The organism is Epibacterium sp. MM17-32 (assembly GCF_022348205.1).
GTDB lineage: Bacteria > Pseudomonadota > Alphaproteobacteria > Rhodobacterales > Rhodobacteraceae > Epibacterium.
The window spans coordinates 1-57,671 of the sequence record NZ_JAKRFC010000001.1 but is presented as its reverse complement, the minus strand read 5'-3'; the positions used below and the strand labels follow the sequence as shown (position 1 = coordinate 57,671).

Sequence of the window (57,671 nt, the reverse complement as noted above, 5' to 3'; positions counted from 1 at the left end):
CGATGTCTCCTTATGAGATCGCCTATCCCGGCGGGGCGAATGAGCACTGGAACAAGGAGGCCGGTCAGGTCTGGCTGGAGCGCGCCCGTGCGCAATGGAACTCGCATCTGTGGATCAACCCGGTGCCGGAGAAATACTGGGAATACACCCATTCCATCCAGATGATCCGCGAGATCTTTGAGGATCGCATGGTGCCGATGACGCTCGACGGGCTGGAGCGCGGCATGCGGGAACTGACACGTTGAATGACGTGCGAAATATGCCTTAACGCATTGTAAAGGCTACGCTCTCTCAAATTGCAACCCGCATTTGGGGGAGCGCGAAGCCTGCTGGCCCACAAAAAGTATCAGCCCTATTGCCCCACTGTTTCGCGCACGAAACAAAAGGTCAGCTTTGCTGCCACATACTCAAGGGACACAGGGCCCATGCTATCCCCAGAGCCCCCACGCCGCCAACAGGACCACCGGCACAAAAAGCCACCCCTGCGGCAACACCCCATAGGACACCCCGCGCAAGGGCGGCCATGCGATGCCAATGCCTGCGGTCACGGCTGCCAGCAGTATCCCCGCCAGCGCCATGTCAGTGCGCCCAAACGCAGCGAGACATAAAAACAGCGCCATCAGCGCCAATGCTCCGGTCACCAGATGCCAGCACAGAAGAACTGTTTCACGCACGACCGGGATGAGCTGCTGATCCGCAGCAAGGGGCCGCGCACATTGCCGTCCCCCGACGATCCCATGCACCAAGGTCCAGACTGCAGCCAACGCCGCCGCACTCAGTAAGAAGACATTCATCGGATCAACTCCTGCTCAGTCAATAGGAGTGAACACCGGCCCCGGCCAGGGCGCTATAGGAACAAATGTCGCGATGCATCTAGCAAACTGGGAGGCTCCCGCCCCTTTCAACACAGGCAAAGCCTGCATCAAAAGCGTTGGGCCGGGCGGCGGCCGCGCCGAAGGCGCGGCCGCCGCCCCAGCGCGATTTGCAAAGCAAAGCGCAACACCTCCCCTGTTTCACTGGCCGCACGCGGCTCAGGCGCGGTCCAGCACCTCAACCGACAGGATCGTGGGCAGGTGGCGTGCAATCTCCTGCCATTGGTCGCCTTCGTTGAAACTGGCAAAGACCGATCCGGAATTGGTGCCAAAATAGACCCCTGCCGGGTCACGCCGATCCCCTGCCATGGCCTGACGCAGCACGGTGAAGAAACACCCCTCCTGCGGCAGCCCGTCCCGACAATCCTGCCAGCTCTCGCCTCCATCGCGCGAGCGCCACACCGCTGCTGCCGCGTCCGGTGGAAAGCGCCCGGCGCTATCCCCGTTCAGGGGCAGCGTCCAGATCGTGTCCGGGTCGCGGGGATGCACGTGGATGGGAAACCCAAAGGTCGAAGGCAGGCCGGCGTTGATGTCGTCCCAGCTGCGGCCACCATCGCGCGACTTCCAGACCCCATGGTGGTTTTGCTGATAGATCAGCTCATGATCTCCCGGAGCGCGCACCATGTTATGAACGCAATGCCCGGTCTCGCCATCGCGCGGCCCTGCGGGGTGGTCGTGATGCGCGCAACTTTCCGCATTGGACATCCGGTTGCGCCGCTCCCAAGTCTCACCGCCATCCTCGCTCGCAAAAACACCGGCTGCCGAAATCCCGCACCACAGGTGCGACGGTCGCTCCCGGTCGGTCAGGATCGTGTGCAGCACCAGCCCTGCCGCGCCAGGGTTCCAGCTGCCTGCCGAGGGATGATGGCTCAGCCCCTCAACAAGGGTCCAGTTCTCGCCGCCATCGCGGCTTTGCAGCAATGACGCAGGTTTGGTGCCCGCATAAAGCACCCCCTGCCCGATACCGATGGACCAGATCTGCTGGAAGTCGCTGCCAAAGGGCAGCTCGACGGGTTCATAGCCGATCATTGCCGCAAAATCGGGATCCTTTTCGGCCCAGTCATCAGTGGTGCCTCGGGTGAGGCGCGTGACTTGCCAGCTTTCGCCTTGATCCGATGAGCGCCAGATCCCGGCCCCATTCCACTCGCTGCCGCCACCAGCCCAGATCGTCCCGCTCTCGGCATCGCCGACCACATGGTTGATCGGCCAGCCGTCGCAGAAGGGGCCGCGCACGTGCCACCCGGTACGCTCCGTGCCCCCGTCGATCAGAAACGCGCCCTTGGTCGAGCCCACCAGTACCGTGACCGTGCCATCCATGCTTCCCCCCTCCCGTGTCGCCAGAATTGTGCCCTAGGGTAACATGGTGCTGGCATGCGGCCCCTTTAAAATTACGCGAACCGCTTGCCGCAGAGCCAAAACCCGCCCATATCAGGTTCATGCTGAGACTAACTCCCATCCTTTTGGCGGTGATCTACGGGCTGGTGATGTACCGCCTGTCCGTTTGGCGCACCCACCGCGAACTTGATGCCCGCTCGACCGAGCTGGCCGATCCACATCTCAAGCGCATGACCGACCGGCTTGCCGCCGCGCTGGAGTTGCCGCGCATCCCGGTCTACATCTATGAGATCGACCCGGTGAACGGTCTTGCCGCCCCCGATGGGCGCATCTTCATCACCCGTGGGTTCTATCGCAAGTTCCAGAACGGCGAGGTCACGGATGCGGAGCTGACAAGCGTCATCGCGCATGAGCTGGGCCATGTGGCACTGGGGCATGCCAAGAAACGGATGATCGATTTCTCAGGCCAGAATGCGCTGCGCACCGTGCTGATGATGGTGATCGGACGCTATATTCCCTTTATCGGCCCGTGGATCGCGGGTGTTCTTACCAGCCTTCTGGCGGCGCGCCTGTCGCGCGGCGATGAATACGAGGCCGACGAATATGCGGCCGCCCTTCTGACCAAGGCCGGGATCGGCGTGGAGCCGCAAAAGAGCCTGTTTCGCAAGCTGGAAGAGCTCACCAACTCCCGCGCGGGCATGGCGCCTGCATGGCTGATGAGCCACCCCAAGACGGATGAGCGCATTGCCGCCCTAGAGCGGCTGGAACACAAATGGGGCGACGCCTGACCCGCCGGTCCGGCCCTCTTATTCTCCTCGCCCCCTTGCACCCGCCCGCCGCGATCCTTACCTAAACCTTCCTGCAAGGAGAAGGTTTTCATGCGCTATTCCGTCCTCGACCTCGCCCCGGTGCCAGAAGGATCCACCACCGCTCAGGCGCTTGCCAATAGCGCCGATCTGGCCCAACACGCAGAGCGTTGGGGCTATCACCGCTACTGGCTGGCGGAGCATCACAACATGCCCGGTATCGCCAGCGCCGCAACGGCGGTGATGATCGGCCATATCGCGCAGGCGACCTCTACCATGCGCATCGGCGCGGGGGGCATCATGCTGCCCGATCACGCGCCTTACATGGTGGCAGAGGCCTTTGGCACATTGGCCGAAATCCATGGCCCAAGGATCGACCTTGGTCTGGGGCGCGCACCGGGAACCGATATGGCGGCGATGCGCGCGATGCGACGCGGGTTGCAGGACTCCGGGGATCCGTTTCCGCAGGACGTGCAGGAGTTGATCTCTTATTTCGGGCCACAGCGTGAGGGCAGCACTCTGCGCGCCATCCCCGGCGAGAACACGCAGGTGCCGGTCTGGATGCTGGGGTCGAGCCTTTACGGCGCGCAGCTTGCGGCAACACTGGGGCTGCCCTACGCGTTTGCCTCGCATTTTGCGCCGCAAGCGCTGGAGCAGGCTTTTGAAGTCTATCGCCGCCAGTTTCGCCCCTCACCGACCCTCGCAGAACCCCACGCGATGCTGGCGATCAACGTCTTTGCCGCCGAGAGTGATGCCGAGGGCGAGCGGCTGCGCACCACCATGCAGCAGGCTTTTGCCCGCCTGCGTCTGGGCATGCCCGGCAAGCTGCCGGCGCCCGTGGACAATATCGCGGATGTGTTGACGCCGGAGATCCTGGCGGGGGTCAATCAAGCACTGACCATATCGGCGACGGGATCAAAAGAGACGGTGCGCGGAGATCTTGCGCGATTGATCGAGACCTTTCAGCCAGATGAGGTGATCCTGACCGGGCAGATCCACGATCACGACGCGCGGCTGCGCTCCTTCGAGATCGCGGCAGAGATTTTGGGCAACAGCTGACAAAGGACGGCCCCCGAGCCTGGGTGGGGGTAAAGCCCCCTCCCATGGGGAGGGTCGGGGGCTGTCCGACCTCTCGGTCGGACGTGGCCTTGTTATTGACCCAAAGCCTTAGCAACACGTGGCAAGCGCGCCTTTTTCAACAGCGCCCGCATCTGCCAGACCTCGCCGGACAGCCGGTTCGCCTCTGCCAGAACCGCCTGCCCCACGGCTTCAATACCCTCAGGATCCTTCAGCCAGAAGTCATAGAGCAGCTCATCTGGCGCGATACGCGTCAGCCCCTCCTCCGCCAGCGTCTGGCGGGGAAAGTCCTTTGCATTGACGGTCACGATCCCATCTGCATGGCCCGCAATCGCAGCGGCAAGCACGTGAATGTCATTCTCATCCGGCAACCACAGACGCGCCTCAAGGCCCGAATTGGCCGCAACCGCCGCCTTTGGCCAGCCCGCGTTCAACAGCGCGATCTCGGCCTTGGCCTGCGCCGCACCGGTGGGACCAAGTTTGACCGCTGCCCGTTCCCACTCACCCAAAATACGCGCCGACCAGAGCGGCACAAAATGCCCCGCCCGCGCTGCCCCCAACAGCATCTCGCGCATCACCGTCGGGTAGAGCACACAGGTGTCCAGCAGCAGCTTCACAGGTAGGCCCTCAATCGAGACGGAAGAACACGGCCTTCAGATAGCCGCTCTCGGCCAGTTGCGGCATCTGCGGATGATCCGCGCCAGCATAGCCCGTGTGGAGCAGCTGCCCACGCCGCCCGCCCTTGCCGATCCCGCGTGCCGAGGCATTGCGGAACCGGGTCAGATCCGCCGCATGAGAGCAGGAACACAGACCCAGATACCCACCAGGCTTGACCAGAGGAGCCGCCAGCTTTGCCACCCGCTCATATGCGCGCAAACCCGCCTCAAGCGCTTGTTTTGAGGGCGCAAATGCGGGTGGATCACAGACCACCACATCAAATTGTGCGCCCTCTGCGCCAAGTGCCGCCAGCACGTCAAAGGCATCGCCTTGACGGGCTTTAAACCTGTCGCCGTGGCCGGAGGCCGCGGCGCCCGCTGTCGCAAGATCAAGCGCGGCAGCAGAACCGTCGACACAGGTCGCATGCCCCGCGCCCGCCGCCAGCATCGCCAGACCAAAGCCCCCCACGTGAGAGAACACATCCAGCACCCGTGCGCCCGGCGCCACCAAACGCGCGGCAAAGGCGTGGTTGTCGCGTTGGTCATAAAACAGGCCGGTCTTCTGCCCGCCGGTCAGATCCGCCATATAGGTGGCGCCATTCATCACCACCGGCACCGGTGCCTCGGGGGCCGCGCCTTTCAGCACTGCGTTCTGATCGTCCAGCCCCTCAAGCCCACGGGTGCGCCCGGAGGCGTTTTTCAGGATCACCGTGCAGCCGGTGACCTCGCCCAGCGCCTGCGTCAAAGCCTCCAGATGTACCTCTGCCCAGGCCGCATTGGGTTGCATCACGCATGTGTCGCCAAAACGGTCGATCACCACGCCGGGCAAACCATCGGCTTCGGCGTGCACCAGACGATAGAACGGCGCATCATACAGCTGGGCGCGCAACTCCTGCGCCCGCGACAGGCGCGCGGCACACCACGCCACATCAATCTGCGCTTCCGGGTTGCGGTCCAGCATCCGGGCGATGATCTTGCTCTCGGGGTTTATGGCCACCAGTCCGAGGCTGCGGCCCGCCTCATCCTCCAGCACCGCGAGGCTGCCGGGCGCGAGTTTCTTGGTGCGCCGGTCGGTCACCAGTTCGTTGGCATAGACCCAGGGAAAGCCGTGGCGGATGGCGCGGGCATTGGATTTGGGTTTCATCTTCACGCGCGGGCGCGGCGGCAGGGTCAGGTCAGCATCTGTCATGCCCCCACATAGCGCGAGTTCCCGCCTGCCCCAAGATAGAAAACGCATCACCGCCCCAAGGGCTGGCGCGCCGCCCGCGAGGCCGGTCAGTCAACCGTCAGGTGCTGCCTCTGCTCACCAGGCACCAGCCGTCGCCCAATGTGGGCTGTTGTCCGAAGGCATCGGGGCGATCGCCGGGGCAATGCTTCCCAGGGGCGCCAGAGTCGCATTCCGCGACGGCACATCCACCGCCCCGCATGCGGCAAGCGATCCGCCCAACGCAAGGACTGCCAGAAAACGCATGAAACCCATGGAACCCTCCTTCGTGCCGCCTTTGCGCGCACTCTTTCTGTCTGCTTGGCAGGGTTTTGTCGTGCAAAGAGGGCAGGAATTCGACGGAACCGGAACATTTTAAGGAGTTGTTAACCACAATCCAGCGCGCGGCCGTCGAGACCAGCGACGGGGCCAGTGACCAGATCAACAACGGGGCCGCCTGTCACCACCGACGCCGAGTTCCCGGCCAGCGTCCGGATCAGGACGCCGGATCCCGTGGCCGGGAGCGCCAGCCCCCGCGCCGTTTGGGGCGCTGCTGCCCCCCGGCCAGCCCGTCGCGCAGGACCACGGTCATCGGATGATCGGGATGGGCCGCGCCGTAATGGTCGAGCAGCACCGAGAGCGCCGCCTCGGTGTCGGTGTCCACCGGCATCGACAGCGCCCAGTCGAAAAAGATGCTGCGGCACTGGCTGGGGTCAATGCCCTCGATGCGATAGGATTCGCGGATCAGCCCCTTCGGGTCCAGTTCCTGAAGCTCAGAGGTCTGTGTCGTCATCCGTCTTGATCTCCGTTTCTTCTGCCGCGAACTGGCCCACACCCGCGTCGATCCGCACGGCCGCGCTTGCATAGGCGTCCTCAAGGGCCTGCTGCAACAGGCCGATGGTATCGTAACCGGTGCTGCGCAGCAGGAAGGCCGAGCCCCCCTCACCCCGCACCGCACCATCAGAGCCCTTGCCCGCAATCAGCCGCGCCGCGCTTTGTACCGCCCAGCATAGCCGATAGGCGGCGCCCAGCGCCTGCGCATCCGCGTCATCCAGCCACCCGGAGGCGACCCCGGCGGTCAGCCCGTCCTGCACCGCGCGCGTGGGCTGCCCGGCCAAGAGCGTTCCGGCCTGCGCCACCAATTCGATATCGAGCATCCGGCCCGGGCCGGTTTTGGCGTCCCACGGCCCGTCGGGCGATTTTGCGGCCGCAAGCCTGCGGCGCATCTCGGCGACCTCGCGCAGGACGTCGGTGCGATCTCGGGGACGGGCGAGGAAATCGCAGCGGAATTTTTCCAGATCCCGCGCGAGTGTGTCCTCTCCGGCCACCACACGCGCCCGCGTCAGCGCCAGATGCTCCCAGACCCAGGCGTCGTTCTCCTGATACTGGGTGAAGCTTTGCCAGCTGGTGGCCACCGGCCCCTGATTGCCGGAGGGGCGCAGGCGCATGTCGACCTCGTAGAGACGCCCCTCCGCCATGGGGGCGGTCAGGGCGGTCACCATCGCCTGGGTCAGCCGCGCATAGTAGGGCCGCACCGCCAGCGGGCGCTTGCCATCGGACATCTCCTCCTCCAGCGGATCGTAGATCATGATCAGATCCAGATCGGAGGTCGCCGTCAGCCGCCCTGCCCCCAGCGAGCCCATCCCGAGGATCACGCAGCCGCGCCCCGGCATCGGCCCGTGTTTGGCGGCAAATTGCGCGGCGACCTTGGGCAGCAGGCCAATGATCACCGCATCGGCGAGGTCGGCATATTGCTGACCGGCAGTATCGGCATCGATCAGACCGCGCAGGTGATGCACCCCGGTGCGAAAGTGCCATTCGCGGTGCCAGCGCCGGGTCAGGTCAAGCTGGCGTTCATAGTCGCTCTCACTGTCCAAGGCGTGCTTGAGTTCCGCAATCAGGGCCTCACGTCCGGGCCAGTCGGCAAAAAAGCCGCCATCGAGCACCGCGTCGAACACCGATGCATTGCGTGACAGGTAATTGGCAAGCGCCGGCGAGGTGCCAACAATATCGACCAGCAGATCAATCAGTTGCGGGTTGGCCTCAAAGAGAGAAAACAGCTGCACCCCGGCGGGCATTCCGGCCAGAAACCCATCCAGCGCCAATAGCGCCTCACCCGGATTGGCGGTGCGCGACAGGCGGCTCAGCAATTCAGGCTTCAGACGTTCAAAGATCCGCGCGCCGCGATCAGAGCGCAGCGCCGGATAGCTGGGCCAGCGCGCAATCACCGATTGGTCGAGATCCTCCGGCAGCGGCTCTGCCGCTCTGGCGCTGGTGCCGGGGGCAAAGAAATCCTCGGTCAGACAGTGCACCTCTTCCAGTCGCTCGCGCAGATCCGCGATAAAGGCCTCCGGCTCCACGTCCATCAGGCAGGCCACGCGCGACAGACCTTCTTCGGAGGTGGGCATGCGGTGGGTCTGGGCATCATGGACCATCTGGATGCGATGCTCGATCTCGCGGTGGTCGCGGTAGTGACGCACCAGCGTGTCGGACACCTCCGCCGAGATCCACTCCGCGCGCGATAGCGCCTGCAACCCTTCGACGGTGCCCCGCACCCGCAGCGACGGATCGCGCCCCCCTGCAATCAGCTGGCGGGTCTGGGTGAAGAACTCAATCTCGCGGATCCCGCCGCGGCCCAGCTTCATATCGTGCCCCAGAACCGTGATCGGGCCACCGGTGCCTTTGTTCTCGCGGATGCGCAGGCGCATGTTGTGGGCGTCTTCAATGGCGGCGAAATCCAGGTGCCGCCGCCACACGAAGGGCGTCAGCGTCTTGAGGAACTTCTCGCCCGCCGCGATATCGCCCGCACAGCTGCGCGCCTTGATATAGGCGGCGCGCTCCCAGGTGCGGCCAAGGCTCTCGTAATACTGTTCCGCTGCCGCCATCGCCAGCGCCACCGGCGTCACCGACGGGTCCGGGCGCAGCCTGAGATCGGTACGAAAGACATAGCCCTCGGCGGTGCGATCGTTCAGCGCCGCGCTCATATTGCGGGTGGCGCGTACCATGGCCTGACGGGCCTCAAGGAAATCATCCCGTTCAAATCGGGTTTCATCAAAGAGGCAGATGAGGTCGATGTCGGAACTGTAGTTCAGCTCATAGGCGCCCATCTTGCCCATGGCAAAGACGCTCATCCCGCCTGCGGTGGCGATGTCGTCTTCGCTCATCCCCGGCAGCTTGCGCCGTTTGATCAGCAGCGCGATTTCCGCCTTCAGCGCCACATCCACCGCCAACTCACCAAACCGGGTGAGCGTGCCCGTGACCTCTTCGAGCGGCCAATGGCCCGAAAGATCGCACAACGCACAGAGCAGTGCGATCCGGCGTTTGCCTGCGCGCAGCACAGACTTCACCTGATCCGGGGCAGAGGCGCGGCAGGTTTGAAAGACCGCGTCGCGCGCGCCTTCGGGATCGGACAGGGCCGCCTCGATCCAGTCGCGCTCGGATTGGATCAGCGTCTTCAGGTAGGGGCTGCTGCCGGCGGCCCCCAGGAGCACGGCCCTGGCATCGGGTGCCAGATGCGCAAGACCGGCAACCGCCTCGGTCCCGATGTCCGGGTCCAGCGGGCGGGGGCAGCGATGTATCGTCAGCGAGGTCGTCATGGCGAGAGACTGTGGCGCGCAGCCGGGAGGGTCAATCCCAATCTCGCGCCAAAGCCCGGATCACTCCGGTAACAGATTTGACTTTTTCAAATGCGCTGGCCGAGCACGGAGGCCGCAAAAGACTCGGGAGGATTAAAAACGACAAAATGTCGCATAAAAGGAGGTATTCCTTACCAAATTCCGGCGCACTACCCACTTCCACGAATGCAGAAACTGCGATATTATGGTAACGTGGTCACGTTCCCGTTTCGGGGACCGAGTGATTCAGGTAAACAGTACAGATGTCCAGGCACAGTCTTTGTCCTGGATTGCCGGGCGACAGTCCGGATTTAGCGTAAAGGTTAACACGTGGTTTTGGGAGCGTGACCGCATCCTTGGCCTTCCTTCATCAGACGCCGTCGCGCGTCCCGAGGTCGCATGGCTCAGCCATTGGTGCTTGCGCCGCGTTTTCCGCCTGTTTTTCGACGGATATCCTGTAATCCTGACCCAAGTGACACGCTCCACCGCCGGTGCCCCACGCGCAGCGATGGGTGATGTCCCGGCGCATCGGCGCGCCTGGCCTTGCTCCTGATCTGTTAAGACTCGGCCGCGTGACCGGACCCCCTCCCTGTCAACAGATGCATCGCGCCCCTGCGACAGAACCGGCAGGTGGACAGGCAACCTCGCGTCGTCTGGCCGGGAGGCGACCAGACCGGCCGACGACGCAGCGCGCCCTGCCCTCCCACCTGAGCGACGACCGAATCCGTAAAACCAGCCCCGAATCCGCCGGGTCTGCGGAGCAGACTGATTCTGTCGGAAAGCGCATGCGTCTCGTGTTTTTCGGAAGTCCAACACGATCACCGACAACCGGGGGCTGCAAGATCCGCGTCCTGCCTACATCAAGAATTGAAAATTGTGAATATAATTCAATGCAAGCTTGACTAAACTTTGAGCAGCTTACGATGATTATACGTAGGAGAAGCTTTTCTAACCCAAATTTGTACCAGTCGCGTAAAGAGTGGGCGGATAAAGAGTAAGAAGGGGCCGTGAGCCCCCAACATGCGGCCATTTGCAAAGGTTATTTGCAGCCGAGACATTTGGCCATTTCGAGTAGTGCATGACGAATTCCTGCCCTTGTGCAGAGGAGCACTCGTTGTGAACTATATAAGTGACGTCAGTGAAGGGTATCACCCGTTTGCACCTGACGCGTCCCAGCCAAAACGACAAACATCGGTTCTGATTACCGGCGGCGCGGGGTTTCTCGGGTCATGGCTGTGCCATCGCTACATCGAGAAGGGCTATCGGGTCTATTGCCTGGACAACCTGTCGACGGGGCGCATGGCCAATGTGGCGGATTTGATCCCGCATGCCCGCTTTCACTTCATCAAACATGATGTGGTGCGGCCGGTCAGCCTGCCCGGTCCGGTCTCGCTGATCTACAACATGGCCTGCCCGGCCTCGCCGCCGCGCTATCAGGCGGATCCGATCCAGACCATGCGCACCAGCGTCAGCGGTGCCATCAACCTGCTGGAACTGGCCCTGACCCATGGGGCGCGCATCCTCCAGGCCTCCACCTCGGAGGTCTATGGCGACCCGGCCATCAGCCCGCAGCAAGAGAGCTATCACGGCAACGTCAATACCATCGGGCCGCGCTCCTGCTACGACGAGGGCAAACGGGCGGCGGAGACCCTGTTCCACGACTACCACCTGTGCCGGGGGGTCGACATCCGCATTGCGCGGATCTTCAACACCTACGGGCCGGGCATGGACCCCGACGACGGGCGCGTGGTGTCGAACTTCATCACCCAGGCCCTGCGCGGGGCGCCGATCACCATCTACGGCACCGGCGCGCAGACCCGGTCGTTCTGCTACCGGGACGATCTGGTGGAGGGGCTGATTGCCCTGATGCACTGCCCCCGGGGGCTCAGCGCGCCGGTGAACATCGGCAACCCGGAGGAATTCACCATCGCGGCGCTGGCCGAAAAGGTGCTGGCGCTGACCGGTGCGCGCTCGCGGATCAGCTATATGCCGCTGCCGCAGGATGACCCCTGCCAGCGCTGCCCCGACATCAGCACCGCACGCGCGCAGCTGAACTGGCAGCCCCGGGTCTCGCTGGCGGAGGGGCTGAAGGAAACCCTGGCCTACTTCCGCACCACCGCTCCGCTTGACGGGCACAAGAGCCAGGTGGCGATATGAGTGACAGGCCCGCAATCCTGGTGACCGGCGGCGCCGGGTTCATCGGCAGCCACGCCTGCAAGGCGCTGGCCGCGGCCGGGTATCTGCCGGTGGCGCTGGACAATCTGCGCACCGGTCACCGCAGGGCGGTGAAATGGGGGCCGCTGGAAGTGGCCGATATCCGCGACCGCCGCGCCCTGCGCGACGTGCTGCGCCGGTATCGGGTACGGCTGGTGATGCATTTCGCCGCCGCCGCCTATGTCGGCGAGTCGATGCAGAAGCCCGGCTTTTACTATGACAACAACGTCTGCGGCACCGTGGCGCTGCTGGCGGCGATGCAGGATTGCGGCGTCGGCCAGATCGTCTTTTCCTCCAGCTGCGCCACCTACGGCATCCCGACCCGGCAACCGATCCGCGAGGACCAGCCGCAGGCGCCGATCAACCCCTATGGGCGCAGCAAGCTGATCTGCGAGCAGATCATCCGCGACACCGCCGCGGCCACCGGGCTGCGCTTTGCGATGCTGCGCTACTTCAACGCCTGCGGCGCCGATCCCGAGGGCGAACTGCACGAGCGCCACGACCCGGAAACACATCTGATCCCGCTGGCGCTGATGGCGGCGGCGGGCACCGGTCCGGGCCTCAAGGTCTTTGGCACCGACTACGACACGCCCGACGGGACCTGCGTGCGCGACTACATCCATGTCAGCGATCTGGCCGACGCCCATGTCGCTGCGATGCGGTGGCTGCTGGAGGGGCGCCAGGATCTCACGGTGAACCTGGGCACCGGCCACGGGCACTCGATCCTCGACATCCTGAGCGCGATCGAGCGCCTCAGCGGGCGCAAGCCGCGCTGGCAGGCGGCGCCGCGACGCGCCGGCGATCCGCCGGTGCTGGTGGCCGATCCCGGCCTGGCCCGCGCCCGACTTGGGTTTGTCGCGCAGCACTCCACCTTGCCCACGATCCTGCGCGATGCGGCGGCCAGCTTTGGACTGGAGGTGCGTGATGACATCCCGGCCTGACAGCATCGCCCCCATCGCGGCCTCTGGCCCGCGCCCGCCGGGAGCGGCGCAGCCCGGGCCACCGGATCGCAGCCTGACATCGCTGTGGTCGCCGCGCCAGCGGTGGCGCAACCGGGTGATGATCCTGCTCTGGGCGATGGGGCTGGTGTTCTTCTGGAGCTGGTGGCTGCGCCCGGAGCATGCCGCCAGCGGGCCGCAATACTGGCTGACCACCCTGGCGCTGGCGTGGCTGAGCTTTCTGCAATGTTTCTTTATCGCGGTGTTCCCGCGGGCCAGCAAGCCGACCGGTCCCGTGCCGGATGCGGATCGCACCCGGGTGGCCATGGTGGTGACCAAGACCCCATCGGAGCCGCTGTCGGTGCTGAAGCCCACCTTGATGGCGATGCTGCATCAGACCTATCCGCATGACACCTGGCTGGCGGATGAGGCCCCGGACGCCGAAACCATCGCCTGGTGCGAGGCCAATGGCGTGCGGATCTCCAGCCGGCAGAACCGCCCCGACTATCATCGCAAGACCTGGCCACGCCGCACCCGCTGCAAAGAGGGCAACCTGGCCTATTTCTACGACACCTATGGCTATGCGCGCTATGATTTCGTCTCTCAGCTGGATGCCGATCACGTGCCGCGCCCCACCTATCTGGCGGAGATCCTGCGCGGGTTCGCCGACCCGACTGTGGGCTATGTGAGCGCGCCGAGCATCTGCGCCAAGAACGCACATCAAAGTTGGGCCGCACGCACGCGTCTTTATACCGAGGCGAGCTTTCACGGGATTTTCCAGTCCGGCTATGCGGCGATCCTGGCGCCGATGTGCATCGGCTCGCATTACGCGGTGCGCACCCGGGCGCTGCGGGACATCGGCGGGCTGGGACCGGAGCTGGCGGAGGACCACTCCACCACCCTGCTGATGAACGCGGGCGGCTGGCGCGGCGTGCATGCGCTTGACGCGATCGCGGTGGGCGATGGTCCGGCCAATATTGCCGATCTTTGCACCCAGGAGTTCCAGTGGTCGCGCAGCCTGGTGACGCTGCTGTTGCAATACACGCCGCGCTACCTGGCGCAGTTGCCGCTGCGGCTGAAGCTGCAATTCCTGTTCTGCCAGCTGCTCTATCCGCTGATTGCCGGCTTCATGACCCTGTTCTACCTGATGCCGATCGTGGCGATCCTCTTTGACATCCGCTACGCCGAAGTCACCTTTCCCGCCTTTATTGGTCATCTGGCGCCGCAGGCGCTGGTGCTGACACTGCTGGTCTATCTGCTGAAGGGCGACGGCTATCTGCGCCCCGCCGATGGCAAGGTGATCGCCTGGGAGAAAGCCCTGTTCCTGGTGCTGCAATGGCCCTGGGTGCTGTGCGGCTGCGTGATGGCGCTGCGCGACACGCTGAGCGGCGGATTTGTCGACTTCCGCATCACCCCGAAGGGAGAGGCCGCGCAGTCCAGCCTGCCCTGGCGCATCGTGCTGACCTATGCGGCGCTGGCGCTTGGCTGTCTGGTGCCGGTGCTGCTGGTGGACGATGTGGCACAGGCGCAGGGCTTCTACCTTTTGTCGGCAATCAATGGTATGATCTACACGGTGATCACCGGCGTCATGGTGTTTCACCACTACCGCGGTGCCAGCGCCCGGTCAGAGCCTTTTGACCTGCGCGATGCGGCCAAGACCCTGCTGCCCTACGGGCTCGCCGGGGTGCTGATGGCCGCCGTATCCGCCCGCGGACTTGAAAGCACCCATGCGCTGAGCACCGGGCTGGAGCCCCTGTCGCTGATCCGCGTGCAATATGCCGTCGCAGGTGCCGGGCTTGGCGCGCCCGGCGATCCCATCCTGATCTTTGATCCCCATTGGCGGGATCGCAGCCACACATTGACCCCGGAGGAGTGACATGACCCAGCCAAAGCAAAGCCCGATGCATCGCGGCGTTCTCGGCGCTGTCGTCGGCGGCGCGGCGCTGGCCGTGCTGCCGCTGGTGGCAGCCGCAGCCCCACCCGGCGACCTGCCGTTCGGCGCCTATGATCCAACCGGCGGATTTTCCGATGACCCGGACGTGCAGATCGAACATCTGTTCCTGCCCTGGGAGGACATCTTCCTGCCGTCGCTTCTGGAGGCGGACGCCTATGCACAGGAACGCGGCCGGTCGGTTCTTGTCACCATCGAGCCCTGGACCTGGAGCCGCAGCGAGCGCAACACCGCCACGGCGCTGATCGAGGGGATCTTCGACGGCAGCTATGACAGCAACCTGCGCGCCATCTGCGGCACCTTGGCGGATTTCGACTCTCCGGTCACCATCCGCTGGGCGCAGGAAATGGATGACACCTCGGGTCAGTTCATCTGGGCGCAATGGCGGCCGGAGACCTATATCGCCGCCTATCAGCGCGTCGTCGACATCTGCCGGGAGACCTCGGATCGATTTGACTTCATGTGGTCGCCCCTCGGCTTCGAGACGCTGGCCGAGTTCTATCCCGGGGATGATTACGTCGATGTCATCGGCCTGTCGGTCTTTGGGCTGCAAGCCTGGGAACAGGAAATCCTCGGCGCGGAGCAGAGCTTTCACGACATCTTCAAGCCCCGCTACGAGCGGGCGCTGCAATTCGACCTGCCGATCGTGGTTGCCGAGCTCGGCTATGTGGGCGATGCGGACTATGTAGCGGATTGGAACGAGACCGTGCGCCAGGATCTGGAGGACTATCCGGAACTCCAGGCCGTGGTCTATTTCAACCAAAAAGAGGTCTACCCCTGGCCCGATGGCTATGGCCTGCCGGACTGGCGGTTCCCGCAAAACACCCTGGGCGAGGTGCAGGCCGCGCTGGGAGAGTGACGCCTCACCCCGAACATCGGCAGGTTTCCGCACATGGACCTGCCCCAACACCCCATGAGGACCCGCCCCTGGCGGGTCTTCGTGTTTCAGGCACTTAGCCAAGGCCCCGACGCGGACCGGCACCGGAATGCAGACAGGGGTGGCGCCTCCCCGCTCCTGTTCATCTGGGTTAACGCGATATTAGCCTGCCGCGGCGACAATGGTTTTGTCGGCCCTTTTCCAGTTTGCTAATCTGCGCCCAGGGTTCGACCCCGAAGGCAGCATAACGCCCGGAACCGGGCATAAAGAGGCAGTGAACATGGCAAGACTCGCATTTGCGTGCGTGACCTCACGCGCATTCTTCTTTTCCACATCCGCCCGGCATCTGGTCCGCAAGGGTATCGCTCCGGCGCTGCTCGCGGTCGGCGCCGCGATCCTCGCCCCGACCGGGGCGCAGGCAAACTCCGCCAAGGGCGAGGCCGCGCCACAGCAGATCCGTGTGGCCACGGCAAATCTGAACCTGTTGAGCAGCCCGCCGCGCAAACCGACAAAGACCACCCGCCCCGTGCGTCAGGTCGGCAGCGGCAGCTATATCTGCTCTGCCGCCGGGTTCGGGCAGCGCTCCCGCTGCTACGCCAACTGATCCGGCTTCGGCCGCTACGCGCGAAACAGGATATGCGATACGCTCCCCGGCTCTCTCTGCGCCAGTCCGCTGTTGCGGCGCGCTGTTCGCACATGGCTGGCCTGCTGCTGGTCGCGCTGGTCATGATGGCGGCCAGCCCCAGCGCGTCACGGGCGCAACAGGCCGGGGTCGGCGCCTGGGAGAATTCCGATTACGGCATGATGTCCTGGATCGAGCGGCAGCCGGGCTTGCAATGGTATTACAACTGGCGGGCGGATCCGCTCTGGACGCCCGCGCCCGTTCCGCGATCCGTGGAATTCGTGCCGATGATCCACAGCGCAAAGAACGTCGGTGACCCCATTCGCAGCCAGCCCCGGCCCCGCGCCCTGCTGGGGTTCAATGAACCGGACGGCGGCAGCGGTGCGCATCAGGCGAAACTGAGCGTCAAACGCGCGCTCCGTCTCTGGCCCCGGCTCGAAGCGCACGGCCTGCGCCTGGGCAGCCCCGCCACCACCCAGGGCCAGACCCTGGGCGCGGGCAGCTGGCAGCAGCGGTTCATGCAACAGGTGGAGGCCCGCGGGCTGCGCGTCGATTTCATGGCGGTGCATTACTATTCCACCGATGGCGACGTGCGGGCGTTCCGCGACTGGCTGATCGCGGTGCATCGCACCTATGGCCGCCCGATCTGGGTAACCGAGTTTGCCCATATCGACTGGCGCCAACCCGCCCGTGCCAGCTATCGCCAGAATGCCCGCTTTGCCCGCGAGGCCAGCCGGATGATGGACGGGCTTGCCTTTGTCGAACGCTACGCCTGGTTCGCCGCCAACCCCTACCCCTGGAACGGACGGGTTCCCGAAATCAACCTGGTCAGCGACGCCTTGCAGCCCACCCCGGTGGGGGCGGCCTATCTGAAGGCGATCCGCAGCCGCGGACCGCGCCTCTCCGCCCTGCAATAGGGGCAATACCCCCGCCGCAGGCGGGTCCGCACCGCCCTGTCCTCCTTGTTTGTTTTCAAACTGTTATTGTTGATTTTACATTGGTTTTGTGCCACGCTCAAAACAAGATCTCCCAAATCTCCAGCGGCATGACGTTCTCGGGTTTCATGTCACTGGCGGGCGCGAAACGGAGCAGGTTTCGCGGCACATGCGTCGTATTTCACGCGCCATGTGACGAGAGGAGCATTGTCTATTGTTTTCCATACAGGCGCTGTTTGGAGGATGGTTGATGAGTATCCCGAATGCCGTTTTGAGTGCCTCTTTGCTGGTGGTGGGGAGCCTTGTGCTCTCTGCCACCGACACCCGTGCCGAGATGCCGGACCCGGACAACTCGGCGCCGCTTGCACCGGACTATGTCTATCGCATGTTTGCCGGGAAATCCGCCGACTGGGGCGGCGGATCCGGGGCCTATTGGGCGCCGGACGGTCGTTTTGTGGCGGTCAACCAGGCGGAAGGCAGCATTGGCGCCGGGCGCTGGTATGCCACCAACCGCGGCCGCATGTGCTACGAGGCCGATTGGGCCTGGCGTCAGGATTTCGGCGTCGAACGCAGCCGCGTCAAGACCTGCACCCGGTTCCGCGTTGATCGCAAGGGCACCATGTGGTCGACCACCGGCGGTCTGAACGGGCCCTGGTTTCCCTATTCCACCGCCCCGCTGTCACCCGGAGACCAGGTGAGCAGCACCCATAGTGCTCTCGCCGCAGAAATGGGACTGGTGGCCTCGACCGAGTGATCCGCGTGAGGACGCCAGCACATCTCCCTGAAAAATATACATAAAATCAAACTCACATGGGATTGACGCAGCCGGCGCGAGGCACTCTGTCCGGCTGCGCGCGCGCAAATTCAAAGTAAATGTGAAAAACATTTACATACACCCTTGAAGGCGACCACCCGACTGCACATATCGGTGATGTAAATGATGTTTACATACACAACATCACCCCAGCACCGTGGAGAGACAGATGACGAGTTACACGACCAACCTGCCGCCGACCCCGCATCAGGGGTGGCTGGCCAAAAGCGAAGCCTGGCTGGATTCCAAGGGCAAGGGCGCCTGGATCGCAGCGATGGTTCTCGGTTTCATCTTCTTCTGGCCTGTTGGCCTCGCCCTTCTTGCCTATATGATCTGGAGCAAACGCATGTTCAAATCCTCTTGCCGCAAACGGTCCCATCATATGCATCGCGGCTTTCACGCGATGAAATCCAGTGGTAACAGCGCGTTTGACGCCTACAAGGCCGACACGCTGGCCCGTCTGGAGCAGGAACAGAGCGATTTCGAAGCCTTCCTCGCCCGGCTGCGCGCCGCCAAGGACAAGGCCGAGTTCGACCAGTTCATGGATGAGCGCGCCCGCCATGCCGGCGACGAGTCCGAGGATGAGGCCACAGACGACGACGCGGCCACGCGCCCGGCCAGCCAGGCCTGATCGACACCATCGCCCTGCCCCGCCACCGGGGCCGGGCCCTTTCCCTCTGAGATCTTGCAGGAGCCCCGTATGACCGCCCTCCCCGATCCTGACATCCAGGCCGAGTTCTACTCTGGCGTCGCGCCAAAGCGCCTGTTTGCCTTCCTGATCGATTCCGTTCTGATCTTTGCCATGGCCGCCGTGATCGTGCCCTTTACCGCCTTTGTCGGCCTGCTGGTCTGGCCGGCGCTCTATCTGACGGTGGGGTTTGTCTACCGGGTGGCGACGCTGGCCAATGGCTCGGCGACCTTGGGTATGCGGTTCTGCGGCATCGAGTTGCGCGAATACTCCGGCGCGCGCCTCGATAGCGGTAGCGCGCTCTTGCATACGGTGGGCTATACGGTGTCGATGGCGGTGCCTGTCCTGCAGATCATTTCCATCCTGCTGATGCTGACAACCGCCCGGGGCCAGGGGCTCAGCGATCACATGCTGGGAACCGTGATGCTGAAACGGCGCGCCTAGCATCACGCTCCGTCATGGCAGGTCTGCGCCGCAGGCCCGCCCCTGCCTCCCCCGCCGCCTGCGCGCGTGTGGGGGCCATTCGCGTTAATCCATTTTTCACATCGCCACTTGTCTGGAACGAGGCTGTTGTTATCATCACATAAATACCCGAGGTGCTATCAGCCCCCCGGACCAGTCCAACCCATTTCAATCACGACAGTCTCACACCAAAACAGACCAGAAAGCCCACGACCTCCCGCATGCGCCACACCCTTCCGATCGCCCCCCAGTTCTATGTGACGGCTCCGCAGCCCTGCCCCTATCTGGAGGGTCGGATGGAGCGCAAGCTGTTCACCGCGCTGCAAGGCGACGGGGTGGAGCAGCTGAACAACTCGCTCAGCCAGCAGGGGTTTCGGCGTTCGCAGAATGTGCTGTATCGCCCCTCCTGTTCCGACTGCTCCGCCTGCATGTCCGCGCGCATCAATGTCGAGGCCTTTCGCGCCACCCGCAGCCAGCGCAAGACCCTGAACCGCAGCCGCCACCTGGAACGGCGCGCCACCTCGCCCTGGGCCACCGAAGATCAATACGCGCTGTTCCGCCAGTATCTGGACCAGCGCCACGCGGATGGCGGCATGGCGGATATGGATGTGTTCGAATATGCCGCCATGGTCGAGGAAACCCCGGTGCGGACACGTGTGGTCGAATACACCGATCCGGACACCAATGCCCTGATCGCGGTGGCGCTCACCGATGTGCTCGATGACGGGCTCAGCATGGTCTATTCCTTCTACACGCCCGACCTGCCGCAGAATTCGCTCGGCACCTTCATGGTGCTCGACCATATCGAGATCGCGCGCGAGGCGGGGCTGCCCTATATCTACCTCGGCTACTGGGTGCCCGGCAGCCAGAAGATGGGCTACAAGGCCAACTTCTCGGGGCTGGAGGTCTATTTCGGCGGCGAATGGGTGCCGCTGAAGGACCCCGAAACATTCGCCGCACAAGAGCACCCGCTGTGCACGGCGCCGATTGCCGAACAGGTGGCCAATATCCAGCTGCCGCAAGGCAAACACCCCTCCAAGAGGTAACCCCCTGCAATATCTCCACGCAGTCTCCCTCGTCGTACCGGACTATGACGCGGCCATCGCCTTTTACTGTGGCACGCTCGGCTGGCAGTTGGTGGAGGATGTGGATCAGGGCCATAAACGCTGGGTGCGCATCCAGCCCCCCGGCACCACAGCCGATCACAGGCAAGGCAGCCTGATCCTGGCCCGCGCCGACGGGGATCAGCAACAGGCCGCCATCGGCAACCAGTTCGGCGGCCGCGTCGGCCTGTTCCTCGCCACGGACAATTTTGCCCGCGACCATGCCGCCATGCAACGCGCAGGCGTGCGCTTCGAAGAAACGCCTCGGCATGAGCCCTACGGCACCGTTGCAGTCTGGCGGGATCCCTTCGGCAACCGCTGGGACCTGATCCAGTTCACCTGACCCCGAACCGCGCCGCCGCCCGCAGATCCGCAACATTGGCGGCCGGCCGCGAGGGGCACCGCCCCGAGCCTGGCTCAGAACAGCAAAAGGCCCCGCCGCAGCGGGGCCTTTTTCCGTTTGGTTGGAGTGTCCGATCAGTTCGGGATCAGCGCCGGCACCAGGGTCACGATCGACGGGAAGAACCACAGGATCGACAGCCCCACCACCTGGATCAGCACGAAGGGCAGCACCCCGCGGTAGATATGTCCGGTGGTGACCTCCTTGGGCGCCACCCCACGCAGGTAGAACAGCGCAAAGCCAAAGGGCGGCGTCAGGAAGGAGGTTTGCAGGTTCACCGCCACCATGATCGTCACCCATTTGGGGTCGAACGATCCGCCATAGATCACCGGCCCGACAATGGGGATCACGATGTAGATGATCTCCAGGAAGTCGAGCACAAAGCCAAGGATGAACAAGACGATCATCACGATCAGGAACACCGTCAGCTCATTGTCAAAGCTCTTCAGGAACTGCTGGATGTAGTGTTCGCCACCAAAGGAGATCACCACGAGGTTCAACAGCTGCGAGCCGATCAGGATGGTGAACACCATCGAGGTGACCTTGGCCGTTTCGCGCACGATCGGCGTCATCACCCCGCCCCGGAACAGCACCCAGATCCCGTAGAGCAGACCAAAGAGCGCAAACAGGTAGCAGGCATAGGCAAAGAAGAACGCCGCATAGCTTTCTGCCGGCACCACGTCCTGATTGATGCGCAGATCGAAATTCACGCCGGTCAGGATCGCGAGGATCACCGCAAAGGTGGCCCAGATGATGATATTGCCGGATTGGCCCTCGTCCTTCAGACGACGATAGGCTGCCAGCATGATCGCCCCACCGGCCCCTAGCGCCGCAGCCGGCGTCGGGTTGGTGATCCCGCCCAGGATCGAGCCCAGCACCGCGACGATCAGAACCAGCGGCGGGAACACCACCCGGATCAGATCATTGCGGGCACAGCGCGCCGCCGCTTCCTTGCAGCCATAAAGCGCAAGCGCAGTCGGCAACAGCATCCACGCCACCGTGGCCGAGGCCGAGGTGGTCGGCGAAATCGCCAGCACATCCACCAGCGCCAGCAGCAAGAGGCCAATGGCGCCAAGGATCAGCGGCTTGGCATCGCGCGAGGGGGCAACCCCACGGCCCACCGCCAGCGTCAGACCCAGAAGCACGATCATCGTCGCAATGCCGGAGCCAATGGGGGCTGCATTGCCGATCTTCTGCTCCAGCGCGGTGGTCAGCTCTTCTTCCGACAGCTTATGCGCCTCTTCCACGCCGCCGGCGGCGTCGATTTCGGCTTGTTCCGCCACGGCCGCATCCCAGGCCGCCTGACCATGCAGGTCGATCATCGCCGCCTGACACTCCGGCCCCACATTGGTGCGCAGGCTTGCAGTCTGCCCCGCGTCGGAGAAGGCCGAGACGGTGATGTTCTGGCTGCCGACGATATTCATGCTGCTCAGGAGCACGGTGCCGACAATCAGGGCTGCCGGAACGCCGAGGAACCAGGTGAGGCTTTCGCCGCGGGTGATCGGCTCCTCATTGGCCGCCCCCATCTGCACCGCAGGTGCCTTGTGCGGATTAAGGAGCGCATAGCCAAAGGCATAGAGCGCATAGAGAAGCGCCAGCATGATGCCCGGCAGCAGGGCCGCCTGGAACAGCGTGCCCACCGACACCACCGCAGGCTCACCGAGATAGGTCAGCGCGTCCGTACAGCCCGCTTCCTGCGCCCGGTTTTCCTGCGCGGTGGAATAGAGATCACCGGCCAGCGTGCCCAGAAGCACGATCACGATGGAAGGCGGAATGATCTGTCCCAAGGTGCCTGATGCCGCGATCACACCCGTCGCAAGCTCCGGTGAGTAGTTGTTGCGCAGCATGGTCGGCAGGGCCAAGAGGCCCATGGTCACAACGGTTGCGCCCACGATCCCGGTGGAGGCCGCAAGAAACGCGCCCACAACCACGATGGACACCGCCAGACCGCCCGGAAGCGGGCCAAAGACGCGCGCCATGGTGGTCAGCAGATCGTTTGCGATCTTGGAGCGTTCAAGCGTGATGCCCATCAGGACGAACATCAACACCGCCAGCAGCGTTTCAATGGATGCGCCTGCCAGAACCCGCTCATTGATCCGGTTCACGATGAAGGACACGTTGCGGTCCATCGCAACTTCCCAGCCCTGCGGGAACACGGGTTCGCCGATCCGTGGCAACTCCGGGTATCGGAACACGGAAATCACGTCGGGCTTCACGCCGGAATTGACAATATCGCGGTAGGCCTGACTGGAGGTGTCAATGGCCTGGTGGATCAGCAGACCGGCACTGTCCAGTGCGGCGATGATCCCAAAGGAGATGACCCCGGCGCCGCCGATGGCAAAGGCCACCGGAAAGCCCGAGAGAATGCCCCCGAAGAGGCAGAGAAAGACGATGATCAGGCCGATTTCGACGCCATCAAGTCCGAATAGCATGGGTGCTGTCCCTTAGTTAATGAGCGCCTTCATAGGCTTCTTCGCCTGCGCCAAGGCTGTCCTTGTCGAGGTATTTCCCTTCCGACTCCTCACCCTCGATGAACTCGAGGAAAGAGCGGTAAAAGAACGCCACCGCATGCAGGAACACGAGGCCCGCAAAGGCGACCAGCAGGATCTTGAAGAGGAAATAGCCGTCAAAGCCGTTGGGCGAGAACCCGATGGTTTCCACGTTCCAGCGCAGCGCGCGGGCCTTCATCACCAGACGATCCAGGGCATCAGAGGCCGAGGGGTTCGGCACGATCAGGTGACGCCACAGGAAGAACCAGCCGTACATCCACGTCAGAACCGCAACCGGCATCATGAAGATCAGCGAGCCGACCATATCGACCACGCGTTTGGCCCGATGCGAAATCCCGGCATAAACGAGGTCCACCCGCACATGGCCGCCCTGCACAAAGGTGTAGGTGACACAGAAACACACCACGAGCGCGTTATAGAGCTTCAGCTCTTCGGCGAACCACGAGATGTCTTTTTCCAGCGCAATCCCGAGACCAAAGCTCATGTCCGGGCGGGCAAACACGCGCTGCATAAACACGATGATGATCTGCTGAACCACCATCAACAGTCCGGCCCAGGCAAAGAAACGGCCCAGACCGTTGGCAAAGCCCTCAAGCGCACGCACCATGCCCCACATGAAGCCGCGGAAATAGATCCCGACGCCTGTCAGCACCAGGAATGTGGTAAAGACCACAAAGAAGAACTCGACCGAGCCCCCGTAGTAGACAAAGCGCATCACCGCTTGCTTGTCCTCGGTGGTGCCCGCCCAGGTCAGCCAGTCGAGCCACAGCTCGGGATGGGTGACGGCATAGCCGAGATTGTAGAAGGCGCCAAAAACATTCGAGGCGAGCCACCAAAGGAAGCCGCCGATCGCGCCGAAAAAGGAAATACTCATGTCGTCCTGCATGGCTCCCCCGGAAGGTCAGGCAGGCGGTCGGGCGCGTCTTTCATCGGACAGGTCCGGCGACGCGGCGCATCAGACCGCGAGTGCAAAAGAGATCCCCCGCATCAGACGCGGGGGATCCGTTTCAGGCGTGTCGTGGGACCTTAGCCCAGAACGCGGTCGCGCTGTGCCACATAGGTGCCGGACGATGTGTTGATCCACGCGGAGGAGGATTTCATCGACGCCATGGCGCTGTCGTAGATCTTCTTGTAGAGATCGTCGCCCATGTTTTCCTGGTGCACTTCCATCGACGCCTTGCCGAAGGCATCCCAGACGCTGTCGGGGAATTCCATGACCTTGACGCCACCGGCCTGCAGACGCTGCAGCGCCGCACCGTTGTTGGCGAGGAACTGGCTCAGGTTCCACTGGTGCGCTTCGGCAGAGGCGATCTCGATCACCTTCTGATGCGCCGGCGACAGGCTCTCGAAGACGTCGCGGTTGGTCGCAACAGAGAGACCCGCACCCGGCTCGTGGAAGCCCGCGGTGTAGTAGGTCTTGGTGATTTCCTGGAAACCGGCTTTTTCGTCCGCCCAGGGGCCGATCCACTCGGTGCCGTCGATCGCACCGGAGGACAGCGCCTGATACACTTCGGAGCCCGGGATGTTCTGAACGGAGGCGCCCAGTTTGCCCAGCGCCTTGCCGCCAAGACCCGGCATGCGGAACTTAAGGCCGTTGAAGTCGTCGGGGCTGTTGATCTCCTTGGAGTACCAGCCACCGGCCTGCGCGCCGGTGTTGCCGCCGAGGAAGGATTTCAGACCAAAGATCTGACCCAGCTCGTCGTGCAGCTCCATGCCGCCGTCCTGATAGTACCAGTTCGCCAGTTCCTGCGCGGTCATGCCAAAGGGCACGGCAGTGAAGAACGCATAGGCCGGGTGCTGACCGACGAAGTAGTAGTCGGCACCGTGATACATGTCGGCCTGACCGGCGGTCACGGCGTCAAACACCTCGAACGCGCCGACGAGTTCGCCTGCGGCCTTGAGGTCAACCGTCAGCGCGCCGTCGGTCATTGCGGTGATGCTGTCGGCCACACGCTGTGCGGAGTCATGCACGCCGGCAAGGCCACGGCCCCAGGTGGTGACCATGGTCAGGGTGCGGTTGCCCTGCGCATAGGCCGGAGCCGCCAGCGCGGCGGATGCGGCAGCAGCGGAGCCGCCCATAGCAGATGTCTTCAGAAAGGATCGACGATCCATGTTCTTTTCCTCCCAAAACGTATTGGCCGCTCCGACACACGATTGTGCGCCCTTCCTCGCGCGGCCTTCTTGAAGTGGCACAACCCTACCCTGCCCGTGAAACATGTGAATACCAAGTACTACGTAGAAACGGCGATTTTTTTCACTCGGATCGCTGTCATTCACAACTTGGACCCACCCGTTCGGGGCGATCACACAAGGCCGACAGGTTTCCGGGCTTTGATTCCGCGCGCCAGTGCCGTAACGATTCGAAACGCACCCCGCACGCCCGCCCAAAGAGCCATATTCGGGACCACACGATGATCCGGCGCCTGTTTCGTCCGAACTACGCACAAAAGCTGTCACTGCTGGCCACCCTGCCCCTGATCGTGGCGGGCCTGTGCATCGCCGCGCTGGTGGCGATACAGTCCCGCTCGATGGCCGAGCGCGAGATCCAGGTGCTGGAGCGGCAGCTGATCGAGGCCAAGAAGGCCGAGCTGCGCAATTATGTCACCCAGGCCCGCAACGGCTTCATGCATATCTACGGCCCCGCCGCCCCCGATGACCAGGCCGCCAAGGAAAAGGTGACCCAGACCCTGAGCGCGATGATCTATGGCAAGGATGGGTTCTTCTTTGTCTACGACTACGACGGCACCAATCTGGTCAGCCCGCGCCAGACCGAGTTCATCAACCGCAACTGGTCGGGGCTGACCGACGGCAATGGGGTGCCCATCGTCGACACCTTCATCGACATCGCCCGCCAGGGCGCAGGCTGGCACAGTTTCATGTGGGAGAAACCCTCCACCGGCGAAGAAGCGCAGATGATCGCCTATGTGGTCGGGCTGCAGGACTGGCAATGGGCCGTCGGCACCGGCGTGTTCATCGACGATGTCCTCGCCTCGATCGCCAGCTCGCGCCAGGAGGTCGAAAATCGCGTGCGGCGCACCTTTCTCTATATCGGGGCGATCACCCTGGTGGCGCTGATCCTGGTCTTTGCCTCCGGCATGCTGTTGAACATTCGCGAGCGGCGGCTGGCAGATGCCAAGCTGAAGGAGCTGACCCAGCGGGTTTTTGATGCCCAGGAAGAGGAGCGCGGCCGGGTGGCGCGCGAACTGCACGACTCCATCAGCCAGCTGCTGGTCGGGGTGCGCTATGCGCTGGAGACCGTGAAACGCCGGATTTCGCGCGGCGAGCATGACGCGGTGGCGCAGCCATTGGATCGCGGCGTCGACGGGCTGGCCACCGCGATCACCGAAGTGCGCCGCATCAGCCGCGACCTGCGCCCCGGCGTGCTGGATGACCTCGGCCTCGGCCCGGCGCTGAAGGCGCTGACCGATGACTTTGCCACCCGCACCGGCATCGACACCGAGTTCACCACGGTGGTGTTCCGCAACCGTCTGGACCAGGAAGCAAAGATCGCCCTCTACCGCGTCGCGCAGGAGGCGCTCACCAATATCGAACGCCATTCCGGAGCCACCCGCGTCACCATGGATCTGCGCGGTCATGCCAAGGGCGCAACCATGCGAATCACCGACAACGGCAGTGGGCTGCCCCCGGAGCAGGCCCGCAGCGGCGCCGGGATCGGGCTGCGCAACATGCAGGAACGGATGGAACAGCTTGACGGCACCCTGCGCATTCTGTCATCTCGCAACGCCGGTCCGGGCAAGACCCTCGGCAAGAGCGGCAGCGGCACGGTGATCGAGGCCAGCCTGTCGCTGAGCCACCTGCTGCCCCCCGGCGACGAGGTCGCGGCCCATCGCCTGCCCTGACGCGGTCCAGACCGGGAGCGAGGAACATATCATGCAGAACATTACCCGCATCCTGATCGTCGACGATCATCCGATGGTCGCCGAAGGCATTCAGTCGATCCTGGAAAGCTATGCCGACATCGATGTGGTCGGTGCGGTCTCCGGCGGCCGCGAGGCGATCGCCCGGGCCGAGGATCTGTCCCCGGATGTGATCCTGATGGACCTCAACATGCCCGATGTCGGCGGCCTCAGCGCCACCGAGATCATCCTCGAACGCCGTCCCGAAACCCGGGTGCTGATCCTGTCGATGCATGACAGCCCGGAATATATCTCCACCGCCCTCAGCCATGGCGCGGTGGGCTACGTGCTGAAGGACGTGCAGCCCGAAGAGATCAAGACCGCCATCGACGCGGTCATGCGCGGCGAACAGTACCTGTGCACCGGCGCCGCCGGATCGCTGTCGCCCGGCACCGGCAGCAACCGCGAGGCGCTCACGGGGCGCGAACAGACCATCCTGCTGGAACTGGCACAGGGCAAATCCAACAAGGAAGTGGCTATCGCACTCGATATTTCGGTGCGCACGGTGGAAACCCATCGCAAGAACATCAAGCGCAAGCTCGGGATCTCCTCCACCGCCGGCCTCACCCGCTACGCGCTGGAACACGGCGTGTTGCAGGGCACCGGACGCGGCATCTGAGCCCGGTATCGGCGCAGGCGGCAGTGCGTCCCGAAACGGGGGCGCTCCCGCCCGTCGCCGGACCGGCGTGGCCGATCCGCTCCCGTTGGGCCCGGCGCCGGGCTGCCGCCCGGCGGCCCCTCCGTCCGCCCCTTCGCCTTTTCCCAAAAACCTCGGAGCGCGAGGCAGCGCCTCGCAACCGGCAGCGCACAGGCGCTGCTGAACCTGTGCGCCGCAGGCGCCCCGCTGAGCAACCGTCGCCCCGCCAGCGTTTCAAAACCCCGGCCCGTTCTTGGCAAAAATGTCCGAAATCCCCACCGCAGAGAAACAAAACGCCACACCACCCCTCCAAATCGGCATTTTTGCGGTTGACCCTCCGCGCCGCCGCCCATAATGTCGCCCCGGAACGCATGAAGGAGCCTCTGACGATGGCACAGCTAGTCGTAATCGTAGGACACACGCGCATGGGCCGGTGACGGTAGACCATAATCAAACCCATGCGCCTCCGATCCTCAAAATCGGGGGCTTTTTTATGCCAAACCCGCCGCGCCCGACGCCATCAAGATCGGCCTCGGGGCGACACAGACGAAAGACGATGTCGTGAACTGGAGCAAAGCAGATGACACGTGAAATGACCGGCGCAAAAATGGTTGTTCAAGCCCTCAAGGATCAGGGCGTGGACACGGTATTCGGCTACCCCGGCGGCGCTGTCCTACCCATTTACGATGAAATCTTCTTGCAAAATGACATTCGCCACGTGCTGGTCCGTCACGAACAGGGCGCGGTGCATGCCGCCGAGGGCTATGCCCGCTCGACCGGCAAGCCCGGCGTCGTGCTTGTGACCTCAGGCCCCGGTGCCACCAATGCGGTGACCGGCCTGACCGATGCGCTGCTGGATTCCATCCCGCTGGTGGTTCTCACCGGCCAGGTGCCCACCTTCATGATCGGCTCGGATGCCTTCCAGGAGGCCGACACCGTCGGCATCACCCGCCCCTGCACCAAGCACAACTGGCTGGTGAAGGACACCGACGCCCTGGCCGCCACCATCCACGAGGGCTTTCACGTCGCCACCTCCGGCCGCCCCGGCCCGGTGCTGATCGACGTGCCCAAGGACGTGCAGTTCGCCACTGGCAGCTACCAGCCGCCAAAACCCTCCGCCTCGCACTACCAGCCGGTGGTCAAGGGCGACATGGAGGAGATCACCGAGCTGGTTGCCGCCATCGAGAAGGCCGAACGCCCGGTGTTCTACACCGGCGGCGGCGTGATCAACTCCGGCCCCGCCGCGAGCCAGCTGCTGCGCGAACTGGTGGAGGCCACCGGTTTTCCGATCACCTCGACCCTGATGGGGCTGGGCGCCTATCCCGCGTCCGGGGAGCAATGGCTCGGCATGCTCGGCATGCATGGTCTCTACGAGGCCAATATGGCAATGCATGACTGCGACCTGATGATCAATATCGGCGCCCGCTTCGACGACCGGATCACCGGCCGCATCGACGCCTTCTCGCCCAACTCGAAAAAGGCGCATATCGACATTGATCCCTCCTCGATCAACAAGGTGATCCGCGTCGACATCCCGATCGTCGGCGACGTGGCCCATGTGCTCGAGGACATCCTCAAGGTCTGGAAGAGCCGCGGGCGCAAGACCAACCGGGCCGCGCTTGAAAAATGGCAGGGCCAGATCTCGGAATGGCGCGCGGTGAACTGCCTGACCTATGCCGGCTCTCAAAAGACCATCAAGCCGCAATATGCTCTGGAGCGCCTCGAAGCATTGACCAAGGGCCGGGATCGCTACATCACCACCGAGGTGGGCCAGCACCAGATGTGGGCGGCGCAGTTCCTGGGCTTTGAAGACCCCAACCGTTGGATGACCTCCGGTGGCCTCGGCACCATGGGCTATGGCACACCGGCGTCGATCGGCGTGCAGATCGCCCATCCGGATGCGCTGGTGATCAACGTGGCGGGCGAAGCCTCCTGGCTGATGAATATGCAAGAAATGGGCACCGCGACCCAGTATCGCCTGCCGGTGAAACAGTTCATCCTCAACAACGAGCGCCTCGGCATGGTGCGCCAGTGGCAGGAGCTGCTGCATGGCGAGCGCTATTCCCACAGCTGGTCCGAAGCGCTGCCCGACTTCGTGAAACTCGCCGAAGCCTTTGGCGCCAAAGGGATTGTCTGCTCCGATCCGGCGGATCTGGATGATGCCCTGATGGAAATGATCGAATATGACGGGCCGGTGATCTTTGACTGCCTGGTGGAAAAACACGAGAACTGCTTCCCGATGATCCCTTCGGGCAAGGCGCATAACGAAATGCTGCTGGGCGCGGCCGAGACGCAGGGCGTGATCCAATCCGGCGGCGCGGTTCTGGTCTGATCATCTGAGGTTTGCTTGCGAGGCGCGCCGCTCGCGCCTCGCCCCGATTTTTCGAGGAAAGGGACTGACATGTCTGCCCTACACATCAAAAAAGGTGCTACCAAGCACTCCGCCTATAACCTGCGCCCGAATTTCTCCGACGTGCAGGAGCGGCACACGATCACCGTGCTGGTGGAAAACGAACCCGGCGTATTGGCGCGCGTCATCGGGCTGTTTTCGGGCCGTGGCTACAACATCGACAGCCTCACCGTGGCCGAGGTCGACCACACTGGGCATCTGAGCCGCATCACCGTGGTCACCACCGGCACGCCGCAGGTGATTGAACAGATCAAGGCGCAGCTCGGCCGCATCGTGCCCGTGCATGAGGTCACCGACCTCACCGTGGCGGGCCCCTTTGTGGAGCGTGAACTGGCCATCGTCAAAGTGGTCGGCGAAGGCGAAAAACGCGTCGAAGCCATGCGGCTTGCGGATATCTTCCGCGCCAAAGTGGTGGATACCACGCTCAACAGCTTCATTTTTGAGATCACCGGCACCCCGGACAAGATCGATGCCTTTGCCGATCTGATGCGCCCGCTTGGCCTGACCAAGATCGCGCGAACCGGCGTGGCGGCGCTGTTGCGCGGCGAATAACGCCCCTTCTCCCGGGCGGCCAACATCCGCGGCCTGCCCCACCGGCCTTGGTCGCCTCAGACCAAGGCTGAAACCTGAAAAAAGCGCATCCTTTGATGCGCTTTTTCCATTTTGGTCTCCGAAATGCGTCCCATTGGGCTGAGGTCACTTTGACCCGTCTGTTGATGGCCAAGCCCTCGCGACAGAACGGTGGCGTCTAGAGCGGCGCTGACTTGCAGCCTATGCTCGTTACCAACGTCCCGCGATTGGCTGGGATAGCGCCACTCCCACAAACGCTCGTGCTGATGACATTACTCCGGGTACGACTGTCGCTGTGCCGCGTCACGCCCCCCTCCTCACGGCCCGATAGGGACCGGATGGCACAGGCGGAGCGGGTTGCCCCGCCGCACTCTGGCAGCGAGACGGTTGCGCCGGGAACAGCCCTTCAGGCCTCAGGCCCGCATGCGATCCGGGAAGGACAGAATCGTGGCGCTTTCGCGCTCCTGCCGCTGTGCCGGCTTGCGGCGAAGTTCGGACCGCTCCCCACGCTCTGGCACCGAGAGGGTCGCAACCTGTGCACCGCGATAGCCATTGCTGTCGCGTCGGTTCCATCGCTCTCCGGCCTGCAGGGCATCCGCAAGCGTGCTCTGGGTCTGGGCTTCCAGAACCATCACATTCTCCGCAATACGCATATTGCCCTCGTAGTGGGTCTCGAATTCCACAAGGTCTCCCTTGTTCGGAACACAGCCCTCCCGCGCCTCCGACGGACGCAGGTAATACGCCAAATCTCTTTGATCTTCACACCAGATAACCGCCTTGTTCTTGGCGGTATCGGCCCAGACGACAACCCCGATCATAGCATTCCCCATGCTTTTCCGACTCCATTGTGCGTCAATTCGGAAGTCTCAAACATCCCAAACTGTCGAATAGGGAATTGCAATTTGTGTCTGCATTGATACTATTAAGCGTCACATAGAGCTCATTTGCATCCAATTCGCGTCACATCTTGATGCAGTTCAGGGCCAGCCAGCATTTTGCGGAACAAACATGTTGAAACATAACCGATCTCCCGCCGAATTGAGGACAGTGTTCGGGGACAATCTGCGCAGCCTGTCCCGCGACTACCCGTCGATTTCGGAACTTTCACGCAGGCTGGGGATCAATCGCACACAGTTTAATCGCTACCTGTCGGGCGAGAGTTTCCCGCGGCCGGACGTGCTGGACCGGATCTGTAGTTTCTTCGATGTTGACGCCCGTATCCTGCTCGATCCCGTGCAGGCCCTTGCCCCGCCGCAGGGCAATGTGGTCCACAGCGATTACCTGAAGGACTTCTTCGACACCGGCATCACCCGCGTCACCGAGGATGTCTTCCCCTCCGGCTTCTACCGGTTCACCCGCCGCAGCTTCATCAGCGAAGAGAGCTTTGTTCTGGGCATCGTCCATGTGCACCGCATCGACGGGATCACCTATGTGAAGGGCTATGAGCCGCGCGCCGGCATGCGCTTTCAGGGGCTGTCCACCTACGGCCCCACCCGCGAATACCGCGGCTACATGACCTGTCACGAGGACGGCGTGGCCTTTGTGCTCAGCCGCCGCAACACGCTGACCTATTCCTTCAACTATCTCGCCCGGGTCTCTGCCGCCGAAAACAGTCTCTGGACCGGCTATGTCGCCCGCACCATCCGCGAAAGCGAGAGCGGCGAACGGGTGCTGCGGATGATTTATGAATATCTTGGCAATGACGTCAGCACCGCCATTGCCGCGGCGCGCGGATGCGGTTTTACCAGCGCACCGGACATCATTCCCTTCCACAAGCGGCTGTTGCAGCTGGGCACGCCGTTTCGCTGATGCGTCACGCGGCGCTGTCGCGCAGCAGCTGATAGAGATGCCAGCTGGAGTGCCCGAGCCATGGCAGCACCAGCAGCAGCCCCAGAAACCCGGGCAAGAGCGCCAGGAACGTCAGCACCGCCACCAGCACCGCCCAGCCCAGCATCTGCACCGGATAGGCCTGCACATAGGCGAAACTGGTGATCATTGCGGTAACAAAATCGATCTCCCGATCCAGCAGCAGCGGCAGCCCCAGCACCGTGATCATGTAGATCAACAGCGCAAACAAGGCACCGATCGCGGTTCCCGCCGCCAGCATGCTCAGCCCCTGAAACGTCAGGAACACCTCCATCGAAGTGGAGACATTGACCATCGGCATATGGCCGAGGAACAGCGCAAAGATCATGTGCCCCAGAAAGAACCAGAACATGAAGACCACCACGATTATGGCACAGATCGAGGGCAGCTGCCGCCCGCTCTGCGCCAGAATGACGCCAAAGATACCCCGCGCATCCAGCGCCTGCCCCTGCTCCAGACGGTGCGAGACCTCGTAAAGGCCCACCGCCGCAAAGGGCCCGATCAGAGGAAAGCCGATCGCCGCCAGCACCAGCCAGTAGCTGGTTTCGGTCTGCAGCGTGATCCAGGCCATGACCCAGCCGGCAAGCACATAGACCCCTGCAAACATCAGCCCGTACCGGGGGCAGTTGCGGAAATCCGTCCAGCCGCTGACCAGGGCCTGGCGCAGGGTTGCTTTGGTCACCGGCCCAAGCGCCGGCACCCCCGCTGGCCGCGGGTCGGTCTGAACTGCTCCGGTTGTCTCTGTCATCCTTGCCTCCGCCCGTTGCTGATGCCGCACGCTTAGCCCTCGGTCCCTGTCAGGATGCCGCGGCATGATAGGCCGCAGCAAGTCCCAATAGTTGCGCGTCGCTGTTGTGCGCGCCGATGATCTGCATCCCCATGGGCAGGCCCGCCGCCCCCCGGCCTGCGGGCACAGCCAGGGCCGGCAGGCCGATCAGGCTTGCCGGCACCACAACCTCCATCCAGCGATGGTAGCTGTCCATCTCCACCCCGGCAATCTGCTGCGGATGGGTCCAGTCGACGGGAAACGGCCAGCACTGGGCCGTGGGCAGCAGCACCGCGTCATATTGCGCGAACATCCGGGCCGCGGCGCGCATCCATGCCGCACGCAGATCCGACGCCGCCTGGATCTCCGCTGCCGCAAAGGACATCCCGCGCTCCAGCTCCCAGCAGGCGGCCGCTTTCAACTGGTCGCGCTGCGCCAGAAGCGGTCGCAGCCCGGCCGCCACCGCAAAGGAGCGCAGCGTGGTCCAGCTCTGCCAGAGCTTCTCGGCCGGAAACGGCGATGCAACCCGCGTGACGCTGTGCCCCAGCGCTTCGAACCGCGCCAGCGCCGCCTCGCAGGTCTCCAGCACCCCGGGCTCCATCGGGTAGGCCCCGCCCCAGTCTCCCAGCCACCCCAGTCGCAGCGGCGCATCACTGCGCAGAGGCTGCACGGGCCGCGCCCCCCTGTGCAGCGGCAATCTGGCGTCCCCGCCCGCCATCACATCCAGCAACAGCGCCAGATCCGCCGGGGTGCGCGCCATCGGACCGTTGGTGGACAGCGGATGCAGGAACATGTCTCCCGCGGGCTCCGACGGCACCCAGCCCCAGGTCGGACGCAGGCCGTAGACCGCGTTCCAACCGGCCGGATTGCGCAGCGACCCCATCATGTCGGAGCCATCCGCCAGCGGCACCATGCCCGCTGCCAGCGCCACCGCCGCCCCGCCCGAGGACCCGCCTGCCGACCGCGTCGGATCGATCACGTTGCCGGTCGGGCCATAGACCGGATTGTAGGTATGCGACCCGAGGCCAAACTCCGGAGTGTTGGTCTTGCCGATGACGATCACCCCGGCCGCCCGCAGCCGCGCGACAAAGATGTCGTCCGTCTCCGCCACCTGCCCGGCCAGGATCGGCGATCCCTGAGAGGTAACCAGCCCCCGTGCGTTGGCCAGATCCTTGATCGCCATCGGGATGCCGTGCAGCGCGCCGCGCTCTGCCACCGGCACCGCGTCCGCCGCCCGGGCCTCTGCCATCAGATCCTCGGCCGGGCGCAGCGCGACAATGGCGTTCAGCTCCGGATTGCGTTCGGAAATCCGCGCAAGCGTCGCCTCCATGAGTGTCTCGGCCCGCAGCGCCCCGTTTTGCAAGTCCTGCACAAGCGCGGTGGCCGTCCTGTCGCAAAGCATGATCGCACTCTCCTCCTGATCCTGGCCTCCTGATCCTGGCCTCCTGATCCTGCCGAAACCAAGCCTAGGGTGCGGATAACCATCTGGAAAGCCCCGAAACTCTCCGGGCCCACCCCGGGTCCTGTCGGATGTCCGATCTCCCCGCGCGCCCGCAGCCCGCCCGTAGGGCGGGCTGCCACGCCCAACGCCGGAAGGGCATCTGTGATGCCTGCACCGGGGGCGGGAGCCCTGCGCGCCAGCAAGGGGCGTTGGCCGTCAGGCCAACGTAGCGCCAATGGCCGGAAACACCCGACGGACCGCGCTGCCTAGAGACGGCACAACGGCGGACGCGGCCTGCCTTTTTCAGTTGCTGACGCGCCTTCGAACCATCCGGCGCCAAGAGCGATCAAAAACACCTCAAATCCGATCCAGGCATTTTCAGGTTCGCGACCTGCCAACTGCGACCAAAGCAGATGCGCCTCTCTGCCCATCAGAGCGTCAGATACCTCATTCGTCGTATCGCAAGAGGTTGCCGCGCCGCGCGCCCTGACGAACCTGCCAAAATGCTGCTCCAGCATGGCATGGCTGCGGGTGATCGCAGCCTGCTCCTCCGGCGTCCAGCATGCGGGCACTGTCAGCATGAAACCGGGTGGGGTTGCGAGTAAGCTGTCAGAGAAAAACGTGAGTTTCCCCTCACTTAGACCTGCTGCGAAGAACTCCATCGCCATACGAAAGCTCTGGTCTTGCGACAAACCACGGCTTTCTACCAATTCTTCGATCAAAGCAAGTACGCCCCCGGAAACGCAAAGAGGGCGTGTCTTATGCTCGGCGAGGTCATCCGGGTCTATGCCAACCTCGCGCAGCTCGTCAGAAGATATTCCTTCTTCCTGAAAATCACCCAACGACAAGCCCTGCTCACGAAGCGTTGCTGTCGTCTCAGGAGAATCTTGAAGGTACGCCAGCGAAGGCACCCACACGTCTCTACGAAAGGTGGCTTGAACCTCGGGACTGTTCAGCGTCAGCTGTGGAGTGACATCAGGAATGCGGATCGTGCAGACCTCCGGGCCGAGCACAATCCAGTCGCCTTGTTTTTCTGCAGATCCGTCTGCCAGAAGCCGCGCGCCGAGGGCCGTCAGTGCGTCCCCGTCAAACCCCGCCGCCGTCGCAGCGCCCGCGCTATGCGGGCCGATCACGCAGCCATCCCCCCCGAGGTGGGTCAACAGTGCCGCGTCTTCTGTCTCCGGACGGGGGGCACGATCCTGTGCCACTGCCGGAAGACCCGCTGCCAGAAGCAAGCATGTGAGTGTGGCCAGCTTCCGAGCAGATCTCCGCATGGCGTCAGTCTTCGCCCTGGGCGTCGGCGCGGCTCTTGCCGGCCACCTTCATCGCGAGCGTTGCCGCCATGAACCCGTCGAGGTCGCCATCCAGCACCCCTTTGGTGTCGGCGGTCTCATGGTTGGTGCGCAGGTCTTTGACCATCTGATAAGGCTGCATCACGTAGGAGCGGATCTGGTTGCCCCAGCCCGCGTCGCCCTTGGCTTCGTGCAGGGCGTTCACCTCGGCGTTGCGACGGTCGAGCTCCAGCTGATAGAGCCGCGATTTCAGCGCCTTCATGGCGATGTCGCGGTTCTGGTGCTGCGATTTCTCGGATGAGGTCACCACGATGCCCGTCGGTTCGTGGGTGATCCGCACCGCAGAGTCGGTGGTGTTGACGTGCTGACCACCTGCACCGGACGACCGATACGTGTCGATGCGGATGTCGGCCGGGTTCACCTCGATCTCGATATTGTCGTCGATCACCGGATAGGCGCCCACGGCGGCAAAGGATGTTTCGCGCGTGCCTTTACCAAAGGGCGAAATCCGCACCAAGCGGTGGGTGCCGCTTTCGGATTTCAGCCAGCCATAGGCGTTGTGGCCCTTGATCTGGTAGGTGGCGGATTTGATACCCGCCTCGGCACCGGCCTGCTCTTCCTGCAAGTCGACGGTAAAGCCCCGGCTCTCGGCCCAGCGCACATACATCCGCGCCAGCATCGACGCCCAGTCGCAGGCCTCGGTGCCGCCGGCGCCAGCCTTGATCTCCAGAAAGGCGTCATTGGGGTCGGTCTCGCCATCCAGAAGCGCTTCCAGCTCCTTCTTGGCGGCTTTTTCCTTCAGCGCCTTCAGGGTCTCCTCGGCGTCGGCGACGACTTCCTCGTCCTCTTCCATCTCGCCGAGTTCGATCAGTTCGACGCTGTCGTCGAGATCCTGTTTGATCGCCTTGTAGGTGTCGATCGCATCAACCAGAGACTGGCGATCCCGCATCAGTTTCTGCGCCGCTGCCGGATCATCCCAGAGGTTGGGATCCTCGACCCGCGCGTTGAATTCCTCCAGCCGGAATTCCGCCGTCTCCCAGTTCATCCGCTGGGCAAGCAGGTCGAGCGATTTTTCGATATCGGCCACGATGGTCTGGATCTCGGCGCGCATGGACATTCCTTGAAATCTTGTTTGAGAGTGGGTGATACCGCACGTCCGGGACCACTACAAGAGCGCGAGCAAGCGGGAATGCCCCCGCCCGCCCGATGCGCAAACCGGTTGTGTCAGTAAAGCCCGCCGGAGGAAACATCCCCAAAGGTGGCCTTGGGTCCAAGCACCGCCGTGCCACCGCTGGAGGTGGTGACTTGGCGACCGGACTCGGTGACTTCTTCGATCAGCGGCAGGTTCGATCCCATGCCAAAGCCGCCGTCATAGGTCAGACCAAAGATCGGCTCCTCGCCATCGCGGAAATACTCCGCCACCACATAGGCGCCGCTGGCATCATTCGGCAGCCGACCACCGGTGTAGCGGTCGATCTTGATGAAGTGGCCGCCGGGGGGCACGTCAAAGGGACCGCCGCCGTATTTTTCGGTCGCCTTGGTCATGAACTGCTGGAACACCGGCCCGCAGAGGGTGCCGCCGTAGCCCCGCCCGCCCTTCATCGGACGCGGGTTGTCATAGCCGATGTAGCAACCCGCCACGATATTGGAGGTGAAGCCCACGAACCAGGCATCGCGCGCGTCATTGGTGGTGCCGGTCTTGCCCGCGGCGGGCACCGGCAGGTTGATGACACTCGACGCGGTGCCGCGATCCACCACCCCTTTCAGCATCGAGGTCAGCTGATAGGCGGTGATCGGATCCATCACCTGTTCGCGATTGGTCACGATCTTGGGCGCACGTCCGGGTTCAAGTTCCGTATAGCTGCAATCGACGCAGTCGCGATCGTCATGACGGTAGATGGTCTGGCCGAGCCGATCCTGAATCCGGTCCACCAGCGTCGGCTCCACCCGCTCGCCCCCGTTGGCGAACATCGCATAGGCCGCCACCATCTTGTAGAGCGTGGTTTCCTCCGACCCCAGCGAGTTCGCGAGGAAGGTGCCCATGTTGTCATAGACGCCAAACCGTTCCGCATAGCCCGCCACAACCGGCATGCCGACCTCCTGTGCCAGGCGGATGGTCATCAGGTTCCGGCTCATCTCGATGCCGGTGCGCAGCGGCGTCGGGCCATAGAACTTGTGGGTGGAGTTCTTCGGCCGCCAGACGCCCTGCGGCGTGTTGATCTCGATCGGCGCGTCGATCACGATGGTCGCCGGGCTGTAGCCGCTGTCCAGCGCCGCGGCATAGACGAAGGGTTTGAAACTCGACCCCGGCTGGCGCTGCGCCTGGGTGGCCCGGTTGAACACCGAATGCTGATAGGAAAAGCCCCCCTGCATCGCCAGCACCCGGCCCGAGTTCACGTCCATGGCGACAAAACCGCCCTGCACCTCGGGCACCTGTCGCACCGACCAATGCGACACCGCATCGCCATCGCGCACCGCCATGGCATGAATGACGTCGCCGACCTCGAAGTTGTCGAAGAAATTGCCCTTCAGCCATTTGATGTCGGCGCGCGGCACGGTGCCCGTGCCTTCGACGCTCTCGATCCCGAGGGTCAGGGCATTGTCTGCCACTTCCAGCACCACGGCGGGCAGCCAGGCGCCCTCTTCGGTCAGGATGTCACGGGCCACATCGCTTTCGCTCAGGGCCGCGCGCCAGCTGGCCTCATCCGCCAGCGCTTCTTGCGGCAGGGTCACATCGGTGCCGCGCCAGATGCCGGTGGAGCGGTCGAATTTCTCCAGCCCCTTGCGCATGGCCCGGGCGGCTTCCTCCTGCATCTCTGCGTCGATGGTGGCGCGGATGGTGAAGCCACCGGTAAAGAACTCACCCTCGCCAAAATCGACCGACAGCTGGCGGCGGATCTCGTCGGTGAAGTAATCCCGCGGCGGCAGCGCCGTGCGGAAGGCGTCGAAATCGCCGTTCTGCACCGAGCGCAGCGGCTGGTCGCGCTCCACCTCATAGACCGCCTGCGAGATATAGCCGTTCTCTTTCATCTCGCGCAGCACGTAGTTGCGACGATCAAGCAGCCGTTCGCGTTCCCGCACCGGGTGATAGTCGGAGGGCGCCTTGGGCATCGCGGCCAGGGTCGCCGCCTCATGCGGTTCCAGCTCGCCCAGGGTCTTGTTGAAATAGGTCTGCGCCGCGGCCGTCACCCCGTAGGAGTTCTGCCCGAGGAAGATCTCGTTCAGATAGAGCTCCAGGATCTTGTCCTTGGTGAGCGTCTCCTCCAGCCTTGTGGCGAGGATGATCTCCTTGATCTTGCGCTCGGCGCGGCGGTCGCCGGACAAGAGGAAGTTCTTCATCACCTGCTGGGTGATGGTAGAGGCACCGCGCACGTTCTGCCCGCGCGATCTCACCGCCTCGATCCCCGCCGCAAGGATGCCGCGCGCGTCATAGCCCGCGTGGGAGTAGAAGTTCTTGTCCTCTGCCGAGATGAACGCCTGTTTCACCAGCGCCGGGATCTCGTTCGAGGGTGTGAACAGCCGGCGTTCCTTGGCAAATTCGTCGATCAGCTGCCCCTCGCCGGAATAGATCCGGCTGATGGTCGGCGGCTGGTACTGTGCCAGCGACTCATGGCTGGGCAGATCGCGCCCGTAGACCCAGAAGATCGCCCCGATCGACAGCGCCATGACCCCGATTCCAAGGGTAATGGTACTGAAAATCGCTCCAAGGATGGACAGTATGAATCTAAGCACAGTGTGGGCCTCTCTCGCACGGTGCGCCCTATATAGGCGCCAACATGACAAGGGTCAAAACGTGATCGCAGGCGCGCAGAGACGCACCGGCGGATGGGGTGGCGGACAGCATAGCAGACCCGCGCGGGGCTGTATGCTCACAATCCGATGTGTGTCCGCGACCGGCAAAAACCAGCGGGCGCGGTGGTTGGCAAGGGGAGAGACCGGCGGCCCGGCTCATTCCTGATGCCGCCCCGCCTCATTGACGCACCAAGGCCCGGCGGGCGGCATCCGCGTCGCGCCAGGCCAGCAAGGCATTGAGGATGCCCTGCGCGGTCCGGGCCTGCCAGTCGGGATCGGTGAGCAGTTCCAGATCCCGCGGGCTCGACATGAAGCCCAGCTCGATCAGCACCGAGGGGATGTCGGCGGACTTCAGCACCGAGAACCCGGCGGTGCGCAGCGGGCGGCGGTTGACCGGGCCGCCCTGCTCCATCAGCGACTCGATCACGGCGCGCGCCAACGCGGTGCTGCGCGGATGGGTTTCCTGCCGCGCCAGGTCCAGCATGACGTCGGTCACCACGTCATCGGCGGCGCTCAGATCGCTGCCGGACAGGAGATCGGCGCGGTCATGACGCTCGGCCAGTTTGGCGGACGCCACATCGGAGGCGGAATCGGACAGGGTGTAGACCACCGTGCCATGGGCCATGCCCTCGGTCACCGCATCGGCATGCAGCGAGATGAACACATCCGCCCCCTGCTGATGCGCCATCGCGATGCGGCGTTCGAGCGAGACGAAATAGTCGCCCTCACGCGTCAGCAGCACCTCGAAGGCGCCGGAGCGCACCAGACGCTCGCCCAGATCATAGGCAAAGGCCAGCATCAGGTCCTTTTCCGCGATGCCGCCGTCGGCCTCGGCACCGGGATCAAGGCCGCCATGGCCCGGGTCCAGCATCACCACCAGCGGTGCGTCCGCGTCGCGGGGGGTGGCGGGTTCGAATTTCTTCGGCGGGGGCAGGTCCAGACGCGGATCATAAGGAGCGCCAGCCGTCGCGGCAAAGGTCTCCGCATCCGTGGGCGCCAGGGTCGCCGAAAGGGTGGCGGCGCTGGTCTCGGGGTCGATTTCCATCGCGGCGGTGCGCAGCTGCATGGGGCCGGTCAGCTCCAGCACCATCCGCGACCAGCCGGGCACATAGCCGCCGAACCGGGCGCGCGTGATCGCCTCTGACCGGTCGAAGGTCTCCGCCTGCAACCCGGTCCAGTCCACCTCCTGAAAATCCAGCACCAGCCGATAGGGATCATCCAGCGCAAAGATCCGGTAGGGCACGCCCTGGCTGAGGCCCAGTTGCAGCGCCACCCCGGCGCCGGAGTCCTCCAGACGACTCTGCTCCGGCAGGACACGCGCCAGGGCGGAAAACCCCTGCGCCTGCGCAGCCCCGGGCAACAGCGCCACACAGGACAGGATCAGGCAGGTCAGGACCCGGGCCGCAATCAGTCGCATCAACCTCGCGCCTCCATAAAGGTCTTCAGCCGCGCCAGCCCTTCCTCGATGTCCGCGGTCGAGCGGGCATAGGAGAACCGCAGCGTGGTGGCGCCGCGCACCGGGTCGAAATCCAGCCCCGGCGTCACCGCAACCCCTGCGTTTTCAAGTATTTCCGCGGCAAAGCTGCGGCTGTCGTTGGTGAGGTCCGAAACATCCGCATAGACATAGAATGCCCCGTCCGGCGGAGCGATCTTGGTGAACCCCGCCTTGGGCAGCCCCTCCAGCATCAGGGCGCGATTCCTGGCATAGACCGCAAGGTTGGCCTCCAGCTCTTCGCCGCAATCCATCGCGGCGAGGGCCGCGACCTGACTGGCGTGCGGGGCGCAGATGAACATGTTCTGCGCGATCCGTTCCACCGTGCGGATATGATCCTCGGGCACCACCATCCAGCCGACGCGCCAGCCGGTCATGGAGAAATACTTGGAAAAGGAATTGATGACATAGGCCTCGTCCGAGATTTCCAGCGCCGTCACTGCCTTCGCCTCATATTCCAGCCCGTGATAGATCTCGTCAGAGATAAAGCTGGCGCCCTCGGCCTGTGCCGCCTCCATCAGCGCCGCCAGCGCCGGTTTGTCGAGCATGGTGCCGGTGGGGTTGGCGGGGCTGGCCACCATCAGACCGGCCAGGTTCTGGTTGCGAATATCCTCCGCCACCGGTTGCAGGCGATGCTCCGGCGCGGTCTGGATGTCGACGGGCTGCATCCCAAGGGCGCTCAGAATCTGGCGATAGGACGGATAGCCCGGCGCGCCGATGCCGACCCGGTCGCCACTGTCAAAGAGGGACGTGAAACTCAGGATGAACGCCCCCGAGGAGCCAGGGGTGATCACCACCCGGTCGGGGTTCAGATCGACATTGTACCACTCGCCATAAAGCTGCGCGATACGACGGCGCAGCGCCGGCAAGCCAAGCGCCACGGTATAGCCCATCGCGTCTGCATCAAGCGCCTCGGCAAGCGCCCGCCGCGCGGCTTCTGGCGCGCCAGTAGAGGGCTGGCCCACTTCCATGTGAATGATATGACGGCCCTGCTCCTCCGCTTTGCGGGCGGCTTCCATCACATCCATCACAATGAAGGGATCGACCTTGGACCGGCTTGAGTTTCGCATGTTGATCTCCCATGGTGCGGCCATGAGTTTTGACCGCGTATTCTCTCTGGCGTCAATCCCGTGCGCACGCCTGTTTCGACTTCTGTCCCGCGCGGTTAGGAGCCCTCGCGGCCTTGTGCAGGTGCAGGGCCTGGTGCTGGTGGCCGCGCTGACCCTTGCGCCGATCACCGCGCAGGCCCGATCCATCCGACTGCTGCGCGATGCCGATATTGAACACGGGCTGTCGGAACTGGCGCGCCCGATCCTCGCCGCGGCGGGGCTGAGCCCGAAACGGGTGCGCATTCTTGTTGTTGATGACAGCAGTTTCAACGCCTTCGTGATCGATCACCGCGCGATCTTCGTCAACTACGGGCTGATCCTCAAAGCGGAAACGCCGGAGATGCTGCAGGCGGTACTGGCGCATGAGGCCGCCCATATCGCCAATGGCCATATCGGGCGCCGCATCCAGAACATGCGGTCCGCCAGCACGGCGGCGGGGTTCGGGACGGCGCTTGGCATGCTTGCGGCGGCGGCAGGTGGCGGGCGCGCGGGCGCGGGCGTGGCGATTGGCGCGCAATCCTCCGCCCTGCGCAGCTTCCTGTCACACACCCGCGCCGAGGAAGCCTCTGCCGACCGGTCCGCCATCGGCTTTCTGACGGCCGCCGGGATCAACCCCAGGGGCATGGTCGAGCTGCACCGGATCTTTGCCGGGCAAGAGGTGCTGAGCCGCGCCTCGCAGGACCCCTACATGCGATCACATCCGCTGTCCCGTGACCGGATGCGCGCCGCCGAAGCCTTTGTCGCGAGCGCCGGAGAAGGCCCCGCAACCCGCCCCGAGGCCGCCTATTGGCTGGCGCGGGTGCAGGGCAAACTCTCCGCCTTTACTCGCGCCCCCAGCTGGACCAAACGGCGGGCCACGTCCGAGGCGTTTACCGATGTAAAGCGGATGCGCCTGGCGGTTGCACAACACCGCCAGCACGCGTTTTCCGGCGCGCAGAAGACCATGCAGGCGCTGCTGGCCGCGCGCCCGCAGGATGCCTATTATCACGAACTCTGGGGCCAGATGCTTTATGAAAACCGCCGTTGGGGCGCCGCCGTTGCCGCCTATCGCACCGCCGCGCAATTGGCGCCGAACGAACCGCTGATCCTGGCCAGTCTCGGACGGGCGCAATTGGCGGCCGGAGATGCCAAGGCAGCACTTGCCACGATGGAAAAGGCCCGTGGTCTCGATTTTCGCAATGCAACCTTGCTTCGCGATATGTCCCTGGCCTATGCCCAGACCAAACAAACCGGCATGGCCGCCCTGGTCACGGCCGAACGCTATGCCCTGAGCGGGCGCCTGAAAGACGCCGGCCCACATGCAAAACGTGCGGTGGCCATTCTGCCCAAAGGGTCGCCCGCGTGGCGACGGGCCGAGGATGTGCTGATCGCATTTGAACAAGACGAGAAAAGGAAACGAAAATGATTGCCCCGTCCCGCATGGCCATGATTGCGGCCTGTGCGCTCTCTCTCACCGCTCCGGCGGCCCGGGCGCTTGACCTCGACAATATGAGCCCCGCCGAGCAGGAGGCCTTTGGCGCCGCCGTGCGCAGCTATCTGCTGGAAAACCCCGAGGTGATCCTCGAAGCGGTGGATGTGCTGGAACAGCAGCAGGCCCAGGCCGATGCCGCCCGCGACGACGCGCTTGTGGCCGCAAACCTGCAGGAATTGCAGAACGACGGCTATTCCTGGGTCGGCGGCAACCCCGAGGGGGACATCACCCTGGTGGAATTCATGGACTACCGGTGTGGTTATTGCCGCAAGGCCGCGCCCGAGATCGAGGCGCTGCTGGCGGCGGATGACAATATTCGCTTTGTCATCAAGGAATTCCCCATTCTGGGCGAAGCCTCGGTGCTGTCCTCGCGCTTTGCCATCGCCACCCGGCTGGTGGCCGGGGACGACGCCTACAAGGACATCCATGATACGCTGATCGCCTTTCAGGGCGAGCCCAACGAGGTGGCGATGCGGCGGATGGCCGAGGGGCTGTCGCTGGATGCGGATGCGATCTTTGCCAAGATGGACGCGCCGGAGGTGACAGAACAGCTGCAACGCACCCGGCGTCTGGCGCAGACCCTGTCGATTTCGGGCACCCCGACCTTTGTGCTGGAACAGGACATGCTGCGGGGCTATCTGCCCGCCGATCAGATCCAGATCATGATCGAGGAGATCCGCGCCGGGCGCAGCTGAGGGATGTGACCGTCGACGCGCCCGACCGCTGTGACCTCTGCGGCGGCGCGTCCCGGCAATTTCCCGAGAACATGGGGGCTCTGCCCCCAAACCCCCGAGATATTTATGAAAAGATGAAGGGCGGCTATTACTCTGCCGCCTGCTCCACCGCCGCCGCCTCAGCATCGAGTGCGGCGGCTTTCTTTTCGACCTCTTCGACAATGTGGTCGATCATCTGGTCGTTGGACATCTTGTGGCTGGCCTTGCCGGCCAGATAGACCATGCCGGAGCCTGCGCCACCGCCGGTGAAGCCGACATCAGTCATCAGCGCCTCGCCGGGGCCGTTCACGACGCAGCCGATGATCGACAGGCTCATCGGGGTCTTGATGTGTTCGAGCCGTTCTTCCAGCGTTTCGACCGTCTTGATGACGTCAAAGCCCTGCCGCGCGCAGCTCGGGCAGGAGATGATATTGACACCCCGGTGCCGCAGCCCGAGGGATTTGAGGATTTCAAAGCCGACCTTGACCTCTTCGACCGGGTCCGCCGAGAGGCTGACACGCAGGGTGTCGCCGATGCCCATCCACAACAGTTGGCCAAGGCCGATGGCGGATTTGATGGTGCCGGACATCAGCCCGCCGGCCTCGGTGATGCCGAGGTGAATGGGCGCATCGGTGGCCTCCGCCAGCATCTGATAGGCGGCGGCGGACATGAAGACGTCGGACGCCTTTACCGAGATCTTGAACTCGTGGAAATCGTGATCTTGCAGGATCTTGATGTGATCCATGCCGCTTTCGACCATCGCATCGGGACAGGGCTCGCCGTATTTTTCCAGCAGGTGTTTTTCCAGGCTGCCCGCATTCACCCCGATGCGGATCGAGCAATTGTGGTCGCGGGCGGCGCGGATGACCTCGGCCACACGCTTTTCATCGCCGATATTGCCGGGGTTGATGCGCAGGCAGGCAGCGCCCGCCTCGGCGGCCTCGATGCCACGTTTGTAGTGGAAATGAATGTCGGCAACGATCGGAACCGGACTTTCCTTGACGATTTCCCTGAGCGCCCGGGCCGAGGGTTCATCCGGCACCGACACGCGCACGATATCCGCGCCCGCCTCTGCGGCGGCCTGCACCTGGGCGATGGTGCCTTTGATATCGGTGGTCAATGTGTTGGTCATCGTCTGCACCGCAATGGGCGCATCGCCCCCGATGGGCACATTGCCCACGTGGATCTGGCGGCTCTTGCGGCGTTCGATGTTCCGCCAGGGGCGGATGTGGTTCATGGACATGGGCTGCCTCGTCCTGCGTGTCGCTTGCGCCTTAAATAGGCCGAGGCCCCGGGGCCTGCAATGGCTGTCCGGGGCCTCGGTCAAAGAGTTGATCGGTGCGCGCGCAACAAACGGCGCGGGTCAATCGGTGCCGGGCACCGGCTGGGTGGCGGCGCGCAACTGGGCGACCATGGTGGCCAGGGCCTGGTTCTGCTCGGCGTCCAGATCTGCAACCTGGAAGCGTTCGCTCAGCGCATCCGGCGACAGAACCACATTCTTGGTCACCTGCCCGCGGCCGCCAACGGGGCCGTAGTGCTGGCCATTGACCGCGAAGTAGATGGCGCTGCTCTCGCCGGTGCGCAGGCGTGGCGCATCCTCGGTCAGCGGCACCGAGAAGGTCTGTCCCGGCTCCATGATGGTTTCATAGATCACGCTGCCGTCGGCGGCCTTGACCTGGACCCAGGAAGGGCGCACCGCCAGCATCTCGACCGAGGGAGTCTCCGGTTCAAGCACCTGTGGCACCTGCGTTTCGGACGCCGCATCTGCGGGCAATCTCGCCTCGGCCAGCACAACACCCGGCTGCTCTGGCGCGGCAAAGTTGCCCTGGGCGCGCGGATCGAGGGTGGAAATCGGCGCATCGCGCGCCACCAGCACCGGTACATCCAGCGCCTGCGGGCGATAGAGACGGTCCAGCGCCTCTGCGGCGGGGTCTTCTGTGGTTGTCCCCGCTGTGGTGAGCGCCGCGGAGGCCAGCGGATCCAGCTCCGCCAGCACCTCCGGTGTCTGGTCGACCGGCGCAAAGGTCACCTGCTGCACCTCGCGCAGCACCAGCCAGCCGCCGTAGCCCAGGCATCCGATCACCATGAACAGCACCAGCAACGACCCGATCGCCCGGGGTTCGATCTGCGACCAGATCCCGTCGGACACAGGCACAAAGGGGGTCGTGGAGGTTGCAAAGGCATCGCCACCCAACCCTTTGGGACTTGCGGCGGGCAGATCCTGGCGCTTGCGCACGGAGGCCTCGGACGACATGCCATGGGCCACGGAGAAGCCGCTTTCGGCGCAGAAGGCCTCAAACGCGCGTTCGGAATCCATGCCCAGATAGCGGGCATAGGACCGGACATAGCCGGCGATGAAGCCCGGCGTGTCAAAGACGGAAGGGTCGCAATTCTCGATGGCGTCGATGTAGGAGGCCTTGATCCGCAACTCGCGCTGCACGTCCAGGAGCGATTTGCCCATGGTGGCGCGCTCGCCGCGCATCATGTCACCAAGTCGCAACTCGAAATCGTCAAAACCGCGGGGGGCTTCTGACGTGTCTTCACGACGTTTGGATGTGCGCTGCGTAAGGCGCCCGATCATGCCTGCTGTCCCATCGATACCTGCCGTTTTGCGACATTCCCCGCTGTATCAACCGATTCCCGATTCGTCAGCGAGGTTTCATTGATGAAACGATAACACGATTCCGTTTACAGAACACTTCGCTGTGGATTAACCGGCCAATTCGGCGCGATTTAGCGCACAATGCGACCACAGACTGTCCATTGCACGTACAAGGTGATCCATTTCCCCGCCCCCATGCACCGGAGAGGGCGTGAAACGCAGCCGTTCAGTGCCGCGCGGCACGGTGGGGAAATTGATCGGCTGCACGTAGATCCCGTAATCCGCCAGCAGCATGTCCGACAGTTTCTTGGTGTGCACCGGGTTGCCGACCATCACCGGCACGATGTGGCTGCCATGGTCGATGATCGGAAGCCCCATCATCTTGAGCCGGGTTTTCAGGATGCGCGCCTGTTCCTGATGTTTGTCGCGCAGCTCCTGCGCGGTCTTCAGATAGCGCACGGAGGCCGCAGCCCCGGCCGCCAGCGACGGCGCCAGCGAGGTGGTGAAGATGAACCCCGGCGCATAGGAGCGGATCGCGTCGCACATCTTTTCCGACGCCGCGATATAGCCACCCATGACGCCATAGGCCTTGGCGAGGGTGCCGTTGATGATGTCGATGCGATGCGCGAGGTTGTCGCGTTCGGTCACGCCACCGCCGCGCGGGCCATACATCCCCACCGCATGCACCTCGTCGATATAGGTCAGCGCGTTGAACTCATCGGCGAGATCGCAGATTTCCTCGATCGGGCCAAAATCGCCGTCCATGGAATAGATGCTCTCAAAGGCGATGAGCTTGGGCGCGGCGGGATCGTCGGCCTCCAGCAACTCGCGCAGATGGGCGACGTCATTGTGGCGGAAGACCCGCTTGGCGCCGCCGTTGCGGCGCACGCCCTCGATCATCGAGGCATGGTTCAGCGCGTCGGAATAGATGATGAGCCCCGGCAGCAGCTTGGGCAGCGTCGACAGGGTCGCGTCATTGGCAATATAAGCGGAGGTGAACAGAAGCGCTGCCTCCTTGCCATGCAGATCGGCCAGCTCGTGTTCCAGTTCCTTGTGGTAGACCGTGGTGCCGGAGATATTGCGCGTCCCGCCGGAGCCCGCACCGGTGGCGTCGATCGCCTCGCGCATCGCCTTCAGCACAACCGGGTGCTGGCCCATGCCAAGATAGTCATTGCCGCACCAGACGGTGATGTCCTGCTCGCTGCCATCGGGGCGGGTCCAGACCGCATGCGGGAACTGACCGCGACGGCGTTCGATATCAATGAACGTCCGATAGCGGCCTTCCTCGTGAAGGCGTTCAATCGCTGCGTCGAGTTGTGCGGTATAGTCCACCGTCATCTCCATAGCTGTCTGCCGGTGCCACTCCGGCCTGGCTGCGTCTTGATCCCGACCTGCCCCCTGGGGCAGCAACCGCCGCAATCCTTGTCGCGGTATCTAACCGGCACCCTTGTCCTCATCAACGTGATAGAGTGTCACGGCCCCCACCATCCTTGATACAGGTCAAATAAACCTTTCAGGGGTTTTAGAACCATTCTGGATTTCGGGCAAGCATGCCGACCATCAAAGCCGCCATGCACCCGGCGCGCAAAACGCCGCAGGGGGTGGGCGATGTCGCGGATCGGAAACCTTTGTTCTGCAACGGGTTTTGCGTGCACGGGGTGTTTGAAAAGCCCCGCACCCGCCGGAAACCGCCCGCGATGTTCTGATACAATCGTGCGACTGGCCCTTGTCAGAGTGCACTGCTAGGCTCCGCCCCGAGACCCGCCCGGCCCTGTCGATGTGTGATCGCGCCCGGTGCGGGCAGGCACTATTTTCAGGAGCGACCCATGTCCCTTACCCCGGTTCTCGATAAGATCGATTCCGATATTTCCGCCGCCACCGACCGGCTGCTGGAGCTTTTGCGTATTCCCTCCATTTCCACCGACCCCGCCTACAAGGCCGACTGCGACGCCGCCGCTGACTGGCTGGTGAAGGATCTGAATTCCATCGGCATCAAGGCCGAAAAGCGCGAAACACCGGGCCACCCCATGGTGGTGGGCCATGTGGGCGAAGAAAACACCGACGGCCCGCATCTGCTGTTTTACGGCCATTACGACGTGCAACCGGTAGATCCGCTGGACCTGTGGAACACGCCGCCCTTTGAGCCGAAGCTCGAAGAAACCGCCAATGGCACGGTGATCCGGGGCCGTGGTGCATCGGATGACAAGGGCCAGCTGATGACCTTTGTGGAGGCCTGCCGCGCCTGGCAGGCGGTGCATGGCACCCTGCCCTGCCGCATCACCTTCTTCTTTGAGGGCGAAGAGGAATCCGGCTCGCCCTCACTGATCCCCTTCCTCAATGCGGCCAAGGAAGAGCTGTCGGCGGATATTGCGCTGATCTGCGACACGTCGATGGTGGCGCGCGGGGTGCCGTCGGTGGCGTCGCAACTGCGCGGCATGATGAAGGATGAGTTCACCCTGATCGGCCCCAAGATCGACCTGCATTCCGGTCATTACGGCGGCCCCGGCCTCAACCCGCTGCGCGAGATCTCCCACATCATCGCCTCTTTCCACGACCCCGAAACCGGTGCCGTCGCCGTGGACGGGTTTTATGAGGGCGTGCATGAGGTGCCCGCCGATATCCTGCGCCAGTGGGAAGGCTGCGGCTTTGACGAAAAAGACTACCTGTCCAATGCCGGCTACACCGAAGCGCATGGCGAGAAGAAATATTCCGTGCTGGAACAGCAATGGGCCCGCCCGACGCTGGAGATCAACGGTCTCTGGGGCGGCTATCAGGGTGCGGGCACCAAGACAGTGATTCCGTCCGAGGCGCATTGCAAAATCACCTGCCGTCTGGTGGGTGACATGGACCCGACAGACCTGCGCAAGAAGATCCGCAAGCATGTCGAGGATCGCCTGCCCACGGATTGCACCGTGAAATGGGATCTCGATCTGGATGGGGCGCCTGCCTATGTGATCGACACCACCCGCCCCGAGTTTGAAGCCGCCCGTGGCGCGCTGACCGAGGAATGGAACCGCGAGGCGGTTTTCTCCGGCATGGGCGGGTCTATCCCGGTGGCCGGCTATTTCAAGTCGATCCTCGGAATGGACGCAATGCTGATCGGCTTTGCCAATGAGGATGACGCGATCCACTCTCCGAACGAGAAATACGACCTGGAGAGCTTTCATAAAGGCATCCGCTCCTGGGCGCGGGTGCTGGACGCGCTGAGTCAGGCATAAAGCGTTCCGGGGGCACTCAGCGCCCCCGTCTAAGCCATAAGGACAGCCGCCAACCTAGGGAGGGGGCTGTCCAACCTAATGATCGGACGATACGATCGTTAAAATAAGCGCGGATCTTATTCCTCTGCGCGCAGCACCGGCCTTGGGCGCGCGTGGTCATCCAGCGCCACAAAGGTAAAGATCGCTTCGGTCACCTGCTGGGTCTCTTCCTGATGACGGGCCCGCCGCCACGCACGGACCCGTATTCGCATCGAGGTCCGCCCGATCTTTAGCATCTCCGCATAAAGCGAGACCTCATCGCCGACCAGAACCGGGCGGTGAAACTGGATCTCTTCGACCGATACGGTCGAGGCCCGTCCCTTTGACACCCGCGCAGCGATTGTGCCTGCGGCAAGGTCCATCTGGCTCATCAACCAGCCGCCAAAGATATCGCCCGCCGGGTTGGTGTCGGTCGGCATCGCAATCACGCGGATCGTGGGTTGGGTTTCAGGGGGGCTTTCTGGCAAAGACATGGGCTGGCTCTCATCTGTGAACGGATGGCTGAGGTGATCCCCACTGTGTCGCCAGCGCCCGCACAGGAAAAGGCAAAACCGCAGTGATCGCGCCTTGAGGCATCAAATGCCTGTGTTTTGAGAGCTTTAGGGAAAAAAGGGTGAAAGTGGCGCGGTTGACGGGGCTCGAACCCGCGACCTCCGGCGTGACAGGCCGGCACTCTAACCAACTGAGCTACAACCGCGCATTTTCAGTGCTGGCCTCGGCCAGCGGGCTCCCTCCGGGACGGTCCTGATGCCTTGTGACAGGCCCCCACAGGCGGGGTGAAAGTGGCGCGGTTGACGGGGCTCGAACCCGCGACCCCCGGCGTGACAGGCCGGTACTCTAACCAACTGAGCTACAACCGCACTTTCATTGCTGACCTCGGTCAGCGTGTTCCCTCCGGGACGGTCCTGATCCTCCTAAGAGGCCCTTCAGGCAGGGCAACAGTGGCGCGGTTGACGGGGCTCGAACCCGCGACCTCCGGCGTGACAGGCCGGCACTCTAACCAACTGAGCTACAACCGCTTGCTGTTGCGTCCAGCACCGTGGCTGAACGTTGGGGTGTAATATTCGCAGGTCGCGGGGGGCGTCAAGCGCAGAAATGCCATTTTCCGGGCTTTCCACTGAAAAAAATGGCTATTTTGAATAAGAGCCTGAAAATCCTCGAGAATACCCCGCGATCAGGTCTTTGCGAGCTGGAACAGTGCCAGAAACTCCTGCGCCGCCGCCATGTCGCCGCTGACGGTGACCATATTGGCCGCCACAAGGTCCGGCAGCGGCCTTGCACCGTAGACCGCAGCCGCCATTGTGTTCCCCGTCCCCGTGATCACAAACGGGGCCTGCGGCGGGATCACAAAGCGGGTTTCAAGAGCCGCGCCGTCCAGACGCATCTCAAACGCCTCATCGGTGAAATCAAAGCCTGCAGTCAGGCGGCGCCCCGTGGCGCGTTCCCGGATCAGATTCACCCCCATGGAGATCATCAGGGCAGACGGGCTGATGAATCGCGAAGGGTCATGTCCCGGCATCATCAGCGCCCAGCAGCACAGGGATTCCAGCACCGGCAGTAGGCCCCGCCCCTGCCCGCTCAGGGAATAGACCCCAAGCCGGGTGTCATGCAGCACCACGCCGATCTCCGCCAGTTGCGTCAAACGCCCGGTGAGCACGCTCGCGGTGATCCCCGGCAGACCGGCGCGGATCATCTGGAACCGTTTGGGCGTGAACATCAATTCGCGCACCACAAGCAACGCCCAGCGGTCGCCAATCAGGTTCAGCGCATGCGCCGCAAGGCAGCCTTCGTCGTAGCGCGGTCGTTTGGGTTTTGCCTGCTTAGTCACCTTTTGGTACTTTCAGTTGTTTTTTCATACTACCGCTGGCACGCTGATGCTGCAAGCAGGGATGCGCCTGCCCGTTCTTTTTTGCGAGGTGATACATCATGAGTTATTTCACAGGTGCCGTGGCAGCCGTTCCAACCGCCAACAAGGACAAGTACCTGCACCATGCCAAGGCCGCCTGGCCGCTGTTTCGCTCCTATGGTGCCTTGCGCATGGTGGAGACCTGGGGCAGCGATGTGCCAACTGGAAAAGTCACCGATTTCTATCAGGCCGTGGCCGCACAAGACGATGAAACGGTGGTGTTTTCCTGGATGGAATGGCCCGACAAGGCGACCGCGGATGCCTCCTGGCAGAAGATGGAAAACGACCCCGCCATGAAAGATCTGCTGGAGATGCCCTTTGATGGCTCTCGCATGATATTTGGCGGCTTCTCCCCGCTCTTTTCTGCCGGCGACACGCCCGACACCGGCTATTATCAGGGTTTCCTGCTCGCCGTGCCCGAAGACAACAAATCGCAGTATGAGGCCATGATCGAACCGATCTGGCAGATGTTCCAAAGCGGCGGTGCCAGCAGCATCACCGAAGCCTGGGGCACCGATATCCCCAAGGGCAAACAGACCGATTTCTTCCGTGCGACCAAGGCACAAGACGGTGAGGTTCCGGTCATCGGCTGGACCACCTGGCCCGACCGGGAGACCTATTTGCAGGCCATCAAGCTGATGGACGAAAAACAGGATGCCCCCGACATTCCCGACATGCCCTTTGACGGCATGCGCATGATGTGGGGCGGGTTTGAGCCCCTGCTCGATTGCAGCGCGCGCAGTTGACGCCCCTGCCCCGCGCGCCCGCTTTGACAGCGCACCATGCCAGACCCTCACAACAGGAGGTCCCACCTTGCCACTTGCAAAGAACACCATCTGTCTCTGGTATGAGACCGAGGCTGAAGCCGCCGCACGGTTCTATGCCGAGACCTTTCCCGACAGCGCGGTGCACGCGGTCAAGCGCGCGCCCGCCGATTATCCGGGGGGTACGGCGGGCACGGTGCTGACCGTGTCCTTCACCGTCTTGGGCCTCCCCTGCCTTGGCTTGAACGGTGGCACCCGCTTTTCCCATAGCGAGGCGTTTTCCTTTCAGGTCTCGACCGAAGATCAGGCGGAAACCGACCGTTACTGGGACGCCATTGTCACCAATGGCGGCGAAGAGAGCGCCTGCGGTTGGTGCCGTGATCGCTGGGGCATTTCCTGGCAAATCACCCCACGGGTGCTGATGGAGGCGATGGAGACCGGAGGCGCCCCCGCGCAACGGGCCTTTGAGGCCATGATGCAGATGTCACGGATCGACGTGGCCACTATTGAACGCGCCATTGCACCTGCCTGATTGCGCAACACGCCCCCCGCCTGCGCGGCTGAAGCCCGAGAGGGGCGCGCGCTGTCGTGTTTCGGAGGAACGGTGATACCCCCGATCACCGCCCGCGAACGCGGCGACGGTGATCAGGGGTCCCTGCTCCCATGTCCGTGAGGGGAGCGGCAGCCGGCTAGGTTCTGGACCTTGACGCAACGGTCAAGGGGATGACATCGGGACAGCCTCCGTCGGGTCCGTCGCAGTCTTCATCCTCGTCCAGAATGGCACGGCGCATATCGTCGAGGTCGCCGCTGTGCCAATGCGGCGACGTCGTGTGGGCGAGAGGGATCATCAGAAACATCGGCGGCTCCCTATATCCATTCTCGCTGGGCCAAGGTGGTATGCCCCAGAGAGTGCAGCCGTTTGGCGCAGCTGACGATCTCGTCCTTGATCCGCAAGCGCTGACGTTTCAGCATCTGCAGGCTCGCACTGCAGGGGGACGGGCGTTTCATTTCACGCGCGATCCTCGCTTTGAGCGTTTGGTGCTTCAGGCGCAGTTTCGTCAACCGAACCTCCAAGGAAAACGCTTTGACCTTGGGGCTGTCTTTCATCTCGAACCTCCTATTTACCGAACAATCCTGCGTGCTTGTTGTGCAGGTACGGGTCATGTGGGGAGGGCATTGACCACAAGCAATACAATTCTAATATGGATTAGCATAGGAATTACCTATTCTAATGGCCCCACATTCAGGAGGGCGGAATGCCTGAACTCAGCTTGCGCCACCTGCGCTATTTTGTGGTCCTGAGCCGCGCCCTACAGTATCGCCGCGCCGCGCGACAGCTGGGCATCAGCCAACCCTCGCTCAGCCTGCAGATCGCAGCGCTGGAGGAGATCGTCGGAACATCGCTGGTCGAACGGCGGCGCAACGGGCTGATCCTGACCGCAGCCGGCCGCGACATCGCCGCCAAGGCGGAACGCATTCTTGCGGATTGCGACCTGCTGGTGAATGCCTCGGCAACACGGCATGACACCCTGACCGGCACCCTGCGACTGGGGTCGTCGCCGACCATCGGCCCCTATATCCTGCCGCTGGTTCTGAAGCGCCTGCATGAAACCTATCCGGAGTTCAAACTGATCATCCGGGACGGCCCTTCGCGCGACCTGCTGGACGACCTTGCCGCAGGCAAACATGACCTGATCCTCACCCAGGCGCCAATCCTGCGGGATGACATCTGCTTTCACCCCATGTTCCGGGAACCATTGCATCTGGTGGTGCCGCGCGACCACCCGCTGGCTGACGCTGGCACGGTGCACAGGCGCGAGCTGGAGCAGGAGCAGCTTCTGAGCCTGAACCCGGCCTATTCGCTGCGCCAACAGGTCGAGACCTTGGCGCAATCAGTCGGCGCCCGAATGCGGGATGACATCGACGGGACCAGCTTGGACGCGATCCGGCAGATGGTTGCGCTCGGCATGGGGGTGACGTTGATGCCGCGATCCTACACGCAATCGGAAATCGACAACCGCAAAGGGGATGTCAGCGTCGTCGCCCTGAAACCCGGCCTCGACCGGCAGGTCGGCCTGGCCTGGCGCGTGTCGAGCGGCAACCCGGCAAGTTTCCTGCATCTGGCCGAAGCCATTTCTGCCGAGGAACGACGCACCCGCGCGACGCAATAGCGCGTGCAACCTGCCACATGCGACGCGGCGCAACCCCCGCAGTTTTCTGTGAAATGTGATAGCGCTGGATGGGCGTTACAGCGGGTAAATCATGCCGGGCGGCTATTCAGCGGCTCCACAAGGGCTTGCGGCCATTTTACTCCGGGCAGGCTTTCAAAACCTGGCTTGGCGAACAGCCAGCCCTGCATCAAGTCGATGCCCAGGTCGTAGAGACAGGAGAACTCTCCCTCTGTCTCGATACCTTCAGCGACGACGATGATACCAAGCTGCTCCAACATCCTGACCACGTGCCGAACAATGGTTTGTTTGACGCTTGAGTCGTCAATGTCTCTGATCAGACCGGCATCGAGCTTCACCACATCGGGCTGGAAGCGCGACAGCAGGTCGAGGCCGGCATAGCCTGACCCAAAATCGTCAATTGCTGTCAGGAAACCGAGGCGGCGATACGTGCTGAGAATATTGAGAAGATGCGGTACGGAAATCCGTTCGACTTCGGTGAACTCAAACATGATCTGAGTAAGCGGAAAGCCTGTCTTTTTAGCTGTTTCCAACGTCAGTCGAATGCAAGCATTTGGATCGTAGACCGCGTTGGGCAGGAAATTGATCGAAAGAAGCGCCCCGCTGTCCCCGAGGTCCAGGCGGCTGGCATGTTCGATCGCGGTTTTTCGACATGTCTGATCGAAGGCATAGAGGTTGTCTTCGTTTACCTGTTCGAACACTTGCCCGGCGCCGGACCCGTCTTGTCCCCGCACAAGAGCCTCATAGGCAAAAACCTTGCCAGCCCCGAGCGAAACGATCGGCTGAAACGCCATCGAAATGGGGATCTCAAACCCCTTACCGTTGCGACAAGCCTTACACTTTTCTAAATCAGTCAATGTCGTCACCCTCTGCTTGCTACCGTTACTCCTACGTCAAAGAGGTGAAGAAACGATTGTCGCGCAGCAACGCCCGTACGCGGACGTGGTCGCCCGTTCGGCGCCCGGAGATATGCGGGGCTGTCGTGCGCCGCGCGTGGCAGACACCGCGGCAGGCACAAGGAGGCTGCCAGCACGTTCCGGACCTTCGGTCGCTGTCTCCCAAAGACCAGCTCCGACGCGGCGATTGTGCTGCACGTCATGCCCCCTAAGGCACACCGATCGACTCACAGCCCCAACAGGACCTTTGGCATTCCAGTGGAGAGATTCATGAAATCTCTGACACAAACGGTGTCCCGATCCGATTTCACCGTAGCCTCAGCGCGTCATATAACTGGGGGCTAACCTGGTAAGCGTGCAGGCTATCCTCTTGGAGCAACCCAAGCTTTGCCGCACGCTGAATAGTTTCCATGTCGTTGCGTGTACCCAAAGCCTTGCGGATGCGTTGCATGTGATTATCAACAGTTTTGGGATTGTCCCGCTTGATTTCATATAGGATTTCCTTCACCCGCAAGCCTTGCGCTTTTAGGCGCAGCACCTTCAGGTTCATTTCACTCAAGCCCATCTGGACTATTATGTCGTCCGACCAATCACTGCACATGTGAAGATGAGTTGCGAGCGTTTGGATGATCGTCCTGTCCCTTTCAAAACGCGCGTCATGGTTGGCAATTTTTCCTGAGGTATCATAAAGTCCCACGACTGCTCTGACACCATTGGCCTCAAGTGGGATTACCACTCCAGAGGACACGAAATCGCGTACCCCGCCCACCACACGGGCTAAATTTGGGGGCAGCTTCTCCTCCTGCAATAGACGGTAAAAGCTCGATTGGAGTATGGGTTGATGGGCCAAAGCACCCATCCGCATGCCAAGGTCGTCCCGAGCATAGTTGTTTCGCTGATAGATCTCACGCCATTCATCGGGGAGACCCGACCGTTTTGAGACATGGTTGCTGTGAATGCCCTGTAGCGACCGCGTATCTGTGAAAAGGACGTAGTTGACACCGATGTAGCCATACTCCGCCTCGATGAAGCTCGAAAAAATTTCATACTTTGCATCAAGAGAAGGCGCTTCGGTGATATCCACCATCAGGTCGAAGGGGGCGTGCATGGTTCGATCTCACAGTTTTTGAAGTACCACAAGGTTAAATTCAAAATCCGAGATATCAATCTTTATTAAGGAGTTAAGGGGAATTTTCTAGCCGTGAGAGCAACACGCTGCCGCCACTGCACTGTTTCTTCGCAGGGCATATCCTTCTACGGTTTGGGCGCTGGTCAATTTGGCTGCGCTCTGAAAGAGCATGACCCACAAGAGGATTGTCATGAAAGGTTCAACGGCGAACGGAACCTTTCATGGCCAGTGACCTTTTGTTTGCTACACAATGCTATTTGTCCGAAGTAGGAACGCTGGGGTGCCCCCACTGAAGTGGTCCACCTTTTGGGATAGGAATATCCCGTTTTCAGGAGGACGACGAGATGGCAGGCAAACGAGAGAAGCCCGAGGAC

At 63.1% G+C, this 57,671-nt stretch carries 50 protein-coding genes and 3 tRNA genes (1 of these 53 running past the window's edge); 25 read left to right on the top strand and 28 right to left on the bottom strand.

What is annotated here, in order from left to right; translation table 11 throughout:
- Window positions 1-245, top strand: the final stretch of a protein-coding gene (locus MHM88_RS00265; protein ID WP_239358885.1) for a VWA domain-containing protein. Its footprint begins 940 nt before the window's first position; only the last 245 of its 1,185 coding nucleotides appear in the window; the start codon falls outside the window, past its left edge; the stop codon is at window positions 243-245.
- A gap of 183 nt (window positions 246-428) precedes the next feature.
- Here MHM88_RS00265 and MHM88_RS00260 read toward each other — a convergent pair whose 3' ends face one another.
- Both MHM88_RS00260 and MHM88_RS00255 read right to left on the bottom strand, forming a co-directional pair.
- Window positions 429-794, bottom strand: coding sequence for a hypothetical protein (locus tag MHM88_RS00260; RefSeq protein ID WP_239358883.1), 366 nt, complete (start codon window positions 792-794; stop codon window positions 429-431).
- 237 nt (window positions 795-1,031) lie between these two features.
- Window positions 1,032-2,189, bottom strand: coding sequence for a sialidase family protein (locus MHM88_RS00255; protein WP_239358881.1), 1,158 nt, complete (start codon window positions 2,187-2,189; stop codon window positions 1,032-1,034).
- 119 nt (window positions 2,190-2,308) lie between these two features.
- On the opposite strand from MHM88_RS00255, the gene MHM88_RS00250 reads away from it, so the two are divergent.
- Together MHM88_RS00250 and MHM88_RS00245 are read left to right on the top strand one after the other, a co-directional pair.
- The gene (locus MHM88_RS00250) at window positions 2,309-2,995 is read left to right on the top strand and encodes a M48 family metallopeptidase (RefSeq protein WP_239358879.1); all 687 of its coding nucleotides are present in this window, start codon (window positions 2,309-2,311) and stop codon (window positions 2,993-2,995) included.
- Window positions 2,996-3,085: 90 nt separating this feature from the next.
- The gene (locus tag MHM88_RS00245) at window positions 3,086-4,072 is read left to right on the top strand and encodes an LLM class flavin-dependent oxidoreductase (RefSeq protein ID WP_239358877.1); all 987 of its coding nucleotides are present in this window, start codon (window positions 3,086-3,088) and stop codon (window positions 4,070-4,072) included.
- A gap of 92 nt (window positions 4,073-4,164) precedes the next feature.
- Here the strand turns inward: MHM88_RS00245 and MHM88_RS00240 are convergent, their stop codons facing one another.
- The 4 genes from MHM88_RS00240 to MHM88_RS00225 all read right to left on the bottom strand — a co-directional run bounded on the left by MHM88_RS00240 (window position 4,165) and on the right by MHM88_RS00225 (window position 9,546).
- Window positions 4,165-4,707, bottom strand: a complete 543-nt coding sequence (locus tag MHM88_RS00240; protein ID WP_239358875.1) for an RSP_2648 family PIN domain-containing protein — start codon at window positions 4,705-4,707, stop codon at window positions 4,165-4,167.
- 10 nt (window positions 4,708-4,717) lie between these two features.
- Window positions 4,718-5,935 (bottom strand): RSP_2647 family RNA methyltransferase, encoded by a 1,218-nt coding sequence (locus MHM88_RS00235; RefSeq protein WP_239358873.1) that lies wholly within the window; start codon window positions 5,933-5,935, stop codon window positions 4,718-4,720.
- A gap of 511 nt (window positions 5,936-6,446) precedes the next feature.
- Window positions 6,447-6,743: a hypothetical protein gene (locus tag MHM88_RS00230; RefSeq protein WP_239321900.1), complete on the bottom strand. Its 297-nt coding sequence runs from the start codon at window positions 6,741-6,743 to the stop codon at window positions 6,447-6,449.
- Complete coding sequence (locus MHM88_RS00225; RefSeq protein ID WP_239358871.1) at window positions 6,724-9,546, bottom strand: glutamine-synthetase adenylyltransferase; 2,823 nt, start codon at window positions 9,544-9,546, stop codon at window positions 6,724-6,726. The genes MHM88_RS00230 and MHM88_RS00225 overlap by 20 nt, the downstream gene beginning before the upstream one ends.
- Before the next feature lie 1,143 nt (window positions 9,547-10,689).
- On the opposite strand from MHM88_RS00225, the gene MHM88_RS00220 reads away from it, so the two are divergent.
- The 11 genes from MHM88_RS00220 (at window position 10,690) to MHM88_RS00170 (ending at window position 20,511) form a co-directional block, all read left to right on the top strand.
- Window positions 10,690-11,721 carry a UDP-glucuronic acid decarboxylase family protein gene (locus MHM88_RS00220; RefSeq protein WP_239359770.1) on the top strand — a complete coding sequence of 344 codons (1,032 nt, stop codon included), beginning with the start codon at window positions 10,690-10,692 and terminating at the stop codon, window positions 11,719-11,721.
- Window positions 11,718-12,719, top strand: coding sequence for a UDP-glucose 4-epimerase GalE (gene galE / locus MHM88_RS00215; RefSeq protein ID WP_239358869.1), 1,002 nt, complete (start codon window positions 11,718-11,720; stop codon window positions 12,717-12,719). Before MHM88_RS00220 ends, galE begins: the two co-directional genes overlap by 4 nt.
- On the top strand, window positions 12,703-14,592 hold the full coding sequence (locus tag MHM88_RS00210) for a glycosyltransferase family 2 protein (protein WP_370687442.1): 1,890 nt from the start codon (window positions 12,703-12,705) through the stop codon (window positions 14,590-14,592). The genes galE and MHM88_RS00210 overlap by 17 nt, the downstream gene beginning before the upstream one ends.
- 1 nt (window position 14,593) lies before the next feature.
- The gene (locus MHM88_RS00205) at window positions 14,594-15,526 is read left to right on the top strand and encodes a glycoside hydrolase family 26 protein (RefSeq protein WP_239358864.1); all 933 of its coding nucleotides are present in this window, start codon (window positions 14,594-14,596) and stop codon (window positions 15,524-15,526) included.
- A 298-nt stretch (window positions 15,527-15,824) separates the two neighbouring features.
- The gene (locus MHM88_RS00200; RefSeq protein ID WP_239321908.1) at window positions 15,825-16,148 is read left to right on the top strand and encodes a hypothetical protein; all 324 of its coding nucleotides are present in this window, start codon (window positions 15,825-15,827) and stop codon (window positions 16,146-16,148) included.
- A 32-nt stretch (window positions 16,149-16,180) separates the two neighbouring features.
- Window positions 16,181-17,083 carry a glycosyl hydrolase gene (locus MHM88_RS00195; RefSeq protein ID WP_239358863.1) on the top strand — a complete coding sequence of 301 codons (903 nt, stop codon included), beginning with the start codon at window positions 16,181-16,183 and terminating at the stop codon, window positions 17,081-17,083.
- A 268-nt stretch (window positions 17,084-17,351) separates the two neighbouring features.
- Window positions 17,352-17,855 (top strand): DUF995 domain-containing protein, encoded by a 504-nt coding sequence (locus tag MHM88_RS00190; protein WP_239358862.1) that lies wholly within the window; start codon window positions 17,352-17,354, stop codon window positions 17,853-17,855.
- Window positions 17,856-18,084: 229 nt separating this feature from the next.
- The gene (locus MHM88_RS00185; RefSeq protein ID WP_239358861.1) at window positions 18,085-18,546 is read left to right on the top strand and encodes a DUF2852 domain-containing protein; all 462 of its coding nucleotides are present in this window, start codon (window positions 18,085-18,087) and stop codon (window positions 18,544-18,546) included.
- Between the two features lie 69 nt (window positions 18,547-18,615).
- Window positions 18,616-19,047 carry an RDD family protein gene (locus MHM88_RS00180; RefSeq protein WP_239358860.1) on the top strand — a complete coding sequence of 144 codons (432 nt, stop codon included), beginning with the start codon at window positions 18,616-18,618 and terminating at the stop codon, window positions 19,045-19,047.
- 239 nt (window positions 19,048-19,286) lie between these two features.
- Window positions 19,287-20,111: an arginyltransferase gene (locus MHM88_RS00175; RefSeq protein ID WP_239321918.1), complete on the top strand. Its 825-nt coding sequence runs from the start codon at window positions 19,287-19,289 to the stop codon at window positions 20,109-20,111.
- Between the two features lie 4 nt (window positions 20,112-20,115).
- On the top strand, window positions 20,116-20,511 hold the full coding sequence (locus tag MHM88_RS00170; protein ID WP_239322046.1) for a VOC family protein: 396 nt from the start codon (window positions 20,116-20,118) through the stop codon (window positions 20,509-20,511).
- A gap of 134 nt (window positions 20,512-20,645) precedes the next feature.
- Here the strand turns inward: MHM88_RS00170 and MHM88_RS00165 are convergent, their stop codons facing one another.
- The 3 genes from MHM88_RS00165 to MHM88_RS00155 form a co-directional block, all read right to left on the bottom strand.
- A complete protein-coding gene (locus MHM88_RS00165) occupies window positions 20,646-23,000 on the bottom strand; it encodes a TRAP transporter large permease subunit (protein ID WP_239358855.1) in 2,355 nt (784 codons plus the stop codon).
- A gap of 16 nt (window positions 23,001-23,016) precedes the next feature.
- On the bottom strand, window positions 23,017-23,964 hold the full coding sequence (locus MHM88_RS00160; RefSeq protein WP_239358853.1) for a TRAP transporter small permease subunit: 948 nt from the start codon (window positions 23,962-23,964) through the stop codon (window positions 23,017-23,019).
- 140 nt (window positions 23,965-24,104) lie between these two features.
- Complete coding sequence (locus MHM88_RS00155) at window positions 24,105-25,190, bottom strand: TRAP transporter substrate-binding protein (protein WP_239358851.1); 1,086 nt, start codon at window positions 25,188-25,190, stop codon at window positions 24,105-24,107.
- A gap of 299 nt (window positions 25,191-25,489) precedes the next feature.
- On the opposite strand from MHM88_RS00155, the gene MHM88_RS00150 reads away from it, so the two are divergent.
- The 4 genes from MHM88_RS00150 (at window position 25,490) to ilvN (ending at window position 30,594) form a co-directional block, all read left to right on the top strand.
- A complete protein-coding gene (locus MHM88_RS00150; RefSeq protein WP_239358849.1) occupies window positions 25,490-26,938 on the top strand; it encodes a cache domain-containing protein in 1,449 nt (482 codons plus the stop codon).
- A 31-nt stretch (window positions 26,939-26,969) separates the two neighbouring features.
- On the top strand, window positions 26,970-27,614 hold the full coding sequence (locus MHM88_RS00145) for a response regulator transcription factor (RefSeq protein ID WP_239321927.1): 645 nt from the start codon (window positions 26,970-26,972) through the stop codon (window positions 27,612-27,614).
- Between the two features lie 598 nt (window positions 27,615-28,212).
- Window positions 28,213-29,964 (top strand): acetolactate synthase 3 large subunit, encoded by a 1,752-nt coding sequence (locus MHM88_RS00140; RefSeq protein ID WP_239321929.1) that lies wholly within the window; start codon window positions 28,213-28,215, stop codon window positions 29,962-29,964.
- A 69-nt stretch (window positions 29,965-30,033) separates the two neighbouring features.
- Window positions 30,034-30,594 carry an acetolactate synthase small subunit gene (gene ilvN / locus MHM88_RS00135; protein ID WP_239321931.1) on the top strand — a complete coding sequence of 187 codons (561 nt, stop codon included), beginning with the start codon at window positions 30,034-30,036 and terminating at the stop codon, window positions 30,592-30,594.
- Between the two features lie 431 nt (window positions 30,595-31,025).
- On the opposite strand, the gene MHM88_RS00130 is transcribed toward ilvN, so the two are convergent.
- Window positions 31,026-31,442 carry a hypothetical protein gene (locus MHM88_RS00130; RefSeq protein WP_239321933.1) on the bottom strand — a complete coding sequence of 139 codons (417 nt, stop codon included), beginning with the start codon at window positions 31,440-31,442 and terminating at the stop codon, window positions 31,026-31,028.
- Window positions 31,443-31,620: 178 nt separating this feature from the next.
- On the opposite strand from MHM88_RS00130, the gene MHM88_RS00125 reads away from it, so the two are divergent.
- Complete coding sequence (locus MHM88_RS00125) at window positions 31,621-32,421, top strand: helix-turn-helix domain-containing protein (protein WP_239321935.1); 801 nt, start codon at window positions 31,621-31,623, stop codon at window positions 32,419-32,421.
- 4 nt (window positions 32,422-32,425) lie between these two features.
- Here the strand turns inward: MHM88_RS00125 and MHM88_RS00120 are convergent, their stop codons facing one another.
- From MHM88_RS00120 to MHM88_RS00090, 7 genes are all read right to left on the bottom strand, one after another.
- Window positions 32,426-33,226: a DUF2189 domain-containing protein gene (locus MHM88_RS00120; RefSeq protein ID WP_239358847.1), complete on the bottom strand. Its 801-nt coding sequence runs from the start codon at window positions 33,224-33,226 to the stop codon at window positions 32,426-32,428.
- A gap of 49 nt (window positions 33,227-33,275) precedes the next feature.
- The gene (locus tag MHM88_RS00115) at window positions 33,276-34,646 is read right to left on the bottom strand and encodes an amidase (RefSeq protein ID WP_239358845.1); all 1,371 of its coding nucleotides are present in this window, start codon (window positions 34,644-34,646) and stop codon (window positions 33,276-33,278) included.
- Between the two features lie 305 nt (window positions 34,647-34,951).
- The gene (locus MHM88_RS00110; protein WP_239358843.1) at window positions 34,952-35,818 is read right to left on the bottom strand and encodes a hypothetical protein; all 867 of its coding nucleotides are present in this window, start codon (window positions 35,816-35,818) and stop codon (window positions 34,952-34,954) included.
- 145 nt (window positions 35,819-35,963) lie between these two features.
- Window positions 35,964-37,088: a peptide chain release factor 2 gene (gene prfB, locus MHM88_RS00105; RefSeq protein WP_239321943.1), complete on the bottom strand. Its 1,125-nt coding sequence runs from the start codon at window positions 37,086-37,088 to the stop codon at window positions 35,964-35,966.
- A gap of 113 nt (window positions 37,089-37,201) precedes the next feature.
- Window positions 37,202-39,709: a PBP1A family penicillin-binding protein gene (locus tag MHM88_RS00100; RefSeq protein WP_239358841.1), complete on the bottom strand. Its 2,508-nt coding sequence runs from the start codon at window positions 39,707-39,709 to the stop codon at window positions 37,202-37,204.
- Window positions 39,710-39,947: 238 nt separating this feature from the next.
- On the bottom strand, window positions 39,948-41,186 hold the full coding sequence (locus MHM88_RS00095) for an N-acetylmuramoyl-L-alanine amidase (protein WP_239358839.1): 1,239 nt from the start codon (window positions 41,184-41,186) through the stop codon (window positions 39,948-39,950).
- On the bottom strand, window positions 41,186-42,331 hold the full coding sequence (locus tag MHM88_RS00090; RefSeq protein ID WP_239358837.1) for a pyridoxal phosphate-dependent aminotransferase: 1,146 nt from the start codon (window positions 42,329-42,331) through the stop codon (window positions 41,186-41,188). Before MHM88_RS00090 ends, MHM88_RS00095 begins: the two co-directional genes overlap by 1 nt.
- On the opposite strand from MHM88_RS00090, the gene MHM88_RS00085 reads away from it, so the two are divergent.
- On the top strand, window positions 42,294-43,775 hold the full coding sequence (locus MHM88_RS00085) for a M48 family metalloprotease (RefSeq protein WP_370687441.1): 1,482 nt from the start codon (window positions 42,294-42,296) through the stop codon (window positions 43,773-43,775). The two genes, MHM88_RS00090 and MHM88_RS00085, sit on opposite strands and share 38 nt — an antisense overlap.
- Window positions 43,772-44,536 (top strand): DsbA family protein, encoded by a 765-nt coding sequence (locus MHM88_RS00080; RefSeq protein WP_239358829.1) that lies wholly within the window; start codon window positions 43,772-43,774, stop codon window positions 44,534-44,536. The genes MHM88_RS00085 and MHM88_RS00080 overlap by 4 nt, the downstream gene beginning before the upstream one ends.
- 127 nt (window positions 44,537-44,663) lie before the next feature.
- Here the strand turns inward: MHM88_RS00080 and ispG are convergent, their stop codons facing one another.
- The 3 genes from ispG to hemA form a co-directional block, all read right to left on the bottom strand.
- Window positions 44,664-45,797 (bottom strand): flavodoxin-dependent (E)-4-hydroxy-3-methylbut-2-enyl-diphosphate synthase, encoded by a 1,134-nt coding sequence (ispG, locus tag MHM88_RS00075; RefSeq protein WP_239321954.1) that lies wholly within the window; start codon window positions 45,795-45,797, stop codon window positions 44,664-44,666.
- Window positions 45,798-45,917: 120 nt separating this feature from the next.
- Entirely contained in the window at window positions 45,918-47,135 is a 1,218-nt protein-coding gene (locus MHM88_RS00070; protein WP_239358827.1) for a helix-turn-helix domain-containing protein, read from the bottom strand.
- Window positions 47,136-47,264: 129 nt separating this feature from the next.
- Entirely contained in the window at window positions 47,265-48,500 is a 1,236-nt protein-coding gene (gene hemA / locus MHM88_RS00065; protein WP_239321958.1) for a 5-aminolevulinate synthase, read from the bottom strand.
- A gap of 482 nt (window positions 48,501-48,982) precedes the next feature.
- On the opposite strand from hemA, the gene MHM88_RS00060 reads away from it, so the two are divergent.
- On the top strand, window positions 48,983-50,374 hold the full coding sequence (locus MHM88_RS00060) for a dipeptidase (RefSeq protein WP_239358825.1): 1,392 nt from the start codon (window positions 48,983-48,985) through the stop codon (window positions 50,372-50,374).
- 116 nt (window positions 50,375-50,490) lie between these two features.
- Here MHM88_RS00060 and MHM88_RS00055 read toward each other — a convergent pair whose 3' ends face one another.
- The 5 genes from MHM88_RS00055 to MHM88_RS00035 form a co-directional block, all read right to left on the bottom strand.
- Window positions 50,491-50,886 carry an acyl-CoA thioesterase gene (locus tag MHM88_RS00055; RefSeq protein WP_005622856.1) on the bottom strand — a complete coding sequence of 132 codons (396 nt, stop codon included), beginning with the start codon at window positions 50,884-50,886 and terminating at the stop codon, window positions 50,491-50,493.
- 147 nt (window positions 50,887-51,033) lie between these two features.
- Window positions 51,034-51,110: transfer RNA gene (locus MHM88_RS00050), tRNA-Asp, on the bottom strand.
- Between the two features lie 86 nt (window positions 51,111-51,196).
- A tRNA-Asp gene (locus tag MHM88_RS00045) sits at window positions 51,197-51,273 on the bottom strand.
- Window positions 51,274-51,355: 82 nt separating this feature from the next.
- Window positions 51,356-51,432, bottom strand: a tRNA-Asp gene (locus tag MHM88_RS00040).
- Between the two features lie 155 nt (window positions 51,433-51,587).
- Window positions 51,588-52,241 (bottom strand): winged helix-turn-helix transcriptional regulator, encoded by a 654-nt coding sequence (locus tag MHM88_RS00035; RefSeq protein WP_239358822.1) that lies wholly within the window; start codon window positions 52,239-52,241, stop codon window positions 51,588-51,590.
- A gap of 98 nt (window positions 52,242-52,339) precedes the next feature.
- Between MHM88_RS00035 and MHM88_RS00030 the strand changes: the two genes are divergently transcribed.
- Both MHM88_RS00030 and MHM88_RS00025 read left to right on the top strand, forming a co-directional pair.
- A complete protein-coding gene (locus MHM88_RS00030) occupies window positions 52,340-53,065 on the top strand; it encodes a DUF1428 domain-containing protein (RefSeq protein ID WP_239358813.1) in 726 nt (241 codons plus the stop codon).
- A 67-nt stretch (window positions 53,066-53,132) separates the two neighbouring features.
- A complete protein-coding gene (locus MHM88_RS00025; RefSeq protein ID WP_239358811.1) occupies window positions 53,133-53,615 on the top strand; it encodes a VOC family protein in 483 nt (160 codons plus the stop codon).
- 335 nt (window positions 53,616-53,950) lie between these two features.
- Here the strand turns inward: MHM88_RS00025 and MHM88_RS00020 are convergent, their stop codons facing one another.
- Entirely contained in the window at window positions 53,951-54,190 is a 240-nt protein-coding gene (locus MHM88_RS00020) for a YdcH family protein (protein ID WP_239358809.1), read from the bottom strand.
- Window positions 54,191-54,339: 149 nt separating this feature from the next.
- Between MHM88_RS00020 and MHM88_RS00015 the strand changes: the two genes are divergently transcribed.
- Window positions 54,340-55,254, top strand: coding sequence for a hydrogen peroxide-inducible genes activator (locus MHM88_RS00015; protein ID WP_239358807.1), 915 nt, complete (start codon window positions 54,340-54,342; stop codon window positions 55,252-55,254).
- Between the two features lie 89 nt (window positions 55,255-55,343).
- On the opposite strand, the gene MHM88_RS00010 is transcribed toward MHM88_RS00015, so the two are convergent.
- On the bottom strand, window positions 55,344-56,129 hold the full coding sequence (locus MHM88_RS00010; protein WP_239358805.1) for an EAL domain-containing protein: 786 nt from the start codon (window positions 56,127-56,129) through the stop codon (window positions 55,344-55,346).
- Window positions 56,130-56,475: 346 nt separating this feature from the next.
- Window positions 56,476-57,276, bottom strand: a complete 801-nt coding sequence (locus MHM88_RS00005) for an autoinducer binding domain-containing protein (RefSeq protein ID WP_239358803.1) — start codon at window positions 57,274-57,276, stop codon at window positions 56,476-56,478.
- Window positions 57,277-57,671: the final 395 nt, after the last annotated feature.

Coding starts and splice junctions, on each gene's coding strand:
- MHM88_RS00260 (WP_239358883.1), bottom strand. CDS start 794: ATGAATGTCTTCTTACTGAGTGCGGCGGCGTTGGCTGCAGTCTGGACC.
- MHM88_RS00255 (WP_239358881.1), bottom strand. CDS start 2,189: ATGGATGGCACGGTCACGGTACTGGTGGGCTCGACCAAGGGCGCGTTT.
- MHM88_RS00250 (WP_239358879.1), top strand. CDS start 2,309: ATGCTGAGACTAACTCCCATCCTTTTGGCGGTGATCTACGGGCTGGTG.
- MHM88_RS00245 (WP_239358877.1), top strand. CDS start 3,086: ATGCGCTATTCCGTCCTCGACCTCGCCCCGGTGCCAGAAGGATCCACC.
- MHM88_RS00235 (WP_239358873.1), bottom strand. CDS start 5,935: ATGACAGATGCTGACCTGACCCTGCCGCCGCGCCCGCGCGTGAAGATG.
- MHM88_RS00230 (WP_239321900.1), bottom strand. CDS start 6,743: ATGACGACACAGACCTCTGAGCTTCAGGAACTGGACCCGAAGGGGCTG.
- MHM88_RS00225 (WP_239358871.1), bottom strand. CDS start 9,546: ATGACGACCTCGCTGACGATACATCGCTGCCCCCGCCCGCTGGACCCG.
- galE (WP_239358869.1), top strand. CDS start 11,718: ATGAGTGACAGGCCCGCAATCCTGGTGACCGGCGGCGCCGGGTTCATC.
- MHM88_RS00210 (WP_370687442.1), top strand. CDS start 12,703: ATGACATCCCGGCCTGACAGCATCGCCCCCATCGCGGCCTCTGGCCCG.
- MHM88_RS00205 (WP_239358864.1), top strand. CDS start 14,594: ATGACCCAGCCAAAGCAAAGCCCGATGCATCGCGGCGTTCTCGGCGCT.
- MHM88_RS00200 (WP_239321908.1), top strand. CDS start 15,825: ATGGCAAGACTCGCATTTGCGTGCGTGACCTCACGCGCATTCTTCTTT.
- MHM88_RS00195 (WP_239358863.1), top strand. CDS start 16,181: ATGCGATACGCTCCCCGGCTCTCTCTGCGCCAGTCCGCTGTTGCGGCG.
- MHM88_RS00190 (WP_239358862.1), top strand. CDS start 17,352: ATGAGTATCCCGAATGCCGTTTTGAGTGCCTCTTTGCTGGTGGTGGGG.
- MHM88_RS00185 (WP_239358861.1), top strand. CDS start 18,085: ATGACGAGTTACACGACCAACCTGCCGCCGACCCCGCATCAGGGGTGG.
- MHM88_RS00180 (WP_239358860.1), top strand. CDS start 18,616: ATGACCGCCCTCCCCGATCCTGACATCCAGGCCGAGTTCTACTCTGGC.
- MHM88_RS00175 (WP_239321918.1), top strand. CDS start 19,287: ATGCGCCACACCCTTCCGATCGCCCCCCAGTTCTATGTGACGGCTCCG.
- MHM88_RS00165 (WP_239358855.1), bottom strand. CDS start 23,000: ATGCTATTCGGACTTGATGGCGTCGAAATCGGCCTGATCATCGTCTTT.
- MHM88_RS00160 (WP_239358853.1), bottom strand. CDS start 23,964: ATGCAGGACGACATGAGTATTTCCTTTTTCGGCGCGATCGGCGGCTTC.
- MHM88_RS00155 (WP_239358851.1), bottom strand. CDS start 25,190: ATGGATCGTCGATCCTTTCTGAAGACATCTGCTATGGGCGGCTCCGCT.
- MHM88_RS00150 (WP_239358849.1), top strand. CDS start 25,490: ATGATCCGGCGCCTGTTTCGTCCGAACTACGCACAAAAGCTGTCACTG.
- MHM88_RS00145 (WP_239321927.1), top strand. CDS start 26,970: ATGCAGAACATTACCCGCATCCTGATCGTCGACGATCATCCGATGGTC.
- MHM88_RS00140 (WP_239321929.1), top strand. CDS start 28,213: ATGACACGTGAAATGACCGGCGCAAAAATGGTTGTTCAAGCCCTCAAG.
- ilvN (WP_239321931.1), top strand. CDS start 30,034: ATGTCTGCCCTACACATCAAAAAAGGTGCTACCAAGCACTCCGCCTAT.
- MHM88_RS00130 (WP_239321933.1), bottom strand. CDS start 31,442: ATGGGGAATGCTATGATCGGGGTTGTCGTCTGGGCCGATACCGCCAAG.
- MHM88_RS00125 (WP_239321935.1), top strand. CDS start 31,621: ATGTTGAAACATAACCGATCTCCCGCCGAATTGAGGACAGTGTTCGGG.
- MHM88_RS00120 (WP_239358847.1), bottom strand. CDS start 33,226: ATGACAGAGACAACCGGAGCAGTTCAGACCGACCCGCGGCCAGCGGGG.
- MHM88_RS00115 (WP_239358845.1), bottom strand. CDS start 34,646: ATGCTTTGCGACAGGACGGCCACCGCGCTTGTGCAGGACTTGCAAAAC.
- prfB (WP_239321943.1), bottom strand. CDS start 37,088: ATGCGCGCCGAGATCCAGACCATCGTGGCCGATATCGAAAAATCGCTC.
- MHM88_RS00095 (WP_239358839.1), bottom strand. CDS start 41,186: ATGCGACTGATTGCGGCCCGGGTCCTGACCTGCCTGATCCTGTCCTGT.
- MHM88_RS00085 (WP_370687441.1), top strand. CDS start 42,294: ATGAAGGGATCGACCTTGGACCGGCTTGAGTTTCGCATGTTGATCTCC.
- MHM88_RS00090 (WP_239358837.1), bottom strand. CDS start 42,331: ATGCGAAACTCAAGCCGGTCCAAGGTCGATCCCTTCATTGTGATGGAT.
- MHM88_RS00080 (WP_239358829.1), top strand. CDS start 43,772: ATGATTGCCCCGTCCCGCATGGCCATGATTGCGGCCTGTGCGCTCTCT.
- ispG (WP_239321954.1), bottom strand. CDS start 45,797: ATGTCCATGAACCACATCCGCCCCTGGCGGAACATCGAACGCCGCAAG.
- MHM88_RS00070 (WP_239358827.1), bottom strand. CDS start 47,135: ATGATCGGGCGCCTTACGCAGCGCACATCCAAACGTCGTGAAGACACG.
- hemA (WP_239321958.1), bottom strand. CDS start 48,500: ATGGAGATGACGGTGGACTATACCGCACAACTCGACGCAGCGATTGAA.
- MHM88_RS00060 (WP_239358825.1), top strand. CDS start 48,983: ATGTCCCTTACCCCGGTTCTCGATAAGATCGATTCCGATATTTCCGCC.
- MHM88_RS00055 (WP_005622856.1), bottom strand. CDS start 50,886: ATGTCTTTGCCAGAAAGCCCCCCTGAAACCCAACCCACGATCCGCGTG.
- MHM88_RS00030 (WP_239358813.1), top strand. CDS start 52,340: ATGAGTTATTTCACAGGTGCCGTGGCAGCCGTTCCAACCGCCAACAAG.
- MHM88_RS00020 (WP_239358809.1), bottom strand. CDS start 54,190: ATGAAAGACAGCCCCAAGGTCAAAGCGTTTTCCTTGGAGGTTCGGTTG.
- MHM88_RS00015 (WP_239358807.1), top strand. CDS start 54,340: ATGCCTGAACTCAGCTTGCGCCACCTGCGCTATTTTGTGGTCCTGAGC.
- MHM88_RS00005 (WP_239358803.1), bottom strand. CDS start 57,276: ATGCACGCCCCCTTCGACCTGATGGTGGATATCACCGAAGCGCCTTCT.